The sequence below is a fragment of the Chitinophaga skermanii genome, from assembly GCF_003259335.1.
Classification (GTDB): domain Bacteria; phylum Bacteroidota; class Bacteroidia; order Chitinophagales; family Chitinophagaceae; genus Chitinophaga; species Chitinophaga skermanii.
Genome location: NZ_QLLL01000007.1, coordinates 1 through 57671, shown reverse-complemented (window position 1 = coordinate 57671; position 57671 = coordinate 1). Strand labels below are relative to the sequence as shown.

59 protein-coding genes are annotated in these 57671 nt (G+C 41.0%); 27 read left to right on the top strand and 32 right to left on the bottom strand.

Annotation, left to right across the window (positions count from 1 at the left end):
- Positions 1 to 95 precede the first annotated feature (95 nt).
- From LX64_RS18425 to LX64_RS18395, 7 genes are all read left to right on the top strand, one after another.
- A complete protein-coding gene (locus LX64_RS18425; RefSeq protein ID WP_148707377.1) occupies positions 96 to 422 on the top strand; it encodes a hypothetical protein in 327 nt (108 codons plus the stop codon).
- Positions 423 to 650: 228 nt separating this feature from the next.
- Positions 651 to 1316, top strand: coding sequence for a MarR family winged helix-turn-helix transcriptional regulator (locus LX64_RS18420; protein WP_111599168.1), 666 nt, complete (start codon positions 651 to 653; stop codon positions 1314 to 1316).
- A gap of 3 nt (positions 1317 to 1319) precedes the next feature.
- Positions 1320 to 2813 (top strand): phytoene desaturase family protein, encoded by a 1494-nt coding sequence (locus LX64_RS18415; RefSeq protein ID WP_111599167.1) that lies wholly within the window; start codon positions 1320 to 1322, stop codon positions 2811 to 2813.
- Entirely contained in the window at positions 2797 to 3633 is an 837-nt protein-coding gene (locus LX64_RS18410; RefSeq protein WP_111599166.1) for a phytoene/squalene synthase family protein, read from the top strand. The genes LX64_RS18415 and LX64_RS18410 overlap by 17 nt, the downstream gene beginning before the upstream one ends.
- Before the next feature lie 13 nt (positions 3634 to 3646).
- Positions 3647 to 4099 (top strand): sterol desaturase family protein, encoded by a 453-nt coding sequence (locus tag LX64_RS18405; RefSeq protein ID WP_111599360.1) that lies wholly within the window; start codon positions 3647 to 3649, stop codon positions 4097 to 4099.
- Positions 4039 to 4830 carry a lycopene cyclase domain-containing protein gene (locus tag LX64_RS18400; protein ID WP_317048354.1) on the top strand — a complete coding sequence of 264 codons (792 nt, stop codon included), beginning with the start codon at positions 4039 to 4041 and terminating at the stop codon, positions 4828 to 4830. The genes LX64_RS18405 and LX64_RS18400 overlap by 61 nt, the downstream gene beginning before the upstream one ends.
- Positions 4793 to 5332, top strand: coding sequence for a lipocalin family protein (locus LX64_RS18395; protein ID WP_111599164.1), 540 nt, complete (start codon positions 4793 to 4795; stop codon positions 5330 to 5332). Before LX64_RS18400 ends, LX64_RS18395 begins: the two co-directional genes overlap by 38 nt.
- Before the next feature lie 582 nt (positions 5333 to 5914).
- On the opposite strand, the gene LX64_RS18385 is transcribed toward LX64_RS18395, so the two are convergent.
- On the bottom strand, positions 5915 to 6322 hold the full coding sequence (locus tag LX64_RS18385; RefSeq protein WP_111599162.1) for a DoxX family protein: 408 nt from the start codon (positions 6320 to 6322) through the stop codon (positions 5915 to 5917).
- 405 nt (positions 6323 to 6727) lie between these two features.
- Between LX64_RS18385 and LX64_RS18380 the strand changes: the two genes are divergently transcribed.
- Complete coding sequence (locus LX64_RS18380) at positions 6728 to 10453, top strand: DEAD/DEAH box helicase (protein ID WP_111599161.1); 3726 nt, start codon at positions 6728 to 6730, stop codon at positions 10451 to 10453.
- A gap of 105 nt (positions 10454 to 10558) precedes the next feature.
- Entirely contained in the window at positions 10559 to 11674 is a 1116-nt protein-coding gene (locus LX64_RS18375) for a rhomboid family intramembrane serine protease (RefSeq protein WP_111599160.1), read from the top strand.
- Here the strand turns inward: LX64_RS18375 and LX64_RS18370 are convergent.
- Positions 11625 to 12530 carry a hypothetical protein gene (locus LX64_RS18370; RefSeq protein ID WP_148707376.1) on the bottom strand — a complete coding sequence of 302 codons (906 nt, stop codon included), beginning with the start codon at positions 12528 to 12530 and terminating at the stop codon, positions 11625 to 11627. The two genes, LX64_RS18375 and LX64_RS18370, sit on opposite strands and share 50 nt — an antisense overlap.
- A 130-nt stretch (positions 12531 to 12660) precedes the next feature.
- Between LX64_RS18370 and LX64_RS18365 the strand changes: the two genes are divergently transcribed.
- From LX64_RS18365 to LX64_RS26365, 3 genes are all read left to right on the top strand, one after another.
- Positions 12661 to 13389, top strand: a complete 729-nt coding sequence (locus LX64_RS18365) for a hypothetical protein (RefSeq protein ID WP_148707375.1) — start codon at positions 12661 to 12663, stop codon at positions 13387 to 13389.
- A 92-nt stretch (positions 13390 to 13481) separates the two neighbouring features.
- Complete coding sequence (locus tag LX64_RS18360) at positions 13482 to 14198, top strand: hypothetical protein (protein WP_111599157.1); 717 nt, start codon at positions 13482 to 13484, stop codon at positions 14196 to 14198.
- Between the two features lie 91 nt (positions 14199 to 14289).
- Positions 14290 to 14412 carry a hypothetical protein gene (locus LX64_RS26365; RefSeq protein ID WP_262511794.1) on the top strand — a complete coding sequence of 41 codons (123 nt, stop codon included), beginning with the start codon at positions 14290 to 14292 and terminating at the stop codon, positions 14410 to 14412.
- Positions 14413 to 14540: 128 nt separating this feature from the next.
- Here LX64_RS26365 and LX64_RS18355 read toward each other — a convergent pair whose 3' ends face one another.
- Positions 14541 to 15917: a TlpA family protein disulfide reductase gene (locus LX64_RS18355; protein WP_111599156.1), complete on the bottom strand. Its 1377-nt coding sequence runs from the start codon at positions 15915 to 15917 to the stop codon at positions 14541 to 14543.
- A 163-nt stretch (positions 15918 to 16080) separates the two neighbouring features.
- On the opposite strand from LX64_RS18355, the gene LX64_RS18350 reads away from it, so the two are divergent.
- Positions 16081 to 17268 carry an MFS transporter gene (locus tag LX64_RS18350; protein WP_111599155.1) on the top strand — a complete coding sequence of 396 codons (1188 nt, stop codon included), beginning with the start codon at positions 16081 to 16083 and terminating at the stop codon, positions 17266 to 17268.
- On the opposite strand, the gene LX64_RS18345 is transcribed toward LX64_RS18350, so the two are convergent.
- From LX64_RS18345 to LX64_RS18325, 5 genes are all read right to left on the bottom strand, one after another.
- Positions 17269 to 17712, bottom strand: a complete 444-nt coding sequence (locus tag LX64_RS18345) for a group III truncated hemoglobin (protein WP_245952729.1) — start codon at positions 17710 to 17712, stop codon at positions 17269 to 17271. It lies immediately after the preceding gene.
- 52 nt (positions 17713 to 17764) lie between these two features.
- Positions 17765 to 18274 carry a hypothetical protein gene (locus LX64_RS18340; protein ID WP_148707374.1) on the bottom strand — a complete coding sequence of 170 codons (510 nt, stop codon included), beginning with the start codon at positions 18272 to 18274 and terminating at the stop codon, positions 17765 to 17767.
- 111 nt (positions 18275 to 18385) lie between these two features.
- A complete protein-coding gene (locus tag LX64_RS18335; protein WP_111599153.1) occupies positions 18386 to 19462 on the bottom strand; it encodes an iron-containing alcohol dehydrogenase family protein in 1077 nt (358 codons plus the stop codon).
- 120 nt (positions 19463 to 19582) lie between these two features.
- Entirely contained in the window at positions 19583 to 20308 is a 726-nt protein-coding gene (gene kdsB / locus LX64_RS18330) for a 3-deoxy-manno-octulosonate cytidylyltransferase (protein WP_111599152.1), read from the bottom strand.
- Between the two features lie 60 nt (positions 20309 to 20368).
- Positions 20369 to 21559, bottom strand: a complete 1191-nt coding sequence (locus LX64_RS18325; protein WP_111599151.1) for a DegT/DnrJ/EryC1/StrS family aminotransferase — start codon at positions 21557 to 21559, stop codon at positions 20369 to 20371.
- Positions 21560 to 21648: 89 nt separating this feature from the next.
- Between LX64_RS18325 and LX64_RS18320 the strand changes: the two genes are divergently transcribed.
- Positions 21649 to 22095: a YybH family protein gene (locus LX64_RS18320; RefSeq protein WP_245952726.1), complete on the top strand. Its 447-nt coding sequence runs from the start codon at positions 21649 to 21651 to the stop codon at positions 22093 to 22095.
- Positions 22096 to 22178: 83 nt separating this feature from the next.
- On the opposite strand, the gene LX64_RS18315 is transcribed toward LX64_RS18320, so the two are convergent.
- From LX64_RS18315 to LX64_RS18300, 4 genes are all read right to left on the bottom strand, one after another.
- On the bottom strand, positions 22179 to 22532 hold the full coding sequence (locus tag LX64_RS18315) for a phage holin family protein (protein ID WP_111599149.1): 354 nt from the start codon (positions 22530 to 22532) through the stop codon (positions 22179 to 22181).
- 46 nt (positions 22533 to 22578) lie between these two features.
- Positions 22579 to 23862, bottom strand: a complete 1284-nt coding sequence (locus LX64_RS18310; RefSeq protein WP_111599148.1) for a M16 family metallopeptidase — start codon at positions 23860 to 23862, stop codon at positions 22579 to 22581.
- Between the two features lie 33 nt (positions 23863 to 23895).
- A complete protein-coding gene (locus tag LX64_RS18305) occupies positions 23896 to 25137 on the bottom strand; it encodes a M16 family metallopeptidase (RefSeq protein WP_111599358.1) in 1242 nt (413 codons plus the stop codon).
- Positions 25138 to 25265: 128 nt separating this feature from the next.
- The gene (locus tag LX64_RS18300) at positions 25266 to 26486 is read right to left on the bottom strand and encodes a retropepsin-like aspartic protease (RefSeq protein ID WP_111599147.1); all 1221 of its coding nucleotides are present in this window, start codon (positions 26484 to 26486) and stop codon (positions 25266 to 25268) included.
- A 167-nt stretch (positions 26487 to 26653) separates the two neighbouring features.
- Here LX64_RS18300 and mqnC point away from each other — a divergent pair, with 167 nt between their 5' ends.
- The 3 genes from mqnC to LX64_RS18285 all read left to right on the top strand — a co-directional run bounded on the left by mqnC (position 26654) and on the right by LX64_RS18285 (position 29321).
- On the top strand, positions 26654 to 27778 hold the full coding sequence (gene mqnC / locus LX64_RS18295; protein ID WP_111599146.1) for a cyclic dehypoxanthinyl futalosine synthase: 1125 nt from the start codon (positions 26654 to 26656) through the stop codon (positions 27776 to 27778).
- Between the two features lie 203 nt (positions 27779 to 27981).
- Positions 27982 to 28623 carry a DUF4136 domain-containing protein gene (locus tag LX64_RS18290; protein ID WP_148707373.1) on the top strand — a complete coding sequence of 214 codons (642 nt, stop codon included), beginning with the start codon at positions 27982 to 27984 and terminating at the stop codon, positions 28621 to 28623.
- Between the two features lie 98 nt (positions 28624 to 28721).
- Positions 28722 to 29321, top strand: coding sequence for a GNAT family N-acetyltransferase (locus LX64_RS18285; protein ID WP_111599144.1), 600 nt, complete (start codon positions 28722 to 28724; stop codon positions 29319 to 29321).
- A gap of 51 nt (positions 29322 to 29372) precedes the next feature.
- Here the strand turns inward: LX64_RS18285 and LX64_RS18280 are convergent, their stop codons facing one another.
- Positions 29373 to 30266 carry a hydroxypyruvate isomerase family protein gene (locus LX64_RS18280; protein WP_111599143.1) on the bottom strand — a complete coding sequence of 298 codons (894 nt, stop codon included), beginning with the start codon at positions 30264 to 30266 and terminating at the stop codon, positions 29373 to 29375.
- Between the two features lie 484 nt (positions 30267 to 30750).
- On the opposite strand from LX64_RS18280, the gene LX64_RS26500 reads away from it, so the two are divergent.
- Positions 30751 to 30804: a hypothetical protein gene (locus tag LX64_RS26500; RefSeq protein ID WP_394337183.1), complete on the top strand. Its 54-nt coding sequence runs from the start codon at positions 30751 to 30753 to the stop codon at positions 30802 to 30804.
- On the opposite strand, the gene LX64_RS18265 is transcribed toward LX64_RS26500, so the two are convergent.
- Positions 30797 to 33484 carry an outer membrane beta-barrel protein gene (locus LX64_RS18265; protein ID WP_111599140.1) on the bottom strand — a complete coding sequence of 896 codons (2688 nt, stop codon included), beginning with the start codon at positions 33482 to 33484 and terminating at the stop codon, positions 30797 to 30799. The genes LX64_RS26500 and LX64_RS18265 overlap by 8 nt on opposite strands.
- 510 nt (positions 33485 to 33994) lie before the next feature.
- Between LX64_RS18265 and LX64_RS18260 the strand changes: the two genes are divergently transcribed.
- Complete coding sequence (locus LX64_RS18260; RefSeq protein ID WP_158538670.1) at positions 33995 to 35284, top strand: sensor histidine kinase; 1290 nt, start codon at positions 33995 to 33997, stop codon at positions 35282 to 35284.
- 12 nt (positions 35285 to 35296) lie between these two features.
- A complete protein-coding gene (locus LX64_RS18255) occupies positions 35297 to 35983 on the top strand; it encodes a response regulator transcription factor (protein WP_111599138.1) in 687 nt (228 codons plus the stop codon).
- 81 nt (positions 35984 to 36064) lie between these two features.
- On the opposite strand, the gene LX64_RS18250 is transcribed toward LX64_RS18255, so the two are convergent.
- Positions 36065 to 36781, bottom strand: coding sequence for a DUF4377 domain-containing protein (locus tag LX64_RS18250; RefSeq protein ID WP_111599137.1), 717 nt, complete (start codon positions 36779 to 36781; stop codon positions 36065 to 36067).
- 95 nt (positions 36782 to 36876) lie between these two features.
- Here LX64_RS18250 and LX64_RS18245 point away from each other — a divergent pair, with 95 nt between their 5' ends.
- Positions 36877 to 37515 (top strand): murein L,D-transpeptidase catalytic domain-containing protein, encoded by a 639-nt coding sequence (locus tag LX64_RS18245; RefSeq protein WP_111599136.1) that lies wholly within the window; start codon positions 36877 to 36879, stop codon positions 37513 to 37515.
- A 73-nt stretch (positions 37516 to 37588) separates the two neighbouring features.
- Here the strand turns inward: LX64_RS18245 and LX64_RS18240 are convergent, their stop codons facing one another.
- Both LX64_RS18240 and LX64_RS18235 read right to left on the bottom strand, forming a co-directional pair.
- Positions 37589 to 38245 carry a YiiX family permuted papain-like enzyme gene (locus tag LX64_RS18240; RefSeq protein WP_111599135.1) on the bottom strand — a complete coding sequence of 219 codons (657 nt, stop codon included), beginning with the start codon at positions 38243 to 38245 and terminating at the stop codon, positions 37589 to 37591.
- A gap of 14 nt (positions 38246 to 38259) precedes the next feature.
- Positions 38260 to 38865 (bottom strand): hypothetical protein, encoded by a 606-nt coding sequence (locus LX64_RS18235; protein WP_111599134.1) that lies wholly within the window; start codon positions 38863 to 38865, stop codon positions 38260 to 38262.
- Between the two features lie 392 nt (positions 38866 to 39257).
- On the opposite strand from LX64_RS18235, the gene LX64_RS18230 reads away from it, so the two are divergent.
- Together LX64_RS18230 and LX64_RS18225 are read left to right on the top strand one after the other, a co-directional pair.
- Positions 39258 to 39815 (top strand): CAP domain-containing protein, encoded by a 558-nt coding sequence (locus LX64_RS18230; protein ID WP_111599133.1) that lies wholly within the window; start codon positions 39258 to 39260, stop codon positions 39813 to 39815.
- A 240-nt stretch (positions 39816 to 40055) separates the two neighbouring features.
- Positions 40056 to 40631: a CAP domain-containing protein gene (locus tag LX64_RS18225; protein WP_111599132.1), complete on the top strand. Its 576-nt coding sequence runs from the start codon at positions 40056 to 40058 to the stop codon at positions 40629 to 40631.
- On the opposite strand, the gene LX64_RS18220 is transcribed toward LX64_RS18225, so the two are convergent.
- Both LX64_RS18220 and LX64_RS18215 read right to left on the bottom strand, forming a co-directional pair.
- Complete coding sequence (locus LX64_RS18220; protein ID WP_148707372.1) at positions 40632 to 40901, bottom strand: hypothetical protein; 270 nt, start codon at positions 40899 to 40901, stop codon at positions 40632 to 40634.
- Between the two features lie 17 nt (positions 40902 to 40918).
- Complete coding sequence (locus LX64_RS18215) at positions 40919 to 41680, bottom strand: glycoside hydrolase family 25 protein (RefSeq protein ID WP_111599130.1); 762 nt, start codon at positions 41678 to 41680, stop codon at positions 40919 to 40921.
- 128 nt (positions 41681 to 41808) lie between these two features.
- Here LX64_RS18215 and LX64_RS18210 point away from each other — a divergent pair, with 128 nt between their 5' ends.
- Entirely contained in the window at positions 41809 to 42834 is a 1026-nt protein-coding gene (locus LX64_RS18210) for a radical SAM/SPASM domain-containing protein (RefSeq protein ID WP_111599129.1), read from the top strand.
- Positions 42835 to 42844: 10 nt separating this feature from the next.
- Here LX64_RS18210 and LX64_RS18205 read toward each other — a convergent pair whose 3' ends face one another.
- Genes LX64_RS18205 through LX64_RS18195 form a run of 3 tightly spaced genes read right to left on the bottom strand, consistent with a single transcriptional unit; the run spans position 42845 to position 43892 of the window.
- On the bottom strand, positions 42845 to 43240 hold the full coding sequence (locus tag LX64_RS18205; protein ID WP_148707371.1) for a hypothetical protein: 396 nt from the start codon (positions 43238 to 43240) through the stop codon (positions 42845 to 42847).
- Between the two features lie 12 nt (positions 43241 to 43252).
- Positions 43253 to 43663 carry a hypothetical protein gene (locus LX64_RS18200; RefSeq protein WP_111599127.1) on the bottom strand — a complete coding sequence of 137 codons (411 nt, stop codon included), beginning with the start codon at positions 43661 to 43663 and terminating at the stop codon, positions 43253 to 43255.
- Positions 43664 to 43697: 34 nt separating this feature from the next.
- Positions 43698 to 43892 carry a YtxH domain-containing protein gene (locus LX64_RS18195; protein WP_111599126.1) on the bottom strand — a complete coding sequence of 65 codons (195 nt, stop codon included), beginning with the start codon at positions 43890 to 43892 and terminating at the stop codon, positions 43698 to 43700.
- 256 nt (positions 43893 to 44148) lie between these two features.
- Between LX64_RS18195 and LX64_RS18190 the strand changes: the two genes are divergently transcribed.
- Positions 44149 to 45213, top strand: coding sequence for an AI-2E family transporter (locus tag LX64_RS18190; protein ID WP_111599125.1), 1065 nt, complete (start codon positions 44149 to 44151; stop codon positions 45211 to 45213).
- Here the strand turns inward: LX64_RS18190 and nadD are convergent, their stop codons facing one another.
- From nadD to paaA, 5 genes are all read right to left on the bottom strand, one after another.
- Entirely contained in the window at positions 45214 to 45783 is a 570-nt protein-coding gene (nadD, locus tag LX64_RS18185; protein ID WP_111599357.1) for a nicotinate (nicotinamide) nucleotide adenylyltransferase, read from the bottom strand.
- A 96-nt stretch (positions 45784 to 45879) separates the two neighbouring features.
- Entirely contained in the window at positions 45880 to 46362 is a 483-nt protein-coding gene (gene paaD / locus LX64_RS18180; RefSeq protein ID WP_158538669.1) for a 1,2-phenylacetyl-CoA epoxidase subunit PaaD, read from the bottom strand.
- 5 nt (positions 46363 to 46367) lie between these two features.
- Positions 46368 to 47132, bottom strand: a complete 765-nt coding sequence (gene paaC, locus LX64_RS18175) for a 1,2-phenylacetyl-CoA epoxidase subunit PaaC (protein WP_111599123.1) — start codon at positions 47130 to 47132, stop codon at positions 46368 to 46370.
- 26 nt (positions 47133 to 47158) lie between these two features.
- Positions 47159 to 47527: a 1,2-phenylacetyl-CoA epoxidase subunit B gene (locus LX64_RS18170; protein WP_111599122.1), complete on the bottom strand. Its 369-nt coding sequence runs from the start codon at positions 47525 to 47527 to the stop codon at positions 47159 to 47161.
- Between the two features lie 21 nt (positions 47528 to 47548).
- The gene (gene paaA / locus LX64_RS18165) at positions 47549 to 48541 is read right to left on the bottom strand and encodes a 1,2-phenylacetyl-CoA epoxidase subunit PaaA (RefSeq protein ID WP_111599121.1); all 993 of its coding nucleotides are present in this window, start codon (positions 48539 to 48541) and stop codon (positions 47549 to 47551) included.
- Between the two features lie 335 nt (positions 48542 to 48876).
- On the opposite strand from paaA, the gene LX64_RS18160 reads away from it, so the two are divergent.
- Both LX64_RS18160 and LX64_RS18155 read left to right on the top strand, forming a co-directional pair.
- On the top strand, positions 48877 to 49485 hold the full coding sequence (locus tag LX64_RS18160; RefSeq protein WP_111599120.1) for a hypothetical protein: 609 nt from the start codon (positions 48877 to 48879) through the stop codon (positions 49483 to 49485).
- Positions 49486 to 49580: 95 nt separating this feature from the next.
- On the top strand, positions 49581 to 51119 hold the full coding sequence (locus tag LX64_RS18155) for a S41 family peptidase (RefSeq protein WP_158538668.1): 1539 nt from the start codon (positions 49581 to 49583) through the stop codon (positions 51117 to 51119).
- A gap of 178 nt (positions 51120 to 51297) precedes the next feature.
- Here LX64_RS18155 and LX64_RS18150 read toward each other — a convergent pair whose 3' ends face one another.
- The 5 genes from LX64_RS18150 to LX64_RS18130 form a co-directional block, all read right to left on the bottom strand.
- Positions 51298 to 52245: a M28 family peptidase gene (locus LX64_RS18150; protein ID WP_111599118.1), complete on the bottom strand. Its 948-nt coding sequence runs from the start codon at positions 52243 to 52245 to the stop codon at positions 51298 to 51300.
- 70 nt (positions 52246 to 52315) lie between these two features.
- Positions 52316 to 54445: a ferrous iron transport protein B gene (gene feoB, locus LX64_RS18145; protein ID WP_111599117.1), complete on the bottom strand. Its 2130-nt coding sequence runs from the start codon at positions 54443 to 54445 to the stop codon at positions 52316 to 52318.
- Positions 54446 to 54625: 180 nt separating this feature from the next.
- Positions 54626 to 56464, bottom strand: coding sequence for a PspC domain-containing protein (locus LX64_RS18140; RefSeq protein WP_111599116.1), 1839 nt, complete (start codon positions 56462 to 56464; stop codon positions 54626 to 54628).
- Positions 56465 to 56504: 40 nt separating this feature from the next.
- Complete coding sequence (locus tag LX64_RS18135) at positions 56505 to 56837, bottom strand: PadR family transcriptional regulator (RefSeq protein ID WP_111599115.1); 333 nt, start codon at positions 56835 to 56837, stop codon at positions 56505 to 56507.
- A gap of 643 nt (positions 56838 to 57480) precedes the next feature.
- A partial coding sequence (locus LX64_RS18130; RefSeq protein ID WP_148707370.1) for an integrase core domain-containing protein occupies positions 57481 to 57671 on the bottom strand: 191 nt, incomplete at its 5' end.

Here is a 57671-nt window from a genome sequence, read left to right as displayed (position 1 = left end):
AAAATCATTTTTCCTAAAGATAAAGACGACATAACTTTGCGTATCGAATACACAAATAGTTAATGTTTAAAATATTTAAAACAGAGCGAAGGAATATGGCGGACTATGACATGCTTTACGAGGAGATTGTATTATCCGCTTGGGGCAAAACTGACCGTAACCAAGATCCGTTTAGATTAGGAGACAAGAACACATTGAAAATGGCCTACAACGATTTACGCGGTGATAATGGCCACGACATTAGGTTCAGCTTAGCCTGTGCATTGAGAAAAGTAGCAGCCGACCAAGCAGAGAACAAACCAGTAAGCAAAACTTTATTGGATTTGGACAGGAAAGCCTGGAAAGCGAAATCCTACAACGACATCACGATTATTTTGGAAGACGCAGATAAAATCTTCAAGCAAATAGGCATCAAAGAATAATTGGTTCTTATTTATAAACTTTTGTAGCCCTTCCCGGTAAGTACCGGGGAGGGCTTCTTTTTTATACCTATTTCTACCATCCCAATACTTCAAAAGGTATAAAATTCTACTAATTTCAACTTTTCTAATAATAATATTCTAAAATATGGTTTATAAATGTACCTTTATTATGAAATAAAGTATATTTGTATACCACTTTAATCACAATAAATACAAAACGCTACTATTATGAAGTACGATTTGATTAAAGAGCTTATACAGTTAGCCGAAACCTTTGAATCGAACCCAGGAAACTACCCGTCCAACATTAACGGGTTTAAACAATGGGTTCATGACCAAGTAAAAGAGGCTGATCAACCTATACATGAACCTGTGTGGGAAGGCAAAGAAAAGGGGAGAACCCCGGAGAGCGTTATTAACACGCTTATTGTGCATATGAACAGGTATGCTAAAACATATTCTAAATCTGCCATACACGATTCTGCTTTTTCTACCCAAGAAGAGTTTATCTACCTGGTAAACCTAAAAGCTTTCGGGGCTATGTCTAAAATGGAGCTTATCAAGAAGAATATTCAAGATAAACCTGCCGGCATGCAAATTATTAACCGCTTAATTCAGCAAGGCTGGGTAGAACAAAAAGATTCTGAAACAGATAAAAGAAGCAAAATCATAGGCATTACACCAAATGGATTAGATGCTTTGGCACAACAAATGGACAAAATCCGTCATGCAACAAATATCGTTACGGGCGATTTATCCTATGCCGAAAAAATGGAACTCATTCGCTTACTAAATAAGCTCGACCATTTTCACCACGCCATTTATTCCCAAAACTATTCTCCTGCCGAATTACTCGAGAAAGTGACAAAGGAATACTTGCCGGTAAAAAACTAGTGCATGAAAAAGAAAGTAGCCATTATAGGTGCTGGTATTGCTGGTTTGTCGGCAGCAGCTTATGCCGCTAAAGCCGGGCACGAAGTGCACGTTTTTGATAAAAACAGTACCCCTGGTGGGCGAGCACGCCAATTTACTACACATAATGGTTATACTTTCGACATGGGTCCCAGTTGGTACTGGATGCCCGATATTATTGACAATTTCTTCCAAGACTTCGGTTACCATGCTACCGATTTCTACGAGCTGGTGGCCTTACACCCCCAGTTTCAAATGATTTTTGAAGAAGATAGATTGGCTGTTCCTGGCAATTACAACGAGCTACGCGCTGTATTTGAAACTATAGAAACCGGGGCCGGAAAACAACTGGATGCATTTATGAAAGCTGCGCGCTACAAATACGAAGTAGGCATGCAGCAATTTGTAAATAAGCCTTGTCACTCGTGGTGGGAATTCGTTTCGCCTACGATAGCCATGAGTGCGCTTAAGCTGGACCTGCTATCCAACTTCCGTTCTTATGTAAAAAAATACTTTACGCACCCCAAACTGGTAGCACTCATGGAATTTCCTGTTATTTTCCTTGGTGCTTCTCCACAGCAAATACCGGCACTTTATAGTCTCATGAACTATGGCGGGTATGCCTTAGGCACTTGGTACCCTATGGGTGGATTTTATAAATTAGTAGAGGCTATGCAACAAGTAGCTGAACAACAGGGTGCAAAATTTCACTTTGCACATACCGTGGAAGAGGTTATTGTGCATAATAAAGAAGTACAATCGCTTATTATCAACGGTGAAACGCATGCCTTCGATGCTGTTATCGCGTCCGCAGATTACCATCATTTCGAAACATTATTAGCTCCTCCTTATAGAAACTATTCAGAAGAATATTGGCAGAGTAGGGTGTTTGCTCCCTCTTCGCTGATTTACTATTTGGGCTTCAACGAATCTATTCCCCACCTAACGCATCATACACTATTCTTCGAAAACGATTTAGATGATCATATCGATGATATATATGGCAACAAGCAATGGCCACGAAAACCGCTGTTTTATGCGTGTTGCCCATCTAAAACAGATAGTAGTGTTGCGCCAGCTAACCATGAAAATATATTCTTGCTAATGCCCTTGGCCACCGGGTTAGAGGACTCGGAGGAGATGCGCGAAAAGTATTTCCTTGAGATGATAGGTAGATTAGAAAAGCATACCGGTCAACCTGGCTTATTACAAAAAATCGACTATAAAAGAAGCTATTGCGTACGCAATTTCATGGAAGATTATAATGCTTACCAAGGAAATGCATATGGCTTAGCGAATACGCTATCACAAACAGCCGTACTCAAACCTTCTATCAGAAATAAAAAAGTGAAGAACCTCTTTTATACCGGGCAACTTACTGTGCCTGGACCAGGAGTTCCACCGTCTATTATATCAGGGAAAATTGCAGCACAGGAAGTGAATCAACTTAAATCAATCTATCATGAAAGTACTATTTGACGAACTATCGCAACAAGTTAGTAAGGCGATCACCCAGAAATACAGTACAAGTTTTTCACTCGGCATATTAGCATTAAGTCCATCCATACGGCCGGCGATCTATGCTATTTATGGATACGTACGATTAGCAGATGAAATTGTAGATAGTTTCCATGGTTATAATAAGGAGCAGTTATTGAACCGCTTTAAAGAACAAACGTGGGAAGCACTACACGAGGGTATTTCATTGAATCCCATCCTTCAATCATTTCAAGAAACTGTTAACCGTTATGGCATCGAGGAAATATTGATAGAACAGTTCCTGAAAAGTATGCAAATGGACCTGGGGAAAATAGATTATGATTCGGCATTGTATAAAGAATACATACTAGGTTCGGCAGAAGTAGTTGGCTTAATGTGCTTGAAGGTTTTCGTGGAAGGGAATAATGAAAAGTACGAAAGCTTAAAACCTTACGCGATGACGTTAGGTTCTGTATTCCAAAAAATCAACTTTCTCCGTGACTTGAAGGATGATTACCAAGTGTTAGGCCGCACCTATTTCCCGAATGTTGATATGCTTGTTTTTAACAACTGTATTAAATCATCCATTGAAAAAGAAATTGAAGCAGAATTTAAAGAAGCATTGATTGGTATTAAGAAACTACCCGGATCATCGCGATTTGGCGTTTACTTGGCCTATAAATATTACTTTTCTTTATTCAATAAGATTAAGAAAACTCCTGCACAAAAAATACTTCAAGAGCGTATACGCATCCCGAATGGACAAAAATTTTCGTTGATGATGAGCAGTTATTTACAGTATAAACTGGCTGCTATTTAGAAAAACAATGTGTATGAACGGTATTATCCTACTTATTACTTTTTTACTCATGGAAGGAGCCACCTGGTTGATTCACAAATACGTGATGCATGGCTTTCTATGGGTATTACACAAGGATCATCACGATCATTCGCATACGGGGGAATTGGAAAGAAATGATTGGTTCTTTGTCATTTTTGCTATACCAACCATTATTCTATTGTATTACGGTGTAAGGCAAGAATTTAGTTATGTGTTTTGGATTGGGTTAGGAATTTTCTGTTATGGAATGTGTTACTTTTTTGTGCATGATATTTTTATTCATCAACGCATAAAGTTATTACGCGATACACAGCATCCATATTTATTAGCTATTAGGCGGGCACACAAGCAACATCATAAACATACCGGTAAGGAAGATGGCGAATGTTTCGGCTTTTTATGGGTACCGGTAAAATATTTCAACATGTACTTTACAAAAAGATGATACCTACTACTTATACATATATATTGGTTGATATACTGACGATCATCGTTTGTTTTATCTTTTCTTTTGATAAAAGAATACAATTCTACCGGCATTTTGGCGCTTTTATAAAGGCCGCTTTGTTGGTAGCTATCCCTTTTATTTTATGGGATATTTGGTTTACACATCATGGTATTTGGTGGTTTAACAGTAATTATACCCTTGGTTGGCATGTTGCGGGTTTACCAATTGAGGAGTGGTTGTTCTTTTTCTGTATTCCTTTCTCTTGTGTATTTACTTATTACTGTTTAGACAAATTCTTTGATCTTTCTTGGGCAAATGGATTCAACAATATGATTGTATTTGCGGGCAGTATTGTTTTAATAGTTACCGCTTTGTTGTATGCACATAAAACCTATACACTAGTAACGGCTTTAGTTACAACTGTTACACTGATTTATTTACATTTTTTTGCTAAAGCCCAGTGGATCGGCCAAGCTTCGTTTGTATATACCGTGTTGATGTTGGGCTTTTTACCAGTAAATGGCATATTAACTGGCACTGGGATTGATGCACCTATTGTTAACTACAACCCGCAAGCATTCCTTAACATACGCATGCTGACCATTCCCATTGAAGATGCAGTTTATGGTTATACCCAATTTTTATTAGTGATCTATTTCTTCAAACGTTTCCAATCTAAAACCGAGCACGATGAAAATATTACGCCCATTAGTTCTCTTATTCAGTAGCGCTATTTTAATCTGTGCTTGTGCCAGTATACCTAAAAATGCCACACCTGTCGATCATTTTGATGTATCTAAGTACTTAGGCAAATGGTATGAAATAGCACGCTTCGATTATAAGTTTGAGAAAAACCTCGATAATGTAACCGCTCAATATAGTTTACGAGACGACGGGGACATTAAAGTGTTGAATAGTGGTTATGATTTCGTAAAGAAAGAATGGAAATCCTCTACAGGCAAAGCAAAATTTCGAGGCGATAAAAACGTTGCCGCATTAAAAGTTTCATTTTTCGGTCCTTTCTATGCGGGTTATAATGTAATTGCGATTGATAAAGACTACCGTTATGCATTGGTTGCAGGCAAGAACTTAGCATATCTCTGGATTCTTTCACGAACCACTACCATTCCTGCCGACATTAAAGAGGCTTATTTACAAAAAGCGGTTGCTGTTGGGTACGATACTTCCAAGCTGGTTTGGGTAGCACACAATCAATCAATATCAAACTAAGGATAGTTTTAATGGTTAACGATAAAGGGCAAAGGAAATAACTTTCCAATGCCCTTTTTTATTGCAATTGGCGTAAACAACCCCTTAGGGTATAAATAAGACAATTATATAGCGAATGGTAAAGACCAACCAATACCTAGATAAGGGCAAGAATATATCCCACGTATACCTACATATTTAGGATAATATTGGAAGAACATTAGAAGAACATTGGAGGATATTATAAACATATTGTAATCCCCACTGCGGCAAATATTAAAAACACTACTTTTTACTAAAGAACTAGCCAATTCGCGCCTTTGACATTCCATTTGCGACAAAAGAAACCAAAGCTGGTTAACTACTGGTTAAAGTCTTTCAAAGGGACGTCAAAGGGATTCAAAGGCTCGTTGACTACTTTCAAAGGGTGGTCAAAGGCTTTTCAAAGGCTTTTCAAAGGGTCGTCAAAGGCAAGTCAAAGGGTAGTCAAAGGCTTTTGTATATATAGCCACCTTCGAAGTTCATTTGCGACAAACAAAAAAGGCACTGGGAAAAACTTCCCAATGCCATTCACCTATACGTCTTTGTCTATCTAACTAATGTTTATTTCCTAGCGCGTGCTGCGTCTACAGAGTTTGTTCCGCTACCGTAAATCGCAAAGAAGATCATAATGAGCAGCATGGTTAATGGAGCAGAAACGCCCGCAAAAGTGCCATCTATAGCAATTTTTAAGATCACCGCAATGATCATCGTGAAAAGCAATGCGATAGCTGCGTAACGGGTAAATAAGCCAATAATTAACAGGATACCGCCTACTAATTCAGCCAAAGTAGCCATCAAACCCCAAAAAGCAGGGCTAAACTTGATACCTACAAATCCCATCGCGCTACCAACACCTGTCCATACTTCGTTGCCACCTAATAACTTTTGTATACCTAACACGGTAAAGATGATACCAATACCGATTCTTAAAATCAAAAATGCTGTTGCTTGTTGTTTTGTATTTTGCATAGTAATGTGTGTTTTCCGAATGCAAAGCTACTAGCAGGAGGGTGCCCCCGGAATACACAAATCTCCATTTATAGTGCACTTTTTTTCGTTTGATGGCAATTAGGGGAGAAGATGATATCAATGATTGATTCATCAATTAGTATTTTTTCTTATAAATGCTACTCGACAGCAAACTGTAATGTTTTTTTCACCCACAACACACCCATTCATTCCACAATTTCAAACAATAATATAAAACCCGCTGAATCCTAAACCTTAACACGAATAAGCGCCCAACTTGCTCCTTTTTTCACATTTTCTGCTTACTTTTGTGGATTGCCTTTTCACGAGCCGCATAAGATCCAACTATTAGTGTAAAATGGATGTCTAACCCGGGCGAGTTACTAAAAACCGGCAATTGTTATTATGTCATTACCCCATTTATTGAAATATATCTACAATAACGGCACCGACGAGGTGATCCGCAGGGGTAAACGCATATACGCCTCCGGCGGAGTAGAGCTGATCGAGGCAGACCCCGTTTTAAAATCCGCTTCTTTCAGGGTAAAGAGCGATACGCATGCAAACTATTACCGCGTTTCCATTAGCAAATACCACGAAACATCGGCCATGAGCGTTCGATGCCAATGTCCCTATAACCTTGGCGACATTTGTAGGCACGAAGCAGCCGCCTTGTTCCAGTTACAGGAAATGTTGGATAAAAATCACTTCGAGTCTTTCGATTCACAGTTCGACCAACAACATACGGTCATCAAAATGAAATCGATCGACTTGAAAACCATCAAGTTACTCACCTCGCCATCAATTTTTGCCGAGGCGGAGAAGATCTTGCGTAAACACCAAGCCAAAATCTTATCGGCGAAAGATGAAAAGGTGGAAGCGCTGTTGAAAACACCCGACGGTAGCTACCAACTCATCCTTCAACGCAACGAAGAAAGAAATTTTGACACCCATTGCGTGTGTGATGAACATGATCACGCACTGTGTGTACATAAAACCGCTTTGTTCTTACAACTCTTGAACCAACACGGCGCATTTTACTTTGATACACTACGCAATTGGGACAAGGAAAAGAACAAATTATTGTCGTTATATGGCTATTCCCTGAGCGACGACCTGGATGGCAAATTCACTTTCACCTACACCAATGGAAAGCCTTTCCTTCGTGTGCTCGACCCGAGCATTAAGAAGGTAGAAACGGTAATGCCCGTATCAAAAGAAGTAGAACCGGCCACCGAAACACAAGTTACCACCAGGCGTATTGGCGTTGTATTAAACGCAAATGAAAGCCTGTACCCATATTTTGCCGTGGATTTAATTACCGGTGAAGCGAACGAAGATGAAACTGAGTTTTTGTCGTTGATTAATAAGCTGGACTTAACCAAGTACATCGATTACTATCAATACCGCGAACAAGATCGTGAATTGATAGCCCCGACGAGGAAGCTCCAACAATCGGAAATTTCCAAGTTCCTGAACAAGAACTCTCCGTTCGCAGGCATTTGGGATAACATCACCCACGAAACAGAAGATGCGCTGCCTTCCGAAACGAAGGAGCTTATTCTTGAGTACTTACATCCTAAGCTTATTAAGTTCTTCGACTTATTGAGCGAGCATAAATTGGTGTATTTACTTCGCGAGCGCCAAGTGTTTAAAACTAAAACACTGGAGCCTATCATCGTTTCCGGCGAGCAATTACAGTTGAATTTGCAAACCGAGGTGAAAAATAACACGGTGCACATTACAGCATGGGCCAATATTGAAGGCGAATTGGTTAACATCGCCAACAATAAGTGGAACAGTCCATTGGTGTTTTTACACGGCAATATTGCTTACTTATTCAAGCAACCCTTCGATGCCATGCAAGCCGAATTGTACCAACAAAGCGGCGAAGTGAAGGTGCCCTTGGATGAATGGGGAAACTATTTAAGCGAGAAATTATTGCCTCTCGGTAAAGATTACCAAATACAGTACGACAAAGCGTTGCTGGCGGAAGTGAAAACAGAGAAACCTGAATGCCGTGTGCATTTGAAGGAAATCGGTGAAACATTCGTAATTCAGCCTACTTTCTCGTACCGTGGCCATGATGTAGAATGGAATAACGAAACGCAAATCACCATCCAAGAAGCCAACAAGGTATTAATTATTCACCGGAACAAGGAGTTGGAAGATGATTTCGTACAAAAGATCCGTTCATTGCATAGCAATTTCGCGGCACCTACGCACTACAATTATTTCTACTTGCGCTCTAAAGAGGCATTAACGAATAATTGGTTCTTTCTTTTCTTCGATACGTTGAAGGAAATGAATGTACGCGTGTTTGGGTTCGATGGTCTTCGCAACTTCCGTTTCAACCCAGCCAAACCAGTTACCAGCTTACAAATTAGTTCCGGTATCGATTGGTTTGATGCGCAGGTAGAAGTAGCCTACGGCGATCAAAAGGTAAGCATCAAAGACATTAAAAAGGCGCTTGCCAACAAACAAAACTATGTGCAATTGGCCGATGGAACACTCGGTTTATTGCCAGAAGAATGGCTGAAGAAATACTCGTTGCTCTTTAAGATCGGCGAGGAAAAAGATAAAGGTTTGAAGTTGTCGAAATACAACTTCAACGTGATTGATGAATTGTATGAATTTATCGACGACGATCAAGTTCTACGTGAACTGGATGAAAAACGTCGTAAACTCATTCAATTCGATGAAATTCGTCACCAACCATTACCGGATAATATGCACGCTAACCTGCGTCCTTACCAGGAAAGCGGTTTCCAATGGTTGAATTATTTAGACGAAGTGAAGTGGGGTGGTATTTTGGCGGATGATATGGGTCTTGGTAAAACCATCCAAGCACTCACTTTTATTCAACATTACAAGAATAAAAATGGCCGTTGCTTGACCATGGTTGTTTGTCCTACTACTTTGATCTATAACTGGGAGAACGAGATTAAGAAGTTCACCCCCACCATGACGCACCACATTCACCACGGGCCAACACGTATTAAAACGCCGGAAGCCTTCCAGGCATTCGATATCATTATTACCACCTACGGTACTTTGCGTAGCGATATCCAGATGTTTATGAAACTGGAATTCGATTACGTGGTATTGGATGAAAGCCAGGCGATTAAAAACCCGCAGTCGAAAGTAACCAAAGCGGCACAGTTACTCCATACAAGAAACCGTCTTGCATTGAGTGGTACGCCGATGCAGAACAATACGTTTGACATTTATGCACAGATGAACTTCTTGAACCCGGGTATGTTGGGCAGTGTAGACTTTTTCAGGAATGAATTTGCTACACCGATCGACAAATTCCAGGACGAGGAGCGAAAAGATCATTTGCGCAAACTGATATATCCTTTTATTCTTCGCAGAACGAAAGAGCAGGTAGCGAAAGACTTGCCAGACAAGATTGAGACGGTTATTTTCTGCGAGATGGATAGTGAGCAACGCCAGATTTATGATGCTTACCGTAACAGTTACCGTTCAAAAATTTTGGGCGTAATTGAAGACCAAGGTATCGAACGTTCGCAATTAACCATCTTACAGGGCTTAATGAAATTGCGCCAGATCTGTGATTCGCCTGCGATCTTGAATGAAACGGAGCAATACCCGAATCATTCTGTGAAGCTGCACGAGTTAACCCGCGAATTATCGGAGAACATTGGTAATCACAAAGTGCTGATATTCTCTCAATTCCTTGGGATGCTGGGCTTGATCAAAGAGAAATTATCCGGCTTAAAAGTTCCGTTCGAATACTTCGATGGTAGCACTTCTACCATGGAGCGCGAGCGTGCTATCCAGAACTTCCAGAACAACTCGGAATGCCGTGTATTCTTGATTTCATTGAAAGCGGGTGGTGTAGGTTTGAACTTAACAGCAGCAGATTACGTGTATATAGTAGACCCTTGGTGGAACCCTGCCGTAGAGCAACAAGCCATTGACCGTACACACCGTATTGGTCAAACCAAGAACATCTTTGCTTACCGTATGATCTGTAAAGACACCGTAGAAGAGAAAATTTTGGAATTGCAAGAACGCAAGAAATCGTTGGTAAAAGAAATCGTTGCCGACGAAACGGGCTTCGTGAAAAAATTAACAAAAGAAGACGTTATGTACCTTTTCAGCTAATAGGTACTTCAATTTTATACGCGAAAAAGCTATTTACAATCGAACGAAACATTATATTCGTTGAAATTGTAAATAGCTTTTTTTGTGACATTAAACCTGTGATGCATGCCATACAACGCTTTCCCAAAGTTTTCTGCAGCTTTTAACTTAACGAATATTAATGCCCAGCAGTTCTTAGCACTGGCTTTCCGCGCGGCGAAGAATTTACATTGGAACGTAACGGCATTGAATGCCAATAAATTCACCGCTGTAAATCCTGCTTACCCGGGATTTGAAGTGGTGGTGTATGCATCTATTTCCAGGGGCTCTATCACTAGTTTTGCGTTGCAAGCAGATACCAAAACGGCTGTTAGAAACAATCAATATATTGCCACGTCTATTTCGGACGAGATACAGGCTATTTCGGGCAATATTCACAGTGCAGAAGAAAGTAGTGATTTACATTATGCCTTCCAGCATGCGGTAGAACAATATAAAAAAGAGGGGAAAGATAATCCAAAGCAATCGTACAACCTTTTCAAAAACCTAGTAGGCATTGTAATTCCGGGAGAAAACTACACCATTACCCCTATAATTATAGGGTTGAACATTTTGGTATTCCTAGTGATGTGTATGAGTGGTGTAAGCTTTATTTCACCTACCGTAGAAGAATTAGTGAAGTGGGGTGGGGTGAACCGGTTTTTGGTATTGGAAGATGGGGAATGGTGGCGTTTGTTGACAGCCGCGTTTTTACATGGTGGTATTCTGCATATTGGGTTTAACATGTATGCCTTCTTCTTTGTGGGGGTATTACTGGAACCTGTATTAGGAAAACTTCGATTTAGTGCAGCCTATCTTTTATGCGCTTTAACCTCGTCGTTCGCCAGTATTTGGTGGCAATCTAACTCGGTAAGTGTTGGTGCTTCCGGTGCCATTTTCGGGATTTACGGGGTTTTATTGGCCTTGTTAGTAATGAACCATCATATTGCAGATTATAACCGTAATAGTTTATTAAAGAGTATTCTCTTTTTCATTGTTATCAACATCTTCATCATCGGCAATGCAGCCGGCATTGATAATGCAGGCCATATTGGTGGATTAGTTGGCGGCGTTGTGATTGGATTTTTGTATACCCTCAGCTTAAAAAAGCCTGAAAACAGGGGCCTTTATTATGGCACAATTGTATCGGCTGTTATTCTTTTTGCTTCTGCTGGATATTATTTGTTGGAGCGCCTGCATTAAACTTTAGGATGTGCCCGGTTACCATAAGTGGTACCCAAAGCTGCGCATTTTTCTTGTCGTAATAAATATCGGCAGGGCCGGGTAAATCGTTTTCTTTGAGCACTTTTGCTTCACCGGATTGAATGTTCACTTTTAATAGTCGGCCGCTTGGCGCAGAGAAGTCGACCCAATCCGATAATAATACATGTTGTGCATCTACCCATTGCATACCATCGAAAATGCCATTTACATGGGGAATTGTATCGATTTTGATGGGTTGGTGTTGAAGATATAGAATATAAAGTCCGCCTTTCTGCTCACCGTTTCCCATCGCGTTTACGGCGAGGCGCTGCGTAGTAGGATCGTAGTCGATACCGTTAATACCAGCAATAACAGGAATAGGAAGTGCCTTGATATTTTTTGATTTCCGTAAACTCAACTCATAAATAACCCCTTGATCGGTGGCGGTTACAAACACGCTGGTATCGTTTCTTCTTACCACATCGTTCAAAAAGGTAGCGCCTACGCGTTTTCCGAAATTGATGCTATCGATTAAAGCGCCTAAACCCAATGCCAGTCCTTTTATACAATCAATATCCGCTATCCATAAATTACCTTTTACAATAGCCGCACCTTTGGGGGCATGCAAGGGGAACTTCGCAATATTACGGTCGATAATATTTCCATTTAAATCGGCTTTCACAATAGCACCGTCGCCATCTTTAGCGGTAGGCGTTAGTTCTTTTCCTATATCGGAGATATATAGAAAAAGGGTGTTACCGGTAATACTCTCTGGATGTTGTAGACCGGTAAACACTTGGGCATGGGCAGCTTGGGCAACGATTAATAACACGATAAAATGGAGTAACTTTTTCATAACTAGCGATTTAGCGGTGATAGTACAACGGGGCACCATGGGTTTGGTTCATTTAAAAATACATATTTGCGGAATGGATTTCTATCGTATTTTAATAGAAATTATATCATTTAACCCATACCCTTTATCTATGAAGCAGTTATTTACATTAGGACTCGGAGCCATTATATTGGCTACTGCTAGCTGTCATTTTCCCTCCACTTCGAAGGAAGCATCCCAACCCATCAGCGATTTGGCCATCAATAACTTAAAAGGGAAGGTAGAGAGCTATACGAGTAAAGGCTACCTTCAACCACAATTCAAGAACAATCAATGGGAGGTGGCAGATTCACTATTGGAGTATGAACAAAAATTATTCTTTAACCGCGATGGCTATACAACGCAACTCCAGGAACGGAATTGTTTACCACAATTGTATACGTGTTATGCGAGCCGAACAACAAACTTCTTCAAAGAAAAGGTTAAGGATAGCTTCAGCATTGAAAACAGCTACTATGCTATTACTTACCGGGGAAAATATACTTGGTTAGGCGATTCTTCCTTCACTTCGGTAACAAAAGATTCTTTGGGAAATGAAACGGTACGTGTAAGCTATCGTCGATTCCCGGCATATGATTCTATGCATGCCGTGGTATCGAACCAGCCTGGCGACCAAGTACAACAAACTACCCTTGTACAACGAAATACGCAAGGAGAGGTGGTATACAAAATAGTAACCATGCCCGAACTTAAGTTCCGCGACACAATTTTTTACGAGGTGTTACAACGTGATGCCAAGGGTAATATGACGCGTTATTTAACCCGCGGTAAACAAGATGGCGTGAAGCTTCACTTGGCAACATATCAATATTACCAATAAGATTTTAACAAAACATAAGCACAATAAATAGTACTTATGTGGAACAAAGCGCTGAACGAAGGTGTTTTTGTCGAACTAAAAAGCAACAATTCATGAAAGGGCTCATATACTTCTTACTAACCGGGTTATTTTTTGTAGCCTGCAAAAATGATCATCGCACAGCTTGGCAAGAGCAAGGCCTGAAAGGCAAAGTGAAGGAACGCCGTATTGCTGTAATGGAGATTGATTCCAATCGCGCCACAGCACCATCCGACACGGTGTGGAAGTATAAAGGCACTGCGAAGTTCAACTTATCGGGGCTATACGATTCCACCTTGTTTACCTCGATGTTGAATGATTCCACCTTGTATAGCGAAAGAGTAGTGTATAAGTATATGAATCACACTTTAGAGGAACAAGATATATCTCGTAAAACTACGGGCGAGGAAACGGAAACTTTACATGGCAAAGTGGAAAGCTTGAATGATTCTACGACCGAGGTGCGCTTTTATAAGAATGATGTATTGTCGGAAATAAAGTTGATGACGTTGAATGAAAAGGGTTACGTACACAACAGTGTATACAAACATTTCGGTCAATCGGGGCTCGAATACATCGCACATTTTGAATCGTTGTATAGAAAAGACGACAATTACCCGTACGTTACGATTACCCGGGATTCGAGCATTAGCATAGGAAGTGATCACCCCCCGAGAGAGAGAAAGTTTACCGTGATGAGCCGAGATAAAGCGGGGAATGTGCTGGATGTGGTGTGTGAAGAAGCGGGAAAAAAGATGCTGATGCGTTATTCTTATGAATATTTCAAATAGCTGAAACCCTTTGTAGTAAAGGGGAAGCAAAAAAATATTGTATAATTCCAGGTAAAGCGCTAATTTGCCGACAGTTTCAAAAATGTATTTTATGACAAAATTGCTTTCAGTTTACGAGGTAGGTAATCAAATTGGCTCTGTAATGAGCATTGCGCTTGTTGTACTTTTTGGTTTGATGGTACTGTACGCTGCCGTTAAATACGTTAAACGTTAATTCTATAGGTTTTGTACCTATTCACATATTTCGAAAGGTCGGTTCTCACGAATCGACCTTTTTTTATGTAAAAAGGCGGTCTCTACTTTGTAGAAACCGCCTTTTGCTAAACATGCACTGGGCATATATTATTTCTTCAATTCTTCTTCGATCATTTTCTTCAGATCTGGTGAAGATGGGCGAGGAGAGTCGATAGACACTACATTACCTTTTTTATCGAACACCATGAATCTAGGAATACCGGTGATGTTATAGAATTTTGTGATTTCGCTCCAACCGGTTGCAAAAATTTGGATACCTGCGAGTTCTTCTTTCTTTACGAAGTCGATCCATTTTTGTTTGTCTTTTGCTTCATCTACAGACACACCTACGAACGTAACATCTTTACCTTCCATTTCTTTCTCTAATTCTTTTAAGAAAGGAATTTCTTTTTTGCAAGGGCCGCACCAAGTAGCCCATACATCCACTACAACTACTTTACCTTTTAAATCACTGAAAGCCACTTCTTTACCATTTGTATCTGGGTATTTGAAGTTATAACCTGCGGTGCCTTTTTTGAAAGAACGTAAAGATCTTTCAACTTCGTTATAAGCATCGATTTGGTTCTTTGTTTTCAACAAACCTTTGACTGGTTCAACAGCTGTTGCTAATTCTTCGTAAGTTTTGTAGCGGGTGATAGAGTTAAGGATGAACATAGCTTTTACATCATCCAAACCGAATAATTTCACGTTTTCGGCTAATGTAGGCATCGTAGGTTTTTCCTTACTAGCTTTCATTTTAGTGGTAAAAACGTGCATAACGTATAAGCTAACATAATCCTTCGCATAACCGATTTTCATGATGTTAGGGTTGGTAAATTTCACATCTTGTGCGATGGTTTTGTAGTACGCGGGTTTATCTTCTTCCAGTGGGTGCTTGCTGCGTGGGGTATACAATAAATGCATAGCTGCATATTCGATATCCGCATCTACAGTGTATTTTAATAACTCGTTGAAGTTTTTATTAGGTGTATTGATGCCTTTTTTGAAGGTAGTAACCTTTGGCAAAAGCGCTTCTAATACAGGGAAAACTTCGTCGTACGTGTAATTGCCTTTCCAGAACTGGTGTGCAGGGCGAGCCAATGGATTAATGGCTTTTTCCCATTCGTATAACTTTTTGTTTTCAACAGAACCAGCTTTTAACTCGGCACCATCGTCGTGTAATACGATCGACAATTGATCATTATTTTTCAAGTAAACACGGGCCAAATCCTTCTCACCCGCATCACCTATGTAATAATATCCTTCAGTTACTTTAGTTAAGGCGAACGCAAATTGTTTGTCTTCTACATTTACAGTAGCAACTTTTACGCGGTGACCGTCTTCTGTTTTGAATAATGTGATTGAGTTGATTTTTTCATTGTCAACCTGTCCTTGGATGACAGTTGGGCCGACAACCGGCGCTGCACATACGGGTACAATACCCCACGCAGCCAATGCTACAAGCATCAAGCGGAGCTTTTTCATTTTCTTTTTTTAATGGTGGTAATTAAAATAAAACATGGCCAAATTACAGAAAGCCTAGAACATATGTGGCTAAAAATGTCTAGCGGTTTAAAATGATATAAAAATGGCAATCACCTGCTAGCACTATTCGGTAAGGTCCTGGCATCTTTATAACTTTGCAGCCATGGAAGCATCGCAGGGCAGAATTTACACCCTTCAGTTTATTTTATTATGTATTAGTAATGTACTTTTTTCGGCCAGTTTCAACATGATGATCCCCGAGTTGCCGGCATACCTTACTCAACTGGGTGGGGCCGATTACAAGGGTTATATTATTGGGTTGTTTACTTTAATGGCAGGCCTTTCTCGCCCGTTTAGCGGAAAGCTTTCCGATACCATTGGCCGTGTACCTGTGATGATCTTCGGCTCGCTTGTTTGTGTTGTTTGTAGCCTGTTGTATCCACTTGTGAGCTCTGTGTTCGCATTTTTACTGCTCCGCTTCTTTCACGGTTTTTCCACGGGATTTAAGCCAACGGGCACATCTGCCTATGTAGCCGACATTGTACCGTTTAACCGTCGTGCCGAGGCCATGGGCATGGTTGGGTTGGCGAGTACAATAGGGCTGTCGTTAGGTCCTTCGATCGGTGGTTGGATGTCGAACATGTGGGGAATTCACACCATGTTCCAAGCATCGGCAATGTTTGCGCTTTTATCGGTGGTTATTTTGGTGGGAAGTATGAAGGAAACTTTGCAAAACAGGCAACGTTTTTCATTCAAATTGTTAAAAATCCAGCGCAATGAAATCTTTGAGCCATTGGTGATAGGGCCGATGGTGGTTACCTTTCTTACTTATGTTAGTTATGGGACCTTGCTGACTATTATTCCTGATTTTTCTGCGCACTTGGGTGTACAGAACAAGGGTTTATTTTTCACCTTCTTCACGGCGAGTTCCATTGGTATACGTTTATTGGCGGGTAAATCTTCAGATAAATGGGGGAGGGTTCCGATTTTGAAGATATCTTCCGCCATGCTAGCCGTTTCGATGGTAATGCTAGCCATGTCGGGTTCTCCTAATATGATGTTGGCCGGTGCGCTTGTGTATGGAGCAGCATTGGGGTTGAATTCACCTGCTATTTCTGCATGGACGATTGACTTGGGCGATCCTATGCACAAGGGTAGGGCATTGGCCTCGATGTATATTGCATTGGAGGCAGGTATTGGAATTGGTGCTTATTTGAGTGCTTTTATTTTCCACAATGATCCGAAATACTTTGCAATTACATTCTATTTGAACGCTGCTATTACTGTGTTTGCAACAGTATACCTAATGTTTATTTACCCTGGCAAGCAGCGATTACGTAATACCCATTAATTATTGCCTTAGCCCTCGTTCGAACATAATTTTATTCAAGAAAATGGCTGCGATGCTAGCGGCTCGGTGTTTTGCTAATTCAGCTTTTTCACCACGGAAAAGCTCGTCAATTGTACCTCTAAATAATATCACCCAACGCTCAAAGTGAGCTTCGCCAACCGGTAAAGGACGGTGATGGGCAAATGGATTACCAACATATTCACTATTCCCAAATAAAATACCGCCCCAGAATAGGTACATCCTTTCTAAGTGAGCGGGCCATCTTTCGGCCGGGATTTTACTATCGAAGATGGGCGCCAATAAATCGTCTTGCCTTACTTTATCGTAAAAGGCATTCACAAAAAGCACAACATCTTCTTTGGTGGCTATATCTTTCATTGTACAAAGTTCCGCAATGGGGGTGATGTAAACCATGATTTCTGTCACTTTAACAGAAACGCGCATCCATAGCGTGTAGGCAGCTTTGGGTGCGCGTTTCGAAGGAAAAGAAGAGAGCTTATGCGCCAATATGACGAGCGAAGCCTATTTCATCACGGGATTCGTTTTCCCATTCGATGATTTCTTCTAAGAATTTCTCCATATACTGATGAACGATGGTAGCATCTACATGTTCGGGATCGAGGGTTTCCAGGGTAAAATTACGTGCTGGACCTTCTTCCAAACCTTCCAACAAAGGCATTGATACCCATACAACCACTTGCCCGGTACGTGTTTGAGAAAACGACAAAAATCCACCTACGCGCATTTTATTCACTAAGTTGATCTCCGATTTTTCTACGATACCCGTTGGCATAGGGTTGAAGGCGATGAATACTGATTCTAAATTGATCAGCATATCATTCACATTTACACTCCAATTCAGTTTAATTTTCTCTGCTATTTCGTTCAAAGTAGCCAGCACCAGTGGTTTGGTAACTGTCTGCCATTGCTGCCTGCGCTGTTCTACACGCTGCAACGATGTAATAAGGTCGTTGGCCAATTTTTCTATCGCGCTCGTCGATTCCATGGGAGGCTTGTTTTTTGTTAAGTACATCCAATTTAATTAAACATTCTCAATAGGCGTAAAAAAAGGGCAATTGAATTCAATTGCCCTTTTTCTTTTATACTAACGTTAGTCTTATAGTTGCTCGTATAATGCGCGTAACTTCTCGCGAGTCATGATTGATTGCCAATCTTTACCCAAGGCATTTTCCCAAAGTGGCGCCATACCCAAAGATACGTCGATCATTTTGTTGAATTGCTCATCGGTTAAGTCTTTACAAATTCCTTGTGGAATATCGATGTTATGCTTTTTCACCATCTCTTTAAACTCTTTCACACCGGCTGGGTAGTATTCTTCTAGTTTGTCGAATACGATACAGTTGCCTACACCGTGTTTAGTGCCTAACAAGTAGGATAAACCATAGCTCACAGCGTGTGCTACACCTACTTGTGAATAAGCAATGCTCATACCACCGGCGTAAGAAGCCATCATTAATTTTTCATCTGCATCATCATCCCAATTGTCTTTTTCCAAGAAAATTTCTTGGCACAATTGCAAAGCTTTTTCACCATAAGAGCGACTGAAAGCGTTGAGGAATGTACCTTCTAATGATTCGATACAGTGAATATAGCAGTCCATTGCCGTGTAGAAACGTTGGTTCACCGGTGCATTTTTGATCATTTCTGGGTCTAGAACAATTTGATCAAAAGTGGTAAAGTCGGAATTCATACCCAATTTGCGGGTTGGCCCAGTCAATACACAAGTACGGCTTACTTCGGCCCCTGTGCCCGATAAAGTAGGAACACCTACTTTGTAAACACCGCGTTGTTGTACCAAGTCCCAACCTTGATAATCGGCTGAAGATCCGGGGTTCGTCATCATTAAAGCCACAGCTTTCGCCATGTCCATTGTAGAACCTCCTCCTACACCGATAATACCGGATACTTCGCCGAATTCGGCCTTAAGTTGATCGCGTAATGCATCAACAACCGTGGTTTTAGGTTCGTGTGTTACATCAATGAATACAATTTTGTCTTTGCCTTGTAACGGAATTTTCGCTAACCAAGGCTGGTTTCCTTCAAAAAAATGATCAACAAAGAAGATCATCGGAGCATCGCCTTTACGGTGAGGAGCGATGATTTCGTCGATTTGAGCGAATGCGCCGCGGCCAAATATTACATGACCTACCAGCTTGAAATTTCTAAATTTCATGTTGATTAATAAGTGTTGTAGGAATATTTGTTACAATCTGTCGTTTAGCAGGCCCATGCTGTTGGCCTACTGTTTTTATGTTACAATGCAATGATAGGGGGGAAAAGTACTTGTAGTTTCCTACAAGTACTTTTCTGCTTTTATAAGATCTTCTGGTGTGTCGATTTCAACTGTTGTGAATTCTGATACCACCATTTTCAATGGAATACCGTGTTCTAAATACCGGAGGCATTCAACTTTTTCCGCGGCTTCCAATGGCGTGATTGGCCAACTTGTGAACTTGAGTAATGCTTCTTTGCGGAATGCATATACACCAATATGTTCGTAATACGTTGGTTTTACAGTTTTATCACGGTGATAAGGAATAGGGCTACGGCTGAACATCAAAGAGTTGAAATTCAAGTCTACCGCTACTTTTACATAGTTTGGATCTTGAATATATTGCTCTTCATGCAATTCTTGCATAAGAGACGCTACCTGTACGCTTTTACCTTCTTCGCCTTCGAAAACTTGTAAAAGTTTTTCCATTGGTTCGCGGGTGATGAAGGGGGTATCACCTTGAACATTCACAACAATATCCACGTCTAAATCCGCTACCGCTTCCGCGATACGATCTGAGCCGCTTTCGTGTTGTTTTTTACTGAACATGGCTTTACCACCATGGGATACGACTTCGTTATACAATATTTCGCTATCGCACACCACGATTACATCATCGAAAACCCCGGTTGCTACAGCACTATCGTAACAGTGCATAAGAACCGATTTTCCCCCCAGCTGGGCCATGAGCTTACCCGGGAAGCGGGAAGCAGCATAACGAGCCGGAATCATTGCAATTTTTTTCATTCGGTGTTGTGTTGTTATATCAATTCTGCCCGTAACGGGTCAATTAAAACATGTTGATAATTACAGCACACTTTGAACAGCAGCTACTAACTTGGCTGCACGTTCGATGGTTTCTTCAGCCGACCATGCAAGGTTGATCGGGGTAGAGATACAACGGCTCATTACCGCATCTGAAGCTGGGAACTCTTTCGTAGTATAAACATCCAACGCTGTTTGCAATTCTTTTGCATACGGCGTTAACGTTTGGCTGTTTTTGAAATGCGCCCAGTTGCGGATGTAATGCCAGTTGTTATCGTACCAATAGAAGCTTGGCAAGCCTGCTGCTTTAATGGCAGCATTGGCGTTACGTGCTTTTTCTTCTGTTGGTAAGAAGAATGACAAGTGTGTAGCTGTATCGCCAGCTGGATCAGGAATGCGACGGAAAGTTACACCTGGCACTTCTGCCAATGCATTCTTCATCACTTCCTTATTGTTACGAAGGATGGCTAAGAACGTATCGATTTTACGAATTTGTGCAAGACCAACTGCGGCATGGAGTTCAGAAATGCGGTAGTTGTAACCGATAAATGGGTGCAAATCAGCACCACGATCAACACCTAGATGGTCGTGACCATGATCTGAATAAGCATCGCTTTTTAAGTACACATCTTCGTTGTTAGTAATAACAGCACCGCCTTCTGCGCAAGTGATGGTTTTTACGAAATCGAAAGAGAAAGTACCCGCATCACCAATGGTTCCAAGTGCACGGCCTTTATATTGCCCAGCAAATGCTTGGCAAGCATCTTCCAACAAGATTAATTTATGTTCGTCGCAAATAGCCTTCAACTCGTCGAGTTCTGCCATAGAACCACACATGTGTACCGGCATCACTACTTTTGTTTTTGGCGTAATCGCCGCGCGAACAGCTTTAGGATCGAGGGTTAATGTATCGTCAACGTCCACTAAAACGGGTGTTGCACCTACCGAAACAACCGACTCGAAGCTGGCTACGAACGTGAAAGTGGGCATAATTACTTCATCCCCGGCACCAACGCCTAAGGCAGCAAATGCGGTGGTTAATGCAGCCGTACCGCTACTGGTAAGTTGCGCGTACTTTACATCCAACCGGTCGCAAATCTCTTGTTCTAATTCTTTTGCTTTCCAAATTCCTTTACGTGGACCATCGAATCCATAACGCATGTAGATGCCTGTTTCCAAGACATCATTCACTTCTTTTTTTTCTTCTTCACCAAAAAGTTCGTACCCGGGCATAATTTAGTCTTTTTAGGTAGGTGGATAATTTTTGTTTGGCAAAGGTAGTATAAACCAATTATGCATAACTCTAAAAAACTGTTTATCTTTTGCAAAAATTTTACATGCGTTTCTTCTCTATTCTCTTGACTATGGTCGTTTTCGTGGGATTATCGTCTGCGAAAGCGCAAAACAACGACGAGCAGCAAATCCGGAACATTTTAAAGGCTCAGAATGAGGCTTGGAATACTGGTAACTTGGAATCCTTTATGGAGCCTTATTGGCATTCCGATTCGTTAATGTTTATCGGGAAAAGCGGGGTAACATACGGCTGGCAAGCAACCCTCGATAATTACAAAAGGGGCTATCCAGATAAAACCGCAATGGGCAAACTTACATTTACCTTCATTCAATTCAAGCCTATTTCGAAAGACACTTATTTTGTAGTAGGAAAATGGCATTTGGCTAGGACTATTGGCGATTTAGAAGGTCATTACACCTTGCTATGGAAGAAAATTAAGGGTAAATGGAATATTGTGGCCGATCATAGTAGCTAACTCATCTATTATAACATAAAAACCTCTCAAAGCTAAACGCCTTGAGAGGTTTTGAATTTTTATATGCTTGTTGTTTGTAAGTATTAGTCTTCACGGCGTGCGCCGGGTCCTAATGAATACATGAAACCACTTATTAACGACATAACCAAACTAAACAGCAAAGCCCACCAGAAGCCATCTACTGTAAAGCCCGACACTAATTCGCCGGCCAGCAAGATAATGCAGGCGTTGATCACAAAAATGAACAAGCCTAAGGTAAATACCGTTACCGGCAAGGTAAGCAACAATAAAACCGGGCGAACCAGTAGGTTTAATACCCCTAACACAACTGCCAGAATAATAGCTGCCATGAAGTCTTTAATGTGTACCCCAGGTAACAAACTTGCCGTAACGAATGCCGCCAAGGCGTTAATAAGTAAGCGTATGAGTATATTCATAAGATGCGTATTTCTCTATACTAAATCAAAAACCTTACCGAACCAATTACACTACTACTAACTCGTAAAAATCAGTCTTGTTCAAATATTGCTGTGCTAAACGTTGTATATCTTTAGCGGAAATGGTTTTGATGGTCTCGATATTTTGATAGAAATAGTTCTCATCAAGATCATTCAGAATCAAGCTTTTCCAACGTTGAATAACTTGGAAGGCACCATCGAGATCACCCAAGGTTAAGCCTAACATGTAGTTACGTACTAAGCTTAATTCTTCCTCGTCGACTAACTCGTTTTGCATGCGCGCCATTTCGTTATACACTTCTGTAATGGTGGCTTCGCATACGTCGCGCCCTGCTTCTGTTGTGATGTTTAACGCGCCTACTTGTCGGAAATTATAAAGTTGCGAATGAATGCCGTATGTGTACCCTTTTTCTTCGCGAATATTACTCATTAACCTTGAACCGAAGTAACCACCGAAGATGGTATTCATAAAACGAAGTTTCATGAAGTCGGGATGGTAGCGGTTCGGCATAGGACGGGCAATGCGAATGGCACCTTGTACACCATTCTCGTCGTTCGAAATTCTATAGATTTTCTCATCAGCAGGCTGAATAGGTAAATCGAGACGTTGAATTGTTGATTCGCCATTCCACTTCGTAGTACCGAAATAATGGTTGAGTAACTGTTGGAAGTTTGCCGGTAAATGTCCTGCTACAAAGATTTTACAGTTGTTATACGTGTAATGCTTTTTATAGAAGGCTCGTAAAGTTTCGCTTTGCAAAGCGTCATACGCCTCCATGCTGCTAACACGGCCATAAGGGTGGAAGCTACCAAACAAGTATTGATCGATATAGCGGTTTGCTACAAAGTCGCATTTCTGCAAACTTACTGTAAGCTTTTGCTTAAAAATTTGTTTAAAGGTAAGCAACTCCTCTTCCGAGAATGCAGGATCTAGTACTACTTCTTGCAAAACAGGCATCAAAGATTCGATGTGTTTGCTAAGTGAGTGCATTACATAGCTGCCCCATTCGTGGTGAACGCTACGGTTGATATATGCGCCGTAATATTCGATGCTTTCGTTGATTTCGAGAGCAGAATGAGTGCTACTGCCGTTCTTCATGAGGAAATTTGTAGCGAAAGCTTCTTGGGATTGCGATTCGAACCATGTTCCTGAAGGAAAAACGAGTTCTAACTGCAACGTTTCTTGTTCGTTTGAAGGCATCACGTAAACGGGAATGCCATTATCAAGCGTATATGTTTCGTAAGGTTTGAGTTTTAGATCGAAATCTACCGCGTCTTTAAAAGCAGGCGCTTGGCTTCTATTTAACATTAGCGATTGTTTAGAAACTGAAAAATTTGCTGCTTAGTTATTTTCAGCATAATAGTAGAGCGTGTTCGTGTTATTGGGTTGAAATACGATATTAGCTTCCTTGTGAATATCGTCGACAGAAACGCGTGCATAATTTTCGAATTCAACATTCATCATGTCTACATTCCCCAATAACTCGTAAAATGCAAGGTTATTTGCGCGGCTCATCAAGCTCATATCTTCGAAGGCCAGCATACTTTCAACCCGGTTCTTTACTTTCTCAAGTTCTCTTTCCGGTACTTTCTCGGTGCGTAGTTTTTCTATTTCTTCTTCTAAAGCCTTCTCAGCATCTTCCATTTTCACACCTTTCAACAATTTACCTTCGATAATTAACAACCCGGCATCATTAGACCCGTAGTGGTAAGCGTCGATACTGCTGAACAATTTTTTCTCTTTTACCAACACTTGGTGTAGGCGAGCAGAAGAACCACCGCTTAGAACGTCCGACATTAAATCTACGATATAGTAGCGTGGGTCGAGGCGCGGGTAAATGTGATACGCTTTGTACAAAGCATCTAATGGTACTTTCGCTTTTATTTCGAGTGTATGAGGCGCGGTTTGAGCAGGTTCGGTTGGTAAGTTACGGTTGTATTTTTCGCCTGCCGGGATATCGCCAAACCATTTCTCTGCTAACAATTGCACTTGTGCTGTTGTAACATTTCCTGCTACACATACAACCGCGTTTAACGGCCTGTAGTGTTTGAAGAAGAAATCCTTTACATCCTGCAATTTAGCATTTTCAATATGCGACAATTCCTTACCAATCGTCATCCATTTATACGGATGCGTGCTATACGCCAACGAACGGATTTTCGATTGTACATCACCATAAGGTTTGTTGATGTAGTGTTCTTTGAATTCCTCGCATACTACCTTTCGTTGCACTTCTAAGCTTTTTTCAGAAAAAGCCAACGATAACATCCTATCGCTTTCTAACCAAAACGCTGTTTCAATGTTTTCGGCAGGTAGTTGTATGTAATAATTGGTGAAGTCGTTTGTTGTATAAGCATTATTTTCTCCACCGGCCATTTGCAGTGGCTCGTCGTAATCGGGAATATTAACCGATCCGCCGAACATGAGGTGTTCGAATAAATGCGCGAATCCCGTTTTGTTAGGATCTTCGTCGCGCGCCCCCACATCATACATCACATTCAAAACAGCCATGGGCGTAGTATGATCTTCATGAACGATCACGCGTAACCCGTTCGACAGTGTAAATCTATTAAAGTGAATCATATCCAGAAATCGTTCAAAGTTAGGCACTAATATATCTATACATTCCGCAAAATAGCCCATTAAAGGTGCATTTGCGGCATATCCATCTTATAAAAATAAGAACAATTCCCGAGGTAGCCGCTTTTCGATTACAGGATACTTTTGACAGTCATTTTTTTCATCATTAATTCTCCCTGCCTTGTAATGAGTAAAGTGGCTTTAGAGCCCACATTTTTCAGTTGATCCCGGAGCACTTGAAGGTTAGAAGAGAAGTTATTATTTACTGCCAAAATCTCGTCTCCCGGCTTAATACCTGCCTTTTCGGCCGGGGAACCCTTAATTACATCTGTAACCATAATTTGGCCGTTTATGAGGTAAATAACTAGCCCGGTATACGAATAATCAAACGGGTCGCGGAAATGCGAGTTTGGCATTAAATAAATTTCTTTTTTTTCGTAGTTAAGGGTAAGGTTGAAGCGACGCAGTAAATCGTTGCCTACCATGCCCGCTAGGAATGGGTAAGAGGTGATATTCGTAATGTCGTCGAACATATAAGTTGGAACATTCCGAAAATTGTAAATTCCCAGTTTAAACTCTTTGATTGTAGTTAAGTACATCGACATTTTTCCACCAAGACCTTGGGCCTCGGTTTGAATAACTTTCGATTTGCGGTGCGGCATAACGGAACTATCCTTCATATAAGCCGTACTTAACAATAGGCACATACCAGCACCTGTGTCGAAGTAATACCTGCCATCGGCCGTATTATTGTTATTCCTGATTGGTGCAGTAACTACAGGAATAGATGACAAAGCGGTTGGCTTCAAGATATAACCACCTCTTGGATATTTAAATTTCCCCTTAGAATACACCCGGATTTCTTCTGTATCATAATCTACTTGTACTATATAACGGTTGAGGAAACTGTACCCAATAATGCCATCAACCTGTATACCATATACTTGGCTGATGAGCTCGTAATCGTTAATGTGGAAATCTAAGGTATCTACGTCTAAACCAGGTAAATGCAAGGTGTGGTTTTCAGCAAACCATAAGTTTTTAGCAGCTACTAAGCCGCGTACAATCTTGTCTGATGGCGATAATTTGAGTCCGAGTCGTACTGCCGTTAAGGTGTCGAGTGAAATCCCTGCGCTGCCGGTGTCTAAAATAAATTGGAGGGTGTCTGGCTTGTCACTAAGCGTGGCCATAATTACAACCACACCGCCATAGAACTGTTGGAATTTAAAGGTCGTAAGCAGTTCCGCATCTTTTTGTGGTGGTGGAGTAGACTTTGGTTGCGCGTGAATATACAGGCTCAAACACGTCAAGAAGCCCAATAGGAGGGGTTGTAGGAGTTTTTTATAACGCATAGAGACGTATTTGTAGGGTGTGTTTATATAAATTTAACATTTACCCACCGTCTTATTAAATATTTTTTGCAAGAAACGTGCTTTTTCATGTATGAACCGTAACCTGGCATTCTTCATCAAAATACTTATTCGAAAACCCTACCTTTGTTTCACTTAAGGTACAAAAGATGAAACTGGAAGAACTATATCGCAAGGCGCAAAACTTTGAGTTTCTTACTGCGGAAGAAGGGATGTTTATGTTTGAAAACGCTCCTTTAACCCAGTTAATGCACATCGCCAACGAATTGCGCAAAAAGCAAGTGCCGCATGGTAAGGTGACCTGGCAAATTGATCGCAATGTAAATACGACCAACGTTTGTATTGCCAACTGCAAATTTTGCAATTTCTACCGCATTCCCGGCCATCCTGAAGCCTATATCACCAGCATAGATGAATATAAGGTGAAGATTGAAGAAACGCTGAAGTACGGCGGCGACCAATTGCTATTGCAAGGCGGCCACCACCCGGAATTGGGCCTCTCTTTCTATGTGGATACTTTTAAACAACTAAAGCAACTCTACCCGAACATGCGTCTCCATGCACTCGGGCCCCCAGAGGTTGCACATATTACCAAGCTGGAAAAAAGCACGCACTACGAAGTACTAAAAGCACTTCAAGAAGCGGGCATGGATAGCTTACCAGGTGCTGGTGCCGAAATTCTAAACGATCGTGTACGCCGACTTATCTCTAAAGGTAAATGTGGTGCTCAAGAGTGGTTAGATGTTATGCGTGCTGCGCATAAACTCAATATCGCTACCAGTGGTACTATGATGTTCGGACACGTGGAAACAATACTCGAAAGATTCCAACACCTCGTGGATATCCGCCAAGTGCAAAGCGAAAAACCTGAAGGCAACTACGGTTTCACCGCTTTCATTCCGTGGACTTTCCAAGATGTAGATACTTTATTAGCGCGTATTCGCGGCGTTCATAACATGACTACCGCCGAAGAATATATCCGTATGATCGCGATGAGTCGCATTATGTTACCTAATATCAAGAATATCCAAGCTTCTTGGTTAACAGTAGGTAAACAAGTAGCACAAATTTGCTTGCATGCCGGGGCGAATGACTTTGGTTCTATTATGATCGAAGAAAACGTTGTTAGCGCGGCAGGTGCTCCACACCGTTTTACATATAAAACAATGCAAGATGCTATCCGCGAAGCGGGCTTTGAACCACAATTGCGAACACAATTGTACCAATTCCGCGAATTACCAGCTCATATACAAGAGCAAGTAGTTAACTATTAATAACAAGCCACTCGCTTATATTTTTAACTGCGATGTTTTAGAAAATACCTTTCTGAAACATCGCAGTTTTTTTTAATTGTTTATTCGTTAACATTTACCATAAAGTATTGTTAAACAACCCTTCATGCTGTTACTTTTTTCTCCTTTTAACGTCCAATAAGTATAAAACATCCAGTACAATAGCTGCGAAAAAAGGAGGATTTATGAAAAAGATAACATGGAGTATGATGATGGTAGCCACCGCACTTGTAATGTTCTTAGCGGCCTGCTCCAGCACGAAAGTCACCTCTTCCTGGAAACAAAACGATGCCCGCATTCAGCAAAACGACAAAGTGATGGTGCTCGCTTTAATTCCTAATAAAGAAGGCGGCCTACGCGCCAATATCGAAAAAGAAATGGTTTTAGCCCTTCAACAAAAAGGCTATAACGCCGTTTCCGCATTCGAAACCTTCGGCCCACAAGCATTTAAGAATTTGAATGAAGAAAGGGCATTGAAAAAATTAGATCGTCAAGGTGTGCAACAAGTAATGACTGTTGTGTTGCTCGACAAATCCAAAGAAAAGAATTATGTACAAGGTAGCCCTTATGGTGGGTTCTACCCTTACTATGGCCGTTTCTGGGGATACTATGGCTACATGTATAACCGCGTGTACAGCCCTGGTTACTATACCGTAGATACAAAGTACTACCTCGAAAGTAATTTGTACGACCTCAACACAAACAAAGTGATTTACTCTGTTCAAACTCAAACATTCGACCCCTCTTCTGCACAACGAATGGCTGTAGTATATAGCCAGAAAGTTGTGAAAGACATGGCTAAACAACAAGTGATTTCTAAAAGATAGTTTCCGTCCATAGTTAAACCGTCATAATCTACCAACGAACGGGCGAGCCGCAAGGCTTGCCTGTTGTTTTTTGCGGCGGATAATAAGATATTTGCAGTATGATGGTCAGCATAGTAATTAACGATCACATTTACCTACAACAACTTAAGTCTAATGATGCGGGGATGCTCTTCGACCTAGTGCAATCTTCGCGAAAAACACTTCGTCGTTTTTTACCATGGGTGGATTATAATACAAAACCCGAGCATTCGCAACGCTTTATTGAATTAATGTTACGCAAAGCCGATCAACAAGAAGCGATTGCATTTGGCATGTGGTATAATGGTGCTTTATGCGGGGTAATGGATTTACATGAATGGGATCCCATTCTCCAGAAAGCAGAAATAGGCTATTGGATCGCTGACCAATTTAGTGGCAAGGGTATTGTATCTGTTTGCTGCAGCGGGTTACTCGATTATGCTTACGCTACCATGCGGCTCAATAAAGTAGAAATTCGATTCGCTTTAGAGAATAAAAAAAGTGGGCGAATTCCTATTAAATTGGGATTTCGGAAAGAAGGTATTTTACGACAAAGTGCTAAGCTACATGGCCAACTTGTAGATATGGTTGTAATGGGAATGTTACGCGAAGATTGGGAAAAGTTCAATAAAGAACAGCCGATGAAGCGAGCGTGGCAAGAAAAGCTCAATAGTGAATAAACCTCGATACAATAAAAAAAGCTCTCTTTAATAGAGAGCTTTTTGTTTATACTAGATATCGCAAATTTTAATCGCCTGGTCGAGCGACGCAATTTTATTCTCCTTCTTAGGAATAAATTCTTGCGCCACAAATCCTTTAAAGCCCGTATCATAAATAGCCTTCATGATAGCAGGGTAGAAGAGTTCTTGTGAATCATCGATTTCGTTCCGCCCTGGTACACCAGCTGTATGGTAGTGTGAAATATATGGATGATAATCGCGGATCGTACGAATTACGTCGCCTTCCATGATTTGCATATGGTAAATGTCGTACAACAATTTAAAACGATCTGATCCGATCGCTTTTGCCAACTCTACACCCCAAACAGTATGATCACACTGGTAATCTTTATGATCGACTTTGCTGTTAAGGAGCTCCATTACAATTGTTACTTTTTTCTTCTCGGCGTAGCTCATTATGCGCTTCAAACCTTGTGCGCAATTAATAATGCCCTGCTCATCACTTAAACCATTACGGTTGCCTGAAAAGCAAATCAATTGTTCAAAACCAGCTTTGCTAGTTTTATCAATTAAATCTTCATAATATTTAACAAGGCCATCATGATGCTCAACACGGTTCCAGCCTTTTGTAATGCCCCAATCTTTATTAATGGCAGCAACAATCGCTACGGTTAATCCATTCTTCTTCACAATGTCAAAATCTGGTGGATCAATTAAATCGATTGCTTCTAAACCTATTTTCTTGGAGGCCTTACAAAGATCATCGAGCTTCATTCCACCGTAGCACCAAGCGCAAACGGAATGGCGAATTTTTCCTTTCAGTTTTTCATCAACAGCAGCTTCATGCGCGGCTACGCGCTTTGTAAGCGAACTGAGCGTGGTAGTGGCCAGCGCTAAAGTGGCGACTTTTTTTATCGCATCGCGGCGAGAATTTGTTCCTGGCATGATATAGAATTGTGGGCTTAATTTAGCTTAAATTAATGGTGTATGCAAGACCCTTATTAATTATTTATGGCACATTCACAGCTGGGCAGTCTCTTTCCGAATATAACTACAATAACTAGTAAAAAGGCTACAGTCATGAATTTTAACTTTGTATTGCAAGCAAAATATTCGTCTCCACTGCGGAAATCACCTTTTTGGTAGGCTATTTGTTTATTATGTATAAAAGGCATTACCATGATTAAAAAATCTACCCCTCATCTCGGTATTTGCATTCTTTTAGATTTGATAGGATGCGCCAGTTATGCCGTTCCTGTTTTAGGCGAAGTGCTCGATGTAATTTGGGCCCCGGTTGCGGCTATTTTATACTACCGCATGTTTAAAGGTACCATTGGTACCTTCGGTGGTTTATTCACATTTATTGAAGAATTGTTTCCAGGTACAGATGTAATTCCAAGCTTCACCCTAGGTTGGATTATACATTTCTTTGCTAATAGGCACAAAAGTGTACCTTTTAACACGGCGAAATAAGCTTATTTAATTGAAGTAGGCATGGCCGCCTTTTTGGGTGCCCCGCCACCGAATTTATTGATGTGAATAATGACTGCTAACATAAAGTAACGCTGCATAACGTCTGTACGAACATCGTCGATGTAGTTTTCGTATACATTCCTTGTTAAGCTTACGTTTTGGTTGAAAATATCATACGCTGTAAAACGTAATTCAGCCATATTATTCTTGAAGAAATTCTTGTAGATATAGCCATTAACAATGGCGTTATTCAAGTCATACCCCTGTGAACGACCAGCGGTATAACTATAGGTAGATGCTGATCCAATATGGATTTTCCCAGGTAAATGCACTGTAAAATTCAATTGACCAGTAGCCGATAAATAGTTGTTATTAGCAGCCTTTGTTAGAGAGGATTTTGCGGAATTATATCCCACGCTACCTGCCACCCCAAGTTCGAGCAATTCCTTATAGTTAAAGTTGAAATTAACCGTCTCCGTTACCGACATGTTCTTTGTTAAATTCTTTTCGCTATTCAAGAAACTCACATCATTCGAATAGCTTAATGCCGTAGCAAATGACAACGAAGCTTTGATCTTCTTCAGGAATAAATTATTCGACAAGAAAGCGCTTACATTATACGCCCCGCTTAAGTTTTCAGGCATAGAATATTGCACACCGTTTTCATCAAAAAACGATTTATTCACAATTTTATTCATCGTTGTAGTACCATTCACACCAAGATTAAATCCACGCATTGTAGCAGGATTGAAGGCGGAGAGATTGATGTTCATATTATGGGTGAAAGATGGTCGTAGGTTGGGGTTACCCGTTACGATATACAAAGAATTAGAACGGTCGACAACGGGCTGCAATTGCTGCAAAGTGGGTTGTTGCGTTTGCCCGTTATAGCTCATATATAATTGCTTATTCCCCGCAAATGTATAATCGAATGTAGCCATAGGAGCGAAATTCACTGTACGTTGATGCGATGTGGAATCTTTTGTTCTATCTAAACTTTGTAAATCGTTTACTTGCATATTTAAACCGAAAACATAATTGTATTTAAGTCGGTTTGTTCTGAAGTTTAATCCAACGTTTTGGAAGCTGGTAGTGTTTTTAAAGGAGTTGCTTAAGCTATCTACAAAGCCTGTATATCCACCTTTCAGCGTGTCCCAATTAAACGTGTTTTTTACATTGCGCATTAAGTTACGGTTATAGCCATAACTAGCTTCTAAGAAGCGGCCATTCCCTACAGGCTCGACATATGTTACACGAACACCCAATGTTTGACCTTTATTATCTGAAAGATTTTGCTGCCTTGTAGTATCTGCCACATCATTATTCAGAGAGTCTTTCAACAACCGGGCAGAATTTAAATAGCCTATTCTATCGCTACTGTTATTGCCAAATGTTAACATGGTGTTCAACGACCTTCCTTTTTTTGCAAACTTTTTCCGGTACATCAAGTTCATATTCACATTAGGTGTGGTAGATTCGTTTGTTGTGTTATCTAAGCCTTTGTTGCGCATGGTGTTGGTCACACTCGATATTTCGAAGTTGTTTAGCGTGTTGGTGTTGGTTCGGTTATAACTCACCGAAGGCGACCAAATCAACATCTGTGTTGAATCGATGGTATATTCAAACCTTGCTCCAAAGCGATGGGCTTCTGTTTGATTTAAATTTTGAGAGTTAGAACGATTGTATTTCGTAGAATCAACAGAAAAATATTCGCGGTTATTGGAACGTTGCATCAGCATCTCGTTCTTCGAGAAGTTGTAGCTTGCATTCACACGCAGTTTTTTTGTTACGTCGCTATTATAGGTAAATCCAAGATTCTTCGTCTTTAATTGTCCTGCCATGCTTGCTCCACCGGGAGGAACATTCCCCATAGTGCCATTCAGCATAATTTGCTGCGGGCCATTAAAGCGGTTCAGGTTCATACCAACTAAATATCTTTCATCATTACCACCGGCAGCATTTACATTACCATATACACCTTTCCTTCGATCTGCTTTCAATACAATATTTAAAGCCTTCACTTTCTTTCCAGATACACCCGATAGTTCATTATCCCGCGACTGCTTGTCGATTATTTGAATACGATCAACAATATCGGCTGGCAAGTTTTTGGTAGCTGTTTTGGGATCGTCCGAAAACAAGGGGCGGCCGTCTAGCATTAGTTCTGGAATAGGCTCCCCGTTGTAAGTTAACGACCCATCGGCTTCCAATTTTAAGCCGGGCATCTTTTTCAGTAATTCTTCCAGTAATGCGTTGGGTTGCGTTTTGAAGGAACCTGCATTGTATTCAACAGTATCTTTTTTCACAACCATAGGTGGTCGTTGTTGTACAATTTCAACTCCTGCTAAGGTTACATTCTTCATGTTCATGAATATGTCGCCGAGCTGTACAATTGTCGTAGTATCTTGATAATTGATAGCTTGGGTAAACGTTTCATACCCCATAAACTGCACCTTTAGTTTATACTGTCCTCCATGTTGTGCTGCAATAGTAAAATCACCGGATACGGCCGCAGCCGTGTTACTATGCATCGTTGAGTCCTTTGCATTGAGCATAATCACAATAGCGCCGGGAAGTGGTTCACGGGAGCTGAAATCTAATACCCTTCCTTTAACATGCAGTTGTTTTTGCTGCCCTTGGGCAACAAAAAACGAGGTGAACAGCAATAAAAAAAGGAATATTGGCTTCATGTAGTCGGTCCCGTGCTTTAATGATTAACTTTTTCGTTCGAATAACATTGCGCCATCATGCAAATTGGGTAACAAAACACCACATTCTGCTCTCTATCGCTCCACTTTTTACACTCAGTTCATGCGCAAATGTTGATCAATTTACTGTGTTTCCCTGTTGCAGCCTTGCAGTATTACGCTTGCGGCTACACGCTTTGACAGGTGGAAAATTAACAGGTATTCAAATATTTACGGGTTAATATTTGTTAAAATAATCTTACTTTTTAAACGAGAAACCCGCATCAACGCCGCAACGGGATTCTGTTAATTAATGTTAAGGGAGATAGGAATCCCACCAGGGATTAAATAGATTTGTACAGATAGAACATAGCGAACATGCGCAATCGTATTAGGAATATTACAATTTTAATGGTGACTTGTATTATTGTAGTCTTTTGTTTTCAAGCCTACTTTTTATACAAGTCTTACGCTTTTCACCTCGATCAATTTGGGCGTGAAATTAACGATGCTATGCGTACGGCTGTTTTCAATAAACAGTTTGCGGATGTGCGAAGAATTGTGCGGTATGGGAATAACGATACTACACAAAATGATCTTCCTAAAGAAGTTCGTCAACTATTAAATGCAGATAAGCGTAACGAGGGCAAACCTTACCGCGAATTGAAAATTTATTTAAACGATTCTACTAGGCAAACAGCGAAGTTAGACTCTAGTGCACATGTATACGTAGATACATTAGCAAAGCAGATCTCGGAAATCCTTATTATCAATAATATTTACGGGAATCGCTTTAGCTTGAAAAGATTGGATTCGGTGTTCACAACGGAATTAGTGAACCGTGGGATTACATCCGCACACAGGCTAGATACATTCCACATCGATTTCAACAATTTTGCACGGGAAAGCTTTAGAGATAGCTTACATATAAGAGAAGCTTTTAAAACTTCTAAAACGCCCTTCAACCCAATAAGTAACTTATTCGTTCAAGCATCGTTCGAAACACCGGTGCCCTATATATTAAAGCAAATGATGTGGACGCTGATCAGCTCTGTACTCGTGCTGATTCTTACTTCCATCAGCATGATATACATGATGCGAACAATCCTCAAACAGAAAAAACTGAGCGAGGTTAAAAACGATTTCATCAATAACATGACCCACGAGTTGAAAACACCTATTGCCACTGTATACGCAGCAGTAGAAGCTATGCAAAATTTCAACGCGTTAAACGATCAACAAAAAACAGAGAACTACCTCAATATCAGCAAGCAACAATTACAACGCTTGTCGGATTTAGTGGAGAAAGTATTACATATTGCCGCCGAAGAAAAAGAAACGATCGACTTATACCCAGAAGACGTAGACATGTTAGAAATTATTACCAGTATTGTGAATAACCACGAACTGAAGGCTAACAAGCCAGTTAATTTCCACATCGAAGTGCCAGAAGATGCATTTATAATGGCGGACAAAACCCATTTATCCAACGCGATTAATAACCTCGTGGATAATGCAATTAAATACTCGAAAGAACAAGCGGATATCACAATCCGTATTTATAAGCAGGAAAATAATTGGAAGATCGTAGTAAAAGATAAAGGTATTGGTATCCCGAAAAGCTATCAAGACACGATTTTCGAAAAGTTCTTCCGCGTGCCAACAGGCGACTTGCATAATGTTAAAGGCTTTGGTTTAGGCCTTAGTTATGTGAAGAAGATTGTTGACATGCATACCGGCACTATTACGGTTCATTCAGAACCTAATAGTGGCAGCGAATTCATTATTACTATTCCTGCGTAAAATGTAAATATTATGGCGAAAGTTTTATTAGTAGAAGATGAATTCACCTTGGGCCAGATTGTTAAAGACAGCCTGGAAACCCGCGGTTTTACCATGTTCTATGCGAAAGATGGTCAAGAAGGGTTGAAAATGTACCAAGAACACAAACCCGATGTAATCGTATTGGATATCATGATGCCTAATCTCGACGGCTTCACTTTAACCACCGAGATTCGCAAAACTGATAAAAATACGCCTATTATTTTCTTAACGGCAAAGTCACAAACAGCCGATGTAGTGAAAGGTTTTGAATTAGGAGGGAACGATTACCTAAAGAAACCCTTCAGCATGGATGAACTTATCGTGCGGATTAAATCACTGTTGAACCGCTTCGGACAACAAAAACCCGCACTAGAACAAGATGAAAACACTATCCATATTGGTCAATACGCTTTCAACTTCAACCGTCAAACCCTCACGCGCCATAATGTAATCGAATTTCTTTCTCACCGCGAGGCTGAAATTTTGCGCCGCTTAGCACAAAATCCTAATGATGTTGTGGAGCGCAAACCTATCCTTATCGACTTATGGGGCGATGATACTTTCTTTAATGCCCGTAGCATGGATGTGTTTATCACGAAGCTTCGCAGGTATTTAAAAGACGATCCAAGAATTCAAATCGTAAATGTACGAGGCGTGGGTTACAAACTTATTATGTAAAAACCTTACAACCACAACTATTATACGCAAAAAGTCGCCCCAGTTGGGCGACTTTTGTTGTTTTATATGGTATGTCCCTGGTTATTTCTTTGTTTTCTCCACTTGCTCGATTAAGTCGTATTCATACATACTAGCATCGGCAGGAGCGGGGTTGCGTAATTTGCGATTTACGCGCAGCTTATATCGGTTTCCTTTTTCATATTTGAAACCATTAATGGGCGCCGATAAGGTTTCGAATTTTCCTTTACCTGGGTTCATAAATTTATCGCCATACACTACGTAAAAGCATTTAAGTTTTTCACCCATTCCACCTTTGCATTCTACCTCGTCATCCACCCAAACAATTAACTCCTTATCTACCGGTGCTGGTTTGTCTTTTGCGGTTAACACCAATCCATCGCTACCGTAAGCATTGCCAGTATATATTAAGCTATTGCCATCTTTTTTGAACCGAAGCGTATCCTTTGTACTATTACCGCTACCAACAGTAACCGTTGTAACGATTATAGCAGTACTATCTTCTTTCTTCCAATCTCCTTTATCAACTATTTCTGGCGTTTGATTATGGTAATCTGTTAGCATCGTTGCTTGTCCGCCTGGTTCAAGCTCAAGACCAATCGTGCGGCCAGGGCTTGAAGCAGCCGCTAAACTTGCCTCGTAATAGCCTTCAATAGGCGTTACGGTAGAAGTGGTAGCTGGAGTAATAGCAGTGCTGTCGGCGGTGCTGGCTTTATTTGCATTTTGACAAGCAGAAAATCCCGTTAGTACGGCAGCTGCAAGCAGGATTGTAGTTTTCATGATATTGTTGTTTTCGTGTAATGGATTGATAAATAACAGAATAAGGTGTGTTCGGTTCAGAATATGGAAATTTTGTATTTTGAAGTCTCTATACTATGCGCACTATTCCTATTTCCATTATTTTACTGGTGGTTTCGTTGTGTCTTTTTTCTTGTAAAGAAGAAAAGAAAAAAACCAAACCCGCTAATACTCCTAAACAAACAACCCAACCCGGTCAAGCTAAGTCCATTGATTTGCAAAAATTGAACCGTAAAGCAACGGAACTTAAACAATATGCCACTACAAAGGGTTTCAACACACACTATGCTTTCTTTATCGACTTTAATGTACATAGTGGACGGAAGCGATTCGTGCTATACGACCTGGAAAATATGAAACCTATCAGTAAAAGTCTCGTGGCACATGGGCAGGGTAGCAATTATATGAACGAAGAAGTAGAGTTTTCAAATATTGTAAATAGTAACTGCTCATCTCCAGGCAAGTATAAAATCGGTCTAAAATACTCAGGAAGATTTGGTACAGCGTACAAACTGCACGGTTTAGATGCTACTAACAGTCGTGCGTTTGAGCGGTTCGTGGTTTTACACGGTCATTCATGTGTACCAAGTGATGAAACATGGGTAGGCATATGTAGAAGCGACGGTTGCCCTACCTTAAACTACGATTACTTCAAAAAAGTACAACCCATCATAGACCAAAGTCGCAAGCCTGTACTACTTTATATTTACAAATAAAAAAGCCTCCCTGGAAAGGAAGGCCGATTATAGATAGGTTAAATGGGTAATCCAAAAACACTATTGAGACTATTTATTTTACATCCTCCAGCAAATTGCATTCATAAATGCGAGCAGGGGAGATGACTAATTCTTTAAAAGGAATATTTTTACCATAGCGGCGCTCTAACTCTTTCTTCACTAGCGGACTTGATAAGTCGAACTCTTCTAATCGCTGTAAGGTACCCAGTTCTAAACCGGTTAATTCTTTATAGATCTTCCACACTAATTCACTACAATAAATCCGATCATTCGACCATTCAAAATAAGCATCGTAATCTTTACCGTTATATTGTAACGCAACTCTGTGCATATTTTTCATCACTTCCGGGGTAAGAACAGTAGCGGCATTTTTCAAACGTTTTACAGCATACTTTCCATTACTACGGGCAATCCATTCTTCGAAAGTTGTACTAGAAACAGGTTGTACTGCTTCATATACCATCCATTTTCCTTCAATGTTATACAACATTCCGCAGTGCGAATATGGCGAATGGGTGGCCATTTCTATAGCTTTGCATTGCGGTGAAATGTTAGATTGGAAAACAATATCACCATCATGAAAAACAGGGTGCTGTAAAGATGTGGCCTTCTTAATTGGTATAACAGCCATAGAAGTAGCTTTATACACAACAAAACAGCCGAATAGCATCACAACCAAGAAGCCGGCAAGAAGCTTAATACGTTTCATTACAGCAAGATTTATTAGTGCATACAGCCCATGAACATTTTAACGGGTAAAACGTGTGCATGAGGTTGCGTTGATTGAATGCGTTGAACGACTTTTAATGCTTCACTTTTATTCTCAAAAATTCCTACTACTAAACCCATTTTTCGGGGTGAAACAATCTCTCTATCCTCGAAAAAGTTCATTTGCTCGATACTAATAGAAGGATCGTAACCCCTTCTTGGAAATGGTTCTCCGGCATACATTTGATCTTCATCATTTTCATGTAGAATGATGAGTTTCTTTTCCTCGTTATAATAACGGTTCATTGTATCGATAGTGAACTGGAAGCTTTTGTGTAGTGAAAACAATCCTGTATGTAATTGTTGATAATTATCGCTAGTGTCTGCTACCACCATAAACCCTTCAATGGTTTCATCGTCAACCGAAGGTTCGGCTGTTGCAAATGTGTCCTTTGCATACTGGGTTTCATCGGCGATAGTTTGCCCAAGTGCAGCCCCTCCTGTTATAGAAGAATCTTTTTGTGTTGATGTTGAGCTGCTCGCATTGATATTATTGCATGCAGCCGTAAATGCCGCAATAGCAAACAATACGACAACGGCAGAAACTACATTTTTCCTCATAGCGTTTGATAGAATACTGCCACAATTTACACGCTGAAACTACTATAAAGAAAAAAATGAATACAAAATATCGTTAAATCTTTATACAATCGGCAAATTTCCCCCTGGTATCATTTTACTACTTATTGATATTATATTAACATTTAAGTAAGTAGATGCTTGCTGGATGGGAAGATCATTTTCGTACTAAAATTTGACGTTTTCCAATTCAGTTTCGCTTAACAGAAATTTTACAAGCATTTTTAATCTCCCTCATTATCACTGCCTTACCTTTGCGTAGTCCATTTAAAACATATGTTCTCCCACATATCCGTTGTAAGCAATATATAAGTCATATATATTTATACCCGCCGACTAACTAAGTATTTGCCAACTTTTTAAACCAGATCAACATGAGAGGGTATTCACCCAACATGGTGTTGATGGTAATAGTAATCCTATTGTCTGTTATAGGATGTTCTAAGGGCGACCTGACGGAAACAATTCCGCCTACCATCAATCCAACCGACACTACCGTGGCCAACATGAACAATACGGCCAACCAAACTGTACTCGTTCAATTAGTGAACGCAGTACGCGCCAAAGGCTGCAACTGTGGAGATTTATATATGCCCCCAGTTGCCCCGATTAAATGGAATAGAACATTAGAAAAAGTAGCTTGGATCAAAAGTAAAGACATGCTGGATAACAATTATTTCGCTCACCGCTCTCCCGATGGGATCGAGGCCGACGATATAATTAACCGCATGGGGTACAAATGGCACATGTACGGCGAAAATCTTGCTGTAGGTACGCTAAATGAAGAACAACTTGTACAAAGTTGGTTAAACAGTCCTAGTCACTGTATGACAATCATGAACCCGGCTTATACCGAGATGGGGGTAGCGCAAGCTAACTATTTTTGGAGCCAAATTATGGCTGAACCACAAGCAAACAATACCGCCCGCTAAACGCATGTATTAATTTTTTTAAGTATTACTCACTGGCTACAACGCCCAGTGGGTAATACTTTCAGCCATTAACTAAATATTTACAAAGCTGCGCTTGATATTCCAATTTGCGCTCATATCTTTGAACTCTGTAATAATTATTTAGCCCCATCCTCTGCACAAAATCTTTTCGACCAAATAATTTTACTCGTTCCTATTTAGAACCCAGTACCAAATTTTTTCATTAAAATTTTCACTGGGATGTACCCATATTTGCTTAAAACAGCAACTGTTGTAACCTCGTTATTTTTTCTAGTAATGGCCACTTCGTGCGAGAAAATCGATTTCATTCCCGCACCTACGCCACAACAACCAAAACCGGTAGAACCTGCTACCGATCCCGATCATCCACCTACCGTGACGATCATTGCCAACAACATTAATAAAGACACGCTGCTTTATTTAGTAAATACCGCGCGCGCCAAAGGCTGCAATTGCGGTGGTACTATTATGCCACCAGTTCCACCTGTTAAATGGAATGATTTATTGGAATATGCTTCTGTTGCTCACTCAAAAGATATGTACGACAAAGGTTATTTCGATCATATTAGCCTCGACGGAAAAAATCCCGGCCAGCGCATAGAATCCGTGGGGTATAATTGGTGGTATTATGCAGAAAATATCGCTAAAGGACCAAGCACGGAAGTCGTAGTTATCACCGGCTGGCTAAATAGTCCCGGTCATTGCAAAAACCTCATGGATGCTAAGTTCAAAGAAATGGGCGTAGGAAAATACGGTAGTTATTGGACGCAGTCTTTTGCTTCTACAACTAAATAATTAAGGATGTGGCACTTTTTTGCTCCACATCTTGTACACAAAATAAAGATATACACCCATACTAGCGATGAACCAAATATAAAAGATGGTCATCAATAGGGGAGTGGAATAGGTGGGATCGCCGAAACCTAAATATAGGCCAACGAAAGCATCAAATATCAATAAGAAAAATCCGAAAAATACCGTGCGAATAATCCTGGAAAAGTATTTAAACGTTTCCATGTCGAACGGCGGCTTCGGCTCTTCTTGCAGGTTGCGATTTTCTTCCATGGTCACGATTTTTGAAGTTAAGGTAAACATAATTTCATCAACGATGCACTGTCGCCACGAAATACGTTAAAGTCCACTTTATTCCGAATGCCATTAACACGACCAATATCACTATGCTGCCAAAAGAGCCAGCTTCGGCTGGCTTTTGGTTTTTCCTTTTGGTAGTAATGTGCCACCCACAAAGGGTATTGATCAAACTCATCACCCAAGTACGTATCGTAGAACTTCATATTTGTATAAATAATCGGCTTCACACCATAAACTTCCTCCATCTCTTCCAACCAAATCTTCGCCATACTTCTAATAACAGCAGGAGTTTGATCGTTATGCACTTCAATATCTAAAACTGGGGGAAGATCGCCAGGTTCCAAATCCACGGTATTTCTAAAGTTAATGACTTGCTTCATGGGGTCGCGGGTAGCGTAGAAGAAATGGTATGCTCCGCGGATAACGCCTGCTTTTTTTGCTTTTTGCCAATTGCGTTTAAATTGTGCATCTTGCCGGGTAATACCCTCTGTAGCTTTAATAAAAGCAAATGTTAACTTTATATCTTCTACTTGCATTTGTTTTACCGCGTTCCAATTTACTTCGCCTTGGAACTTGGAAACGTCGATGCCATGAATTTTATAGTTAATGGGAATATCAATCCCGAATTCATCATAACGAACGAAGTTGATCTCGTTTTTGAAGTTTCGGTAAATGAAATAGGCCGCTACTAGGATGCATGCAATGAGAAACAGAATTATAAATCCATTTCCAGAACTTTTCTTTTTTTTCACTGTTTGGGATACGGATTAAAAAGGTGTGTTGGTGTTAGTTTATTTTAGGCAAGTATATGGCAATATTTTTGAAGGTTGCATATGTGCCGCATTGAAATATTAAATTTGTACTTATAAAAATCCCGTGAATGCCAGATTTTAATTGGAACGATTCAGTAAATTTTCTCTCAAAACTCACGCCCCGCAGGTTTTTGAATGCAACGAAAGTTTTGAGTAGCTTTTATTGGAGCAAGCTCTTTAACAAGCCTACGCAATGGGGTTTACCTATTAGCATATCGTTTGAGCCAACTACCTCTTGTAATTTGCGATGCCCGGAATGCCCTAGCGGCCTCCGCGCATTTACCCGCCCAACAGGTATGTTACAAGAAGATTTCTTTCGCAAAACCATCGACGAAATCTCGAAAGAGTTATTATATCTCATCTTTTACTTCCAAGGTGAACCGTATTTAAATCCCGCCTTCCTCGACATGGTTAAATATGCGTCGGACAAAGGTATTTATACTGCCACCTCTACCAATGCACACTATTTAACCGATGCAAATGCTCGTCGTACCGTAGAAAGTGGTTTGGATAGATTGATTATTTCGATTGATGGTACCACGCAGGATGTATATACGCAATACCGTGTTGGCGGTCAATTACATAAGGTAATTGAAGGGGCGAAAAATATTGTAAAGTGGAAAAAAGAACTGAATTCTAAGAAGCCTTTCGTTTTCTTTCAGTTCTTGGTAGTGAAGCCGAACGAACACCAAATCGAGGACATTAAGAAACTTGCAGCAGAAATTGGGGTCGATCAAGTACGCTTTAAAACAGCGCAAGTATATGATTATGAAGAGGGAAATCGATTAATCCCAACAATCGATAAATACAGTCGCTATCATAAAAAAGACGATGGCACTTACGCCATTAAAAACAAACTCGGCAACAGTTGCTGGCGCTTGTGGCACTCGCCGGTAATTACCTGGGATGGCCTAGTAGTGCCATGTTGTTTCGACAAAGATGCCCAACATAAGCTGGGCGATCTGAAAAAAGATTCCTTTAAAACATTATGGCAGAACGGGCATTATAACCAGTTCCGCTCAGAATTAATGAAAGGACGTAAGAATATTGATATTTGCGCGAATTGCAGCGAAGGAACTAAAGTTTGGGGATAAGCGTTCGCGCTTATTCTCCTCTTTCCGCAGCTTTTTCAGCTGCCCTTTCTGCTTTTTTCCTGCGCCTACGGGTTGTGAAGTTATTGGCCAGCTTAATGCCAAAACGAACAGCTACAAACTCCAATGCCGTCATCAAGGCAGTTGACAGCACAGATTTCGCTTTGCCGCTTTCCCATGCAAGCTTCCCAATTTTGCCCACGAAGCCCAAAACACCGCTATTTGCAATACCGGGTACTACACTATTCATGGCCATACCTTTGAAATTCTCTTTTAGGTAAGCGCCGCGCTCGCCCAATTCACGTTCTAAAAGGCGGGCTTCCACTTTTAAGCGGGCGACTTCGAGTTCTAGGGTGTCGAGGTTGGTGACTTTTATTCTTTTCGCCATACCGGTTTTGTTTTTTTTCACACAAAATGGGGTTTACTTGTTCCTTCTTTTAGTAGATGCTTCATAAATATCATCCTCGTCATCGTCGTTATCATGGAATTCATCTACCAACTCTGCTACCAACATATTGGCCAACGGGCGTTGGATCAACTTTTTCCTAAAAATAAGGATGATCACAAATAAAAGAATGAATGCGCCTGCCGCGCAAGCGAACCCGATAGTAAAACTACCGGTCATTTCCCCGATCCAGAAAGCGAGTACCATTCCGAGGAATACCACTACGAAAAAGAACAACAGGAAGGCCATCGTAAGCGAAAAGAATAGGCCCAACGCCTTCGATAGCTTTCCTGCTGCCTGTAATTTTAAGAGATCAAGCCTCGTTTCTACGTATTCACGTGCAACTTTGCCCGTCTCAGAAAAATAGTTGCTGAAATTATCTTCCATGCAAATAGGTTATTATTAAGCGCCAATAAGTTAATTAGGATAATTCATTTTCAACAGCCTCTTCAAATTGTTCTTTCTTGCGCCTAAACTTGTCTTTTAATTTGTCGGCCTGGTATCTCAATTTCGATACCATCTCATCCTTTTTATCGGAATTAAGGAAATATCCAACGGCTACGCCTACGGCAGCACCTAAGATGAAAGTAACAACGGCTTTTGAATTCTTGCTCATAGTTAGTACATTTTTAAGGTGAAAGATTCGGGTATACAAATTTCCTATAGGGGGTAAGGATGAATGTCCTTACGGCTTTAGAGTTACAAACACTGTTCCATATTTGTTCAAATGAGTAAATAATTTGTTATGATTTTCTATATAAAATGTGAATCCTTCCTAACTTTCCAGCCAAATTTTCTTTGAAACGTACTGTACTACAGCTTTTGCGGTATCGCTAAAATTCACTATTATTGAAATAATACGCAACTATCTTATGAGTCATCTTGATAACGGTCGCCTGAAACAAATAGGCTTTTTATTGATTATCCTTTTTTTAGGCATTGTGCTTTTTAAAGAAATGTATGCCTTTTTCCCAGGGTTTCTTGGTGCCGTTACTTTATATATCCTCACGCGTAAGTACATGTTCCGCATGGTGGAACAACGCGGTTGGGGAAAACGTTCCGCAGCTACCGTTATTATGTTGGCCACTTTCTTAGTGATCTTATTGCCGATCGGGATGCTCGTAAATATGCTCACTGCTAAAGTAGGTTACGCGGTATCTCATTCTTCCGAGATGTTGGCAGAATTGACTAACCTAACGAACCGCATAAGTCAATCAATCGGTTATAATGTACTGTCGGAAGATCGCCTTCAACGACTAATCGAAAACGTAACGGGTGCCTTACCCGGCTTTCTTGGCGCTACATTTAATACGCTAACGGCCATCGCCATTATGTATTTCATCTATTTCTTCATGCTCACTAACGCCCGCCAAATGGAAGAGGCGCTGTATGAATACATTCCTTTAAAAGATGAAAACGTATTGTTATTGAGTAATGAATTGAGAAATATGGTGGTTTCAAATGCTGTTGGCATCCCGTTAATTGCCCTCATTCAAAGTGTTATCGCCCTCGTAGGTTACTTTATTTTCCAAGTACCTGAGCCTATCTTCTGGTTCGTTGTTACTTGCTTTACAGCTATGCTACCAATTGTAGGCGCAGCAGCAGTGTATGTACCTTTGGGTATCTATATTATTTCTACCGGCGAAACTTGGATGGGCGTAGGTTTATTATTATATAGCTTTGTTGTGGTAGGACTTTCAGATAACGTCTTCCGTTTCATGTTAGCCAAGAAAATTGGCGACGTTCACCCTCTTATTACCATTTTCGGTGTGATTATCGGTGTTAACCTATTCGGGTTTATCGGCCTTATTTTCGGACCATTGTTAATTTCCATGTTTATTGTGCTATTGCGCATTTACTCGAATGAGTACTTCGTGAAAACCCGTACAGTGAAAGTGGTAAAAACAGTTGTACCGCCGAAAGACAAGAAGAAATAGCTATTTGTAATAGCCGTTTTCTGTGATGTAATGTTCTACATCATTTGTTACGAGGTACCGTATACTTTTCCCATCTTTTACAAATTGGCGAATCACACTACTCGAAATGTCTAACATAGGTGCATCTAGTATTGTAATGTCGGCACCGTAGGTTTCCGTTACAGGGTGGCCGGGACGATTGTAGATATAGATGGGGTAAAATTTCAACAGTTGTTGATAATTCTTCCACCGTGCTATATTTTGAAAAGAATCACTGCCCATAATAATGACAAACTCCTGTGTAGGAAACTTCTCGTTCAAGTAAGTAAGGGTGTCAATGGTGAAAGAAGGGCGAGGAAGGGAGAACTCGATATTACTCGCTCTTAATTTTTCAGCATCCTTTATAGCCAGTTCTACCAAGTGAAATCGGTGATGCTCGTTCAATAATGATGCTGATGGCTTTAACGGGTTATGGGGCGATACCACGAACCACACTTTGTCGAGATCCGTATTATATGCCACATGATTTGCGATAATAAGGTGCCCGATATGTATAGGGTTAAAAGATCCAAAGTATAAGCCTATCTTCATTTTCATTCAATTAAAGCCAATAAAATGCCGACCCAACCGGCTAATATGCGTTTGGGCGGCAAGTTACTTAATTCGTGCCTTTACGATGACGAAAAATTATTCTACCGGTTTGAACTGCTCAAACACATTACTACAGTCTTTGCAATAATGAATTGCACGGCATAACGTAGAACCGAACGGGGAACGTAAATAAGTATTCTTGCTACCACAATGAGGGCAAGGGGTTTGCAATAATATCTCGTTGTACGCTTTACCATCTACCACCTGTGGCGCCGCAATCCCAAATTGCTCTAATTTATCTTTTGCACCGGGTGCTAAGCGACTAGTTGACCACAATGTTTCTTGATCAATAATTACGGTAATGGCTACACTGAATTTTTCTTCCAGTGCCGTTTGAATATTTCGTTGAATATATTGTACAGCCGGGCAAGCGGCAAATGTGGGAATCATTTTCACCAATATTCCATCGCTATTAATATCCACAGCCGTAATCATCCCTAAATCCACCACGCTTAGCACGGGAATTTCCGGGTCCATTACGCTTTGTAATGCATCGTACACTTCTTCTGTTGTATGCATTGTGTTTACCATGTTGCGGTAGGGTCTAGTTTGAATACACTGCTCATTTCATCGAGCAGTGGTTGTAAATAGGCTGTATGATAACCTTCGCGGCCACCATATACAGGTGTAAACGATTCTATACCGGGCAAGTTTAATCCTGCCTTTGACAATACTGGGTAAATACGATCTAACCAACGGGCTTGTAATGCTTGCTCGCCCGGGTAAATTTTCTCATCGATCAGCGTTTGTTCATGTGCTTTGGATGTTTCGAATATACCCAATGCCAGCGGCATACAATGCAAAAGTGCTTGTTGCATGCGTGCATAACTTTCTTCTGAACCACGGCTGAGTTGTAATACCCATTCATCGGCATGCAGCAAGTGGTATTTTATTTCGCCTTTGAATTTCTTCGCAAAAGGTTGGAGTGGCTCGAATGCCGTATTTTCCAAGGACTCGTAGCGTACAGCCTCAGCATGATCGAATAAGAAATGGCGCATGAGCGAGAAATCATATTCGCCGATAGGCAGTTCCACAAAGTGGCAGCTACGCATTTCCTTTTCTGCGCGCATAAACGCAAACTGGTCGGGGTCTTGCCCGCCCAAATGTTCTTGCATTACACGGTACAATGCCCAAGCGTGCCCAATTTTATCTTGTGCCATAGAAGAAAAAGCGATGTCTTCTTCCATGATGGGGCCGAGACCGGTCCATTCCGAGTTGCGGTGACCGATGATTAAAGCATCGTCGCCCATTTTAGTGAGGAGTGATATAATAGCTTGTTGCGATAACATGGAACGTAGTAATTGTATTTTGGTGTTTACTTCTTGCCTTTAAATTTGTTGATCTTTTCCATCACCTTAAAACCACTCGCATCGCGGTAAGTTTTCTCTAGGTTGGTGGCAAACATATCTTCATCTTCCACATCAAAGGCCAAAATATCCGCGCTGCGTACTACCCAAAGGTTCACGCAACGTTTCCGGCGAGCAAACTGCTCTTTTGCAAAAACCAAGGCCAGCTCGGCACTCGGTGCTTGTACGCTACCCACATGCTCGTGGTGAGCGCCTCTCTTCTCTTGGTGAAAAACTTCGTATGCATTCCAGTTTTCCCCTTCAACGATCGTAACAACTTCCCCTTCATGTCCTAGTTTCAAGCGGTTTACACGGGGATCTAAAGATTCGTTTAACATGTTTTTTCGTGTGAATTTTATTTACGCTACCGGGAACGACCTGGCTGCATTTGGGTTCATTAATGCCTTCCTAATCCATCTTCCACTTTCTTCCGCCCATTTCCTTACTTGTAAACGTTCGGCATTGCAAGGACCACCACCGTTGATCACCTTCATAAACAAATCCCAATCAGGATCAGAAAACAACCATTTGCCGGTTGCTTCATCTTTCTTGAGATTTTCATCAGGCAACGTAAGGCCTAGCTCCCAAATCTTTGGAACATAAGCATCTAGGAATTGGTTACGCATATCATCATTGCTCGCCATTTTTACCTTCCACTTCATCAGTTTTTCACTGTGAACCGAGGTTTTATCTGGTGGACCAAAGAAATGCATAATAGGTTGCCACCAACGGTTTAACGCGTCTTGCACCATTTGGCGTTGCATGGGGGTACCGGTGGCTAGTTCAATAAAAGCATCATGACCTTGTTTCAAGTGGAAACTTTCTTCGTAACAAATTCTTTCCAAGGCACGGCAATAAGGGCCGTAAGAGCCTTTGGCATTCGCTACTTGGTTAACGATAGCGGCGGCATCGATCAAGAACCCAATAACCGTTACATCTGCCCAAGTTTCGGCAGGGTAGTTGAAAACGTTTGAATACTTGGATTTGCCGGAAAGCAGGTCGTTAATCATAGCCTCGCGGCTTTTTCCCAAGGTTTGGGCTGCATTATAGAGTAATTGGCCGTGACCGATTTCATCTTGCACTTTTGCAATTAATGCGAGTTTGCGTTTAAACCCAGGGGCACGGGTAATCCAGGTACCTTCGGGTAAAGCGCCAATAATTTCAGAATGCGCATGCTGTTCAATCATGCGGATGAGTTGCTTGCGATAATCGTTCGGCATCCAGTCACCGGGTTCGATTTTGTGGCCATCTGCAATACGTTGCTCAAACTCGGCTAATTTAACCGGGTCGTCGATTGTATCTTGCATGGGCCGCTTATTCGGCTCATCGAAAATATATCCTCCGCCGTACATAACGCGATTGTTTTGGTTCAATCGTAAATTACTGAATTTTACCGTTAAAACCGGGGCAGGGTACCAACTTTCCCATCACCTTAACATTTCCATTTTTAGCCGGTTTGTTGAACTCTTTTTTTGCAAGCAATGTTAATTTTATGCAGGGTGAATTCAGCCTGGGAAAGGCTTTGTTATAACCCCTTCGCATTGAAGCAATTATCGATTTTTAGCTTGGCAACTTGATCGAGATTTTTTTCGTAATATTATAGAGGAGAAAACCAGTGGTGATAAATAATGATGTATGGATAAATCGCGTAACTTTTATTTCAATCACACCCTAACCAAGATCTAATATGATGTTGTTCGCTTGGCTTGCCGCCTTAGTAGCTGCCCCGGCACAACATGATACGATACCGAAAATTGTGGTAGAATTTTCTGTTGAACAACGTGCTGTTGATAAACATTCCGACACGATATTTTACAATGCTTCGGCCCCGTTAACATGGCAAGATTTTACCCGTAAACCACCACAGAACGCTAAAAACGACGCGGTAAGTTATACGAGTTTTGCTTATGAAGGCGGTACAAGGCAAAGAAAAGACACTGTATTTGTACATTTAGTATTGCAAGTTTTCTTTATAAAAAGCGCTTCCTGGGTTACACCCCCGTTATTAAACGACCTGTACTCGCTACAACACGAGCAAATACATTTCGACATTACCTACTTAACGGGCTTACTCTTTAGGAACAAAGTATTATCAATCGATTTTTCGGAGGATGGTGATTACGATAGTATTATTCAATACCAATACCTCGAATATTTCCGGCTGATGAACGTTTTACAAGAAAGCTACGACGCCGAAACGCGCCACGGCAACAACGCCACCAAACAGCGCGAATGGCAACAAAATATAAACCGGGCAATAACACTGGGCGGGGTATGGCCCCTACCAAACGAATAATCAGCCCCATTCGTCTAAACCAAGCAACAGTTCACCTAGTTTTTAAACATCATTTTGATATAAACCGTACATTGATTCATCATAAACATAAGACTATGTTATCCTTTCGCAAACATATACACGCCCTATTAGTGGTGGCCCTGGCCACAGGCCTTTTATTCAGCTGTAAGAAAGATTCTAGCAGCGACGGAAACGGCAATGGAAATGGGAATGGAAACGGTAATGGGAATGGTACTCCCTTAACGGAAGAACAAAAATCGCAAGATACTTTGTGGCACATCTTTAAAGATACTTACCTGTGGACTGCCGACGTGCCGGATTCTGCCACCGTAAAGCCGCTTAGCTATTCTTCATTCGGCGACCTTTTCAACAAATTGATTACCTATAAGAAGAAAGCCAATGGTGCTAACTTTGACCACTATAGTTTCTTAGATAATGGAACCGTAACCGGTGAAATTGGCGCAGGTCGCTTAGGTGATTTCGGTTTTGATGTAAACTACTGGGATATCGATAGCTTATATGTACTCTATTGCTATCCAGGCTCGCCTGCATATGCACAAGGTGTTCGTAGGGGCGATTTAATCACAGCCGTGAATGGTAGCACTAATATCAGCTACGACAATCCTCCATATGGCAACAGCGCCAACATCCGCAACCTCATTAATGCACTGAACGCAGCTTCTTCATCATTTACCTTTAAGAAGTTAGATGGCACCTCTAAAACACTTACCATCACCAGTGCACAATATTCACTCAACCCAATCCTCAAAGATTCTATCTATACTATCAATGGTCGCAAAATTGGTTATTTCGCGTTCAATACTTTCGTAGAATTAAGCGTGATCCAATCTAAAATCGATGCCGTATTTGATAAATTCGTTGCAGCTAACATTACCGACTTAGTAGTAGATTTCCGCTATAACGGTGGTGGTGCGGTGAACACTTCTGAATACTTAGCCAACCTCATGGCGCCTGTTAGCGTAGGAACCAATGCAACGATCATGAACAAAACGAAGGTGAATAACGTGATCAGCAGTAACCAAATGAGCCGCTTCAGTGCTATTAAAAAACTCCGCGGCTCCAACAACGTACAATACTCTTTACAAGATATTTTCTATAGCTATGTACAATATAGCGACACGTACTTTGAGAAAAAGAAAACACTCAACCTGCAGAATATCTCTTTCATTACAACACGTAATACCGCTTCTGCAAGCGAATTGGTGATTAACGACTTGAAACCTTTCTTCAATGCTCGCTTAACGCTTGTTGGTGACTCTACATATGGTAAGCCTGTTGGTTTCATCGGTATTCCAATGAACAAGTACTACATGTACGCGATCTCTCTTCAAACGCTTAACAGTGCTAACCAAGGCGATTACTTCGATGGTATGGCACCCACCACGCCAGCATACGATGTTTACCGCTACGATTTCGGTAATACCCGCGAACATAGTATTTACTATGCTTTACGTTCTATTGGTGTACCTGCTGCCGATATCCAAGCTAATTGGGCACGATCTGCAGCACCAATGCCTATTAACTTGCAACGTCAAATGCCGAAATACGCCGGTAAAGAAATGAAGAATTTCAAAGGGTCGATTTATAATGCCCAAGATTTGTTGAAACAATAATTGTTAGTCAAGATCTATATACAAAAGCTGTCTCGTTCATTCGAGGCAGCTTTTTTGTTGCACCCAATTCAAGCAGCTAACTACCTGTTGGTTCAGCGATAAAAGGGAAGGTGATTAATTTTTTGCGGGCAATAAAAAAGCTGCCGTAATGGGCAGCTTTGTATCATATTTAGATGATTTATTTAGCATACACCGTTTTCGATTTGGCGTCTTTTCTAAGCGCGGCTGAATCCATTCTTTTCACTACTTCTAAGATGTCTTGAACAGCGTGGTAGTAGAAGGAATGATTGATTTTATCGTACTCATCCGACGCTTTGTGATAGTCGGGATGGTCTTCTACACCGAAATATAGGAAAGGAATTTTAAGTGCATGAAACTCGTAATGATCGCTCTGACCAGTCCAATCGTCGTGCCCAGAATTGGGTAGATCGTGTCCGGGAATGAGTTTTACATGTGACTTAGCAGCTACTTCTTCGATGTATTTTTTGAGATGCGGGTAGTGATAAGTACCACACACATAAAGTTCGTTTTTGTCGTTATGGCTTACCATATCCATGTTAATGTTCACCATTACTTTGCTTTGTTCTACCGGCAGTGCATTAGCGAAGGCATGGGCACCTTTTAGGCCTAACTCTTCGGCATCTAGCGCAACGAAGATGATGGTGTTTTTAGGAGGATGTGCTTTGAAATAAGTAGCCATCGCCAATAAAGCACCTACGCCAGATGCGTTATCGTCGGCCCCGTTAAAAATACTATCTGTTTGGCCAGACCTGCTACGTGTACCAACATGGTCGTAGTGAGCGGTAATAATAATAACAGAGTCGTTACTCGTACCTTTCAAATAACCGTAGAGATTCGTTCCCATTGTTTTCGTATTGTTACGGCCTTCGAAATAGAAAGGTTGTTCGTACGTGTTATTATAGGGCGTAATGCCTATTTGTTTGAAGCGATCGAGGATGTAGAATTGAGCTAAGCGGTTGCCTTTGGTACCGGCGAGGCGGCCTTCATATTTATCATCTGCCAAGGTTGCAACATCTTTCATCAGTTGGGCAGAATCGATTGCCGTTTTTTGGGCGGCTGCTTGTAGTGAGGCAAAGCAGAGTAGGGCAATACAGAAATTTTTCATGTTGTATCTTTTAAACAGCGCGGGTAACGCTGTTTAAAAGATACGTATTATCTATAAAATAAGGGAAATATTATTTGAATATTTGGAAGATGATAAGGCTGGAAATGTATGCCAGTACTGTCATGTACGCGAATTGGAATGCCGGCATTTTCCACGATTTCGTTTCGCGTTTTACAATGGCCAAGGTGCTCATACACTGCATTGCAAATGCATAGAATAACATCAAACTTAAGCCAGAAGCCAATGTATACACCGGTCTGTCATCAGGCCAAGTTGCAGCAGCCATTTTTTCACGCAAGGTAGCGTCATTATCTTCCGGGGTTTCACCTACGCTATACAAAGTAGCCATCGTTCCTACAAACACTTCACGCGCAGCGAAAGAAGTAATCAATGCAATACCAATCTTCCAATCGAAACCAAGTGGTTTAATCACCGGTTCAATAGAGTGGCCTAAAATACCGGCGTAAGAATTAGCCAATTTCTCGGATTGATATTCGCGGTCGAGGGTTTCTTTCTGTGTTTCGTCGGTTGTTTGTTCAATAATAGGTTCGTATTTAGCATGTACGGCTTGCATTCTTTCATTCGGACCATAAGAAGCGAGGAACCATAAAATCACGCTAATCACCATAATTACCTTACCGGCATCTGTAATGAAAATCTTTGCTTTTTCTACCATCGTGGTACCTACGTTTTTCCAACGAGGAGCCCGGTAATCGGGTAATTCCATGATGAAATAGCTTTTCTCCTTAATACGCACAATCCATTTCAATACGGCAGCAATCGCTAAAGCCATAAAGAAACCGAGTAAGTATAAGCCCATCATTACCAAACCTTGCAGGTTTAGGAAGCCGAGTATAGATTTTGAAGGAATAACCAGGGCAATCATCACCGTGTAAATAGGCAAACGAGCGGAGCAGCTCATGAGCGGTGTTACGAGAATGGTGATCAACCTTTCCTTGCGGTTTTCGATGTTACGGGTGGCCATAATTGCGGGTACTGCACAAGCAACCCCACTAATTAATGGCATCACGGATTTACCGTTCAAGCCTACTTGGCGCATCAAACGATCGGTGAGGAAGCTGATACGGGCCATGTAACCCGAATCTTCGAGTATCGTAATTAATCCGAAAAGAATCATGATTTGCGGTACGAATACGGCGATACCACCCAAGCCGGCCACAATACCGTTAATGAGCAAATCGCTGTACCATGCTTCCGGCATAATACCACCTAACCAGCCACCTACAGCACCAAAACCAGCTTCGATGAGATCCATCGGGTAAGAGGCTAGCCAGAAGATGCTTTGGAATAGGAGGAACATCACCACCAATAAAATAGCATACCCCCAGAAGCGGTGGAGCAAAATATTATCGATGCGTTCGGTTTGTAATTGTTTCTGTAGAGGATCGGTTTCCACTACAGCCGCTTTCATCACTTGCTTAATGCGGGCATAGCGTTGCATGATTTCTTCAGCTTGTACTTTCGTTTTGTTGAAGTTGTTGGCCTGGAGAACCGTGCGGATACCATTTTTCTGTGTTGCAGAGAGGAAAGGCAGCTCTTCAGCGTTCACGGCCACGTGTAAAGCGGCGTATTCGCTGGAGGCAGGGAATAGTTTCTTCACTTCTTTCACTACTTCCGGCGCGAGTTGTTCATTTTCAATGAAATCGCGAGCGGGCGCACCAAATTTTTGTTCTGCGATCAGTTCAATATTCTTTTTGAGGGCAGGAATACCTTTATTCTTGCGCGGGTTAATCGATACTACCGGCACGCCTAGTTCGCGTTCTAAGCCGTTAATGTCGATTTCTACACCTTTGGATTTCGCCAAATCCATCATCGTTAACCCGATAATCACGGGTAACTTCAAATCGATGATTTGGGAGCAGAAGAGAAGGTTTCTTTTAAGGTTGGAAGCATCGGCGATGATGAGAATCATATCGGGCTTATCCTCGTTACTAGGATTAATCAGCACATCGTATGTTACAAATTCATCGGCACTTTTAGGGTATAAGCTGTATGTACCGGGCAAATCGATAATGTTCGCCGTTAAATCGGCGGAAATTTTAGCGGAGCCTGTTTTCTTATCTACTGTAACACCTGGAAAATTGCTGACTTTTTGATTCAGACCAGTTAGTACATTAAAAAGGGAGCTTTTACCACTGTTCGGGTTGCCGACCAGTGCTATGTTTATGGGTGCCTGCATTCCTTACCTAGTTCTCTAAAGATTATCTAATTTGGCAAATCTACTAATTTATTGCCCGGTTAAATGATCAAATCGGGAAAAATGGAGGAACGGGCTAAAAAGGGCTGATATGGGCCTAAAAAAGCAAAAACCACGGTAGAAACCGCGGTTTTTTATCTATTTTTCTAAACTTATTGTGAATTATGATCTAAGCATTTCGATGGGAACAAAGAGGTATGGTAGCGGATCTGCGAAGGCTAATGTCTTCTTAGTCGCTGTGTCAACCTTCTTATTATCTACCGGGGTAGCGTTCTTTTTAGGTTTTGCAGTATCTTTTACTGCGGGTGCATTTTCTTGGTAGCGATAGTTCCTAATAACGGAATCTTTTGGTTTTTCATCATTTGTGATGATCACATTTTCATCGTCATCGTCGCCGCTTAATTCTAAGAATGGTTTTCCATCATCGTCCATACGTTGCATTCTACCATTCTCAAATTTCAATTCCAAGTGATTGTTATATTCTTGTTCGATACCGTTTACATAATGTCTGCCGATACCTAAGAAATTGTAGTTCCAAAGTGCGTTACGGTCGATATCAACTGATTTACCATTTGGTACACGAACGTAGATGTATACACGTTGACCGCGGTATTTTGTAGCCGTTGGGATATTGAAACCGGCAGGCAAGTACAAAATGCTATCTTTTTGTTCTAAAGGAAGAATAATGCTGCGGGCCAAAGTTTGCGCTTGGTTGCGGCTGGCGCCTTGCGATACTCTTCTAATTTCTAATTCGAAGTTGGTTTGGTTTTTAAAGCCGGGCACTACTTTCAAAGAAACGGCATCAACTACCGTGGTATCATCTTCTACACGCATTCTTTCACCTAAGCTTACCAAGAAATCGTCATCATCAAACGAATTCAATTGGTCTAACTTCTTGATATACAGCTTTTCGCCTTTGAATGCTCTTAACGTTACATCATTTTTCACTTCGCCGGTAGAACGAACAGATTTCGCTATACCTGTTGCTAATGTGATAGCGCAGATTAAACCGATCACCCAGAAGAAGCCCATAGAATAGCCTACATACTTATTCGCGTATTTAGAGCCCGAGATTCTTCTTGCGAGGAACATGATCAGCGAGATAATAGGAATACCTAAGAGCAATACAAAGGAGATCCAAAATAAAATCGCTTGGTTATCTGTGAGTGCAATATTAATAATAGGGAAGAAGGCCGCGGTAAAGGAACTCAATACCAACACAGCAATTAATGTAATTAGAATCACTGCTGCGAAGAAGTACATGAAACTTTTGGCGATGAATGCAATCAATCGTCCTAAGCCCCTGGCACCCCGGTCGAATGCGTTACCGATTTCGCTCCCAAACTGCTTACCGCGGCCTTGCGAAAAATTTCTGAAATCGTTACCAACGTTTCCCATGCGGCTTTTGAATTCCTTCATTTCTTCCTGCACAGTATTTTTAATGTTGTTGTAATCGACTTTTTCGCCGCGCATTTCTAATTTTTCTGCAGCCGTATTAGCGGAAGGAGCAGCAATCCAGATAACGAGGTACACCAAGATGCTAGCACCGAAAGCGATGGTTAATAGCACGAATGCCACACGTAAAATCACCGGGTCGATGTTGAAATAAGCACCTAAGCCACCACACACACCGCCGAGCACTTTATGCTCTGGATCGCGGTAGAAGCGTTTGCTAGGACGGTGGTATGATTCGAAACCAGCATTGGTTTTATCGTTAGCTTGCGTGTTTTGTTTAGGCTCATCTTCAAGTTGTTCAGGCGTACCCATAGAGGCTTTAATCTCTTGTACATCTTCATCTGTGATGCAATGTGCGCCTTTACGTAATTTTTCTTGGAAGATCTCGGCGATACGACTTTCTATATCGCTCATGATTTCTTCGGAACCGTCTTCTTGCGCGAAATGTTTTTTAAGACTCTCCAAGTACCCCCTCAAGAGGTCGTATGCGCTATCCTCGATGGGAATAAGGCGGCTGGATAAGTTTATGTTAATAATCTTTTTCATCGCTATGACAAGGTTTAAGGTTTTAGGTATTATATCGGATTTAGATAGATTGATTTGTAAGTTGATGAACTGCGTTAGCTAGTTCGTTCCAAGTGCTTTCGAGATCTTTATAGAAGGCTTCGCCTTTTTCAGTCATCGAGAAGTATTTCCTTGGCGGGCCGGAGCTACTTTCTACCCATCGGTACGTGAGCAACTCGGCATTTTTGAGACGTGTTAATAAAGGATAAAGCGTTCCTTCAAGAATATCGAGTTTGGCTTCTTTCATTTTCTCGATAATATCAGAAGGATAAGCCTCGCCTTGCTTAATGATAGAAAGGATACAGAATTCGAGTACCCCCTTTCTCATTTGTGATTGTGTGTTATCTATATTCATGGCAAGTGGCTTTTAAAATGATTGGTTTCTTTCAACCTCGATACAAAGATAAGTACTTTACACTACTATGCAATACATAATACTATCCCAAACCCAATAATTTGTTTTGTCAATTAGCGATTTTGAATCGTTAAGTTCTGAAAATGAATACTTTGTAAACGAGTCAGACTTTCTCACAACAGGCTAATTCGTGATGAATGGTATTATTTCGTGATGAATGAAGGGGTCGAAAAAGAATAGATATAGCCAGCGGTTAGTAAAACCTTCAAAAAGTACTTGCCTCAAAACATGGTCTATTGTACTGAAAACATATATATTACAAATATGGGAATAGCTTATACGGTGTGTGGTATTGGGTGAGGATAGGCTAAAGATAGGGTCGAGATAGGCTTAGGATAGGCTTTTGATAGGGTTTAGATAGGGTAGGGATAGGCTTAGGATAGGCAAAAGATAGGGTAGGGATAGGCTTGCATATATTTATGTCACGTCCTAAAATAGGTTTACACCCTTGTTAGATAATCCGGATAAAGGTTTACAACTGTAGTTGTTAATCCGTATAATAGTTTACAGTTCCAAAGATTAAAAAAAGAACCTATTACTACTACTTATTATAGTTTTTCTTTTTTTGCTTCTTTTTTTCTTTTTACAATCCACCTGGATTTGTGGATAACTGGCCTTGGTCACCTGTAGGTGACGCACCCTTTTGCTGCCATCTCATGGCCATTTTACCATGTTGATGATGCGCTTGTGCAGGGGTTAAGTAGTTGCAGCTACTGTGTGGCCGCTGCTCGTTGTAAATGGTGATAATGCTTTCAATATGCGCTGCGGCTGACG

Excerpts from the sequence above, each read along its gene's own strand:
- LX64_RS18425 (WP_148707377.1), top strand. The coding sequence starts at position 96 with ATGGCGGACTATGACATGCTTTACGAGGAGATTGTATTATCCGCTTGG.
- LX64_RS18420 (WP_111599168.1), top strand. The coding sequence starts at position 651 with ATGAAGTACGATTTGATTAAAGAGCTTATACAGTTAGCCGAAACCTTT.
- LX64_RS18415 (WP_111599167.1), top strand. The coding sequence starts at position 1,320 with ATGAAAAAGAAAGTAGCCATTATAGGTGCTGGTATTGCTGGTTTGTCG.
- LX64_RS18410 (WP_111599166.1), top strand. The coding sequence starts at position 2,797 with ATGAAAGTACTATTTGACGAACTATCGCAACAAGTTAGTAAGGCGATC.
- LX64_RS18405 (WP_111599360.1), top strand. The coding sequence starts at position 3,647 with ATGAACGGTATTATCCTACTTATTACTTTTTTACTCATGGAAGGAGCC.
- LX64_RS18400 (WP_317048354.1), top strand. The coding sequence starts at position 4,039 with ATGTTTCGGCTTTTTATGGGTACCGGTAAAATATTTCAACATGTACTT.
- LX64_RS18395 (WP_111599164.1), top strand. The coding sequence starts at position 4,793 with ATGAAAATATTACGCCCATTAGTTCTCTTATTCAGTAGCGCTATTTTA.
- LX64_RS18385 (WP_111599162.1), bottom strand. The coding sequence starts at position 6,322 with ATGCAAAATACAAAACAACAAGCAACAGCATTTTTGATTTTAAGAATC.
- LX64_RS18380 (WP_111599161.1), top strand. The coding sequence starts at position 6,728 with ATGTCATTACCCCATTTATTGAAATATATCTACAATAACGGCACCGAC.
- LX64_RS18375 (WP_111599160.1), top strand. The coding sequence starts at position 10,559 with ATGCCATACAACGCTTTCCCAAAGTTTTCTGCAGCTTTTAACTTAACG.
- LX64_RS18370 (WP_148707376.1), bottom strand. The coding sequence starts at position 12,530 with ATGAAAAAGTTACTCCATTTTATCGTGTTATTAATCGTTGCCCAAGCT.
- LX64_RS18365 (WP_148707375.1), top strand. The coding sequence starts at position 12,661 with ATGAAGCAGTTATTTACATTAGGACTCGGAGCCATTATATTGGCTACT.
- LX64_RS18360 (WP_111599157.1), top strand. The coding sequence starts at position 13,482 with ATGAAAGGGCTCATATACTTCTTACTAACCGGGTTATTTTTTGTAGCC.
- LX64_RS26365 (WP_262511794.1), top strand. The coding sequence starts at position 14,290 with ATGACAAAATTGCTTTCAGTTTACGAGGTAGGTAATCAAATTGGCTCT.
- LX64_RS18355 (WP_111599156.1), bottom strand. The coding sequence starts at position 15,917 with ATGAAAAAGCTCCGCTTGATGCTTGTAGCATTGGCTGCGTGGGGTATT.
- LX64_RS18350 (WP_111599155.1), top strand. The coding sequence starts at position 16,081 with ATGGAAGCATCGCAGGGCAGAATTTACACCCTTCAGTTTATTTTATTA.
- LX64_RS18345 (WP_245952729.1), bottom strand. The coding sequence starts at position 17,712 with ATGCGCGTTTCTGTTAAAGTGACAGAAATCATGGTTTACATCACCCCC.
- LX64_RS18340 (WP_148707374.1), bottom strand. The coding sequence starts at position 18,274 with ATGGAATCGACGAGCGCGATAGAAAAATTGGCCAACGACCTTATTACA.
- LX64_RS18335 (WP_111599153.1), bottom strand. The coding sequence starts at position 19,462 with ATGAAATTTAGAAATTTCAAGCTGGTAGGTCATGTAATATTTGGCCGC.
- kdsB (WP_111599152.1), bottom strand. The coding sequence starts at position 20,308 with ATGAAAAAAATTGCAATGATTCCGGCTCGTTATGCTGCTTCCCGCTTC.
- LX64_RS18325 (WP_111599151.1), bottom strand. The coding sequence starts at position 21,559 with ATGCCCGGGTACGAACTTTTTGGTGAAGAAGAAAAAAAAGAAGTGAAT.
- LX64_RS18315 (WP_111599149.1), bottom strand. The coding sequence starts at position 22,532 with ATGAATATACTCATACGCTTACTTATTAACGCCTTGGCGGCATTCGTT.
- LX64_RS18310 (WP_111599148.1), bottom strand. The coding sequence starts at position 23,862 with ATGTTAAATAGAAGCCAAGCGCCTGCTTTTAAAGACGCGGTAGATTTC.
- LX64_RS18305 (WP_111599358.1), bottom strand. The coding sequence starts at position 25,137 with ATGATTCACTTTAATAGATTTACACTGTCGAACGGGTTACGCGTGATC.
- LX64_RS18300 (WP_111599147.1), bottom strand. The coding sequence starts at position 26,486 with ATGCGTTATAAAAAACTCCTACAACCCCTCCTATTGGGCTTCTTGACG.
- mqnC (WP_111599146.1), top strand. The coding sequence starts at position 26,654 with ATGAAACTGGAAGAACTATATCGCAAGGCGCAAAACTTTGAGTTTCTT.
- LX64_RS18290 (WP_148707373.1), top strand. The coding sequence starts at position 27,982 with ATGAAAAAGATAACATGGAGTATGATGATGGTAGCCACCGCACTTGTA.
- LX64_RS18285 (WP_111599144.1), top strand. The coding sequence starts at position 28,722 with ATGATGGTCAGCATAGTAATTAACGATCACATTTACCTACAACAACTT.
- LX64_RS18280 (WP_111599143.1), bottom strand. The coding sequence starts at position 30,266 with ATGCCAGGAACAAATTCTCGCCGCGATGCGATAAAAAAAGTCGCCACT.
- LX64_RS18265 (WP_111599140.1), bottom strand. The coding sequence starts at position 33,484 with ATGAAGCCAATATTCCTTTTTTTATTGCTGTTCACCTCGTTTTTTGTT.
- LX64_RS18260 (WP_158538670.1), top strand. The coding sequence starts at position 33,995 with ATGCGTACGGCTGTTTTCAATAAACAGTTTGCGGATGTGCGAAGAATT.
- LX64_RS18255 (WP_111599138.1), top strand. The coding sequence starts at position 35,297 with ATGGCGAAAGTTTTATTAGTAGAAGATGAATTCACCTTGGGCCAGATT.
- LX64_RS18250 (WP_111599137.1), bottom strand. The coding sequence starts at position 36,781 with ATGAAAACTACAATCCTGCTTGCAGCTGCCGTACTAACGGGATTTTCT.
- LX64_RS18245 (WP_111599136.1), top strand. The coding sequence starts at position 36,877 with ATGCGCACTATTCCTATTTCCATTATTTTACTGGTGGTTTCGTTGTGT.
- LX64_RS18240 (WP_111599135.1), bottom strand. The coding sequence starts at position 38,245 with ATGAAACGTATTAAGCTTCTTGCCGGCTTCTTGGTTGTGATGCTATTC.
- LX64_RS18235 (WP_111599134.1), bottom strand. The coding sequence starts at position 38,865 with ATGAGGAAAAATGTAGTTTCTGCCGTTGTCGTATTGTTTGCTATTGCG.
- LX64_RS18230 (WP_111599133.1), top strand. The coding sequence starts at position 39,258 with ATGAGAGGGTATTCACCCAACATGGTGTTGATGGTAATAGTAATCCTA.
- LX64_RS18225 (WP_111599132.1), top strand. The coding sequence starts at position 40,056 with ATGTACCCATATTTGCTTAAAACAGCAACTGTTGTAACCTCGTTATTT.
- LX64_RS18220 (WP_148707372.1), bottom strand. The coding sequence starts at position 40,901 with ATGGAAGAAAATCGCAACCTGCAAGAAGAGCCGAAGCCGCCGTTCGAC.
- LX64_RS18210 (WP_111599129.1), top strand. The coding sequence starts at position 41,809 with ATGCCAGATTTTAATTGGAACGATTCAGTAAATTTTCTCTCAAAACTC.
- LX64_RS18200 (WP_111599127.1), bottom strand. The coding sequence starts at position 43,663 with ATGGAAGATAATTTCAGCAACTATTTTTCTGAGACGGGCAAAGTTGCA.
- LX64_RS18195 (WP_111599126.1), bottom strand. The coding sequence starts at position 43,892 with ATGAGCAAGAATTCAAAAGCCGTTGTTACTTTCATCTTAGGTGCTGCC.
- LX64_RS18190 (WP_111599125.1), top strand. The coding sequence starts at position 44,149 with ATGAGTCATCTTGATAACGGTCGCCTGAAACAAATAGGCTTTTTATTG.
- nadD (WP_111599357.1), bottom strand. The coding sequence starts at position 45,783 with ATGAAGATAGGCTTATACTTTGGATCTTTTAACCCTATACATATCGGG.
- paaD (WP_158538669.1), bottom strand. The coding sequence starts at position 46,362 with ATGCATACAACAGAAGAAGTGTACGATGCATTACAAAGCGTAATGGAC.
- paaC (WP_111599123.1), bottom strand. The coding sequence starts at position 47,132 with ATGTTATCGCAACAAGCTATTATATCACTCCTCACTAAAATGGGCGAC.
- LX64_RS18170 (WP_111599122.1), bottom strand. The coding sequence starts at position 47,527 with ATGTTAAACGAATCTTTAGATCCCCGTGTAAACCGCTTGAAACTAGGA.
- paaA (WP_111599121.1), bottom strand. The coding sequence starts at position 48,541 with ATGTACGGCGGAGGATATATTTTCGATGAGCCGAATAAGCGGCCCATG.
- LX64_RS18160 (WP_111599120.1), top strand. The coding sequence starts at position 48,877 with ATGATGTTGTTCGCTTGGCTTGCCGCCTTAGTAGCTGCCCCGGCACAA.
- LX64_RS18155 (WP_158538668.1), top strand. The coding sequence starts at position 49,581 with ATGTTATCCTTTCGCAAACATATACACGCCCTATTAGTGGTGGCCCTG.
- LX64_RS18150 (WP_111599118.1), bottom strand. The coding sequence starts at position 52,245 with ATGAAAAATTTCTGTATTGCCCTACTCTGCTTTGCCTCACTACAAGCA.
- feoB (WP_111599117.1), bottom strand. The coding sequence starts at position 54,445 with ATGCAGGCACCCATAAACATAGCACTGGTCGGCAACCCGAACAGTGGT.
- LX64_RS18140 (WP_111599116.1), bottom strand. The coding sequence starts at position 56,464 with ATGAAAAAGATTATTAACATAAACTTATCCAGCCGCCTTATTCCCATC.
- LX64_RS18135 (WP_111599115.1), bottom strand. The coding sequence starts at position 56,837 with ATGAATATAGATAACACACAATCACAAATGAGAAAGGGGGTACTCGAA.